Annotated in this window: 69 protein-coding genes, 1 tRNA gene and 4 pseudogenes; 38 read left to right on the top strand and 36 right to left on the bottom strand. The window is 69.3% G+C overall.

Features of this window, described 5'->3' with window-relative positions; genetic code table 11:
* Positions 1–203 precede the first annotated feature (203 nt).
* From ADL12_RS32350 to ADL12_RS32320, 7 genes are all read right to left on the bottom strand, one after another.
* Positions 204–1076 (bottom strand): RNA polymerase sigma factor SigF, encoded by an 873-nt coding sequence (locus tag ADL12_RS32350; protein ID WP_062708499.1) that lies wholly within the window; start codon positions 1074–1076, stop codon positions 204–206.
* A 210-nt stretch (positions 1077–1286) separates the two neighbouring features.
* Positions 1287–1580, bottom strand: a complete 294-nt coding sequence (locus ADL12_RS32345) for a Dabb family protein (RefSeq protein WP_062708567.1) — start codon at positions 1578–1580, stop codon at positions 1287–1289.
* A 9-nt stretch (positions 1581–1589) separates the two neighbouring features.
* Positions 1590–1769, bottom strand: a complete 180-nt coding sequence (locus tag ADL12_RS32340) for a hypothetical protein (RefSeq protein WP_062708497.1) — start codon at positions 1767–1769, stop codon at positions 1590–1592.
* Positions 1770–1854: 85 nt separating this feature from the next.
* Positions 1855–1939, bottom strand: a tRNA-Ser gene (locus ADL12_RS32335).
* 83 nt (positions 1940–2022) lie between these two features.
* A complete protein-coding gene (tadA, locus tag ADL12_RS32330; RefSeq protein ID WP_244188133.1) occupies positions 2023–2454 on the bottom strand; it encodes a tRNA adenosine(34) deaminase TadA in 432 nt (143 codons plus the stop codon).
* A 65-nt stretch (positions 2455–2519) separates the two neighbouring features.
* Positions 2520–3047 (bottom strand): tRNA adenosine deaminase-associated protein, encoded by a 528-nt coding sequence (locus tag ADL12_RS32325; protein WP_062708494.1) that lies wholly within the window; start codon positions 3045–3047, stop codon positions 2520–2522.
* Between the two features lie 315 nt (positions 3048–3362).
* A complete protein-coding gene (locus ADL12_RS32320) occupies positions 3363–3557 on the bottom strand; it encodes a hypothetical protein (RefSeq protein WP_062708492.1) in 195 nt (64 codons plus the stop codon).
* Between the two features lie 96 nt (positions 3558–3653).
* Between ADL12_RS32320 and upp the strand changes: the two genes are divergently transcribed.
* Positions 3654–4289 (top strand): uracil phosphoribosyltransferase, encoded by a 636-nt coding sequence (upp, locus tag ADL12_RS32315; RefSeq protein WP_062708564.1) that lies wholly within the window; start codon positions 3654–3656, stop codon positions 4287–4289.
* 127 nt (positions 4290–4416) lie between these two features.
* Here the strand turns inward: upp and ADL12_RS32310 are convergent, their stop codons facing one another.
* The 7 genes and pseudogenes from ADL12_RS32310 to ADL12_RS32290 form a co-directional block, all read right to left on the bottom strand.
* Complete coding sequence (locus ADL12_RS32310; RefSeq protein ID WP_062708490.1) at positions 4417–5040, bottom strand: LytR C-terminal domain-containing protein; 624 nt, start codon at positions 5038–5040, stop codon at positions 4417–4419.
* Positions 5041–5173: 133 nt separating this feature from the next.
* Positions 5174–5470 (bottom strand): type II toxin-antitoxin system VapB family antitoxin, encoded by a 297-nt coding sequence (locus tag ADL12_RS32305; protein WP_003999914.1) that lies wholly within the window; start codon positions 5468–5470, stop codon positions 5174–5176.
* Between the two features lie 475 nt (positions 5471–5945).
* Complete coding sequence (locus tag ADL12_RS57845; protein ID WP_279617180.1) at positions 5946–6071, bottom strand: hypothetical protein; 126 nt, start codon at positions 6069–6071, stop codon at positions 5946–5948.
* 46 nt (positions 6072–6117) lie between these two features.
* Positions 6118–6444, bottom strand: coding sequence for a hypothetical protein (locus ADL12_RS32300; protein WP_107120074.1), 327 nt, complete (start codon positions 6442–6444; stop codon positions 6118–6120).
* An 86-nt stretch (positions 6445–6530) separates the two neighbouring features.
* Complete coding sequence (locus ADL12_RS32295) at positions 6531–7211, bottom strand: HdeD family acid-resistance protein (RefSeq protein WP_062708486.1); 681 nt, start codon at positions 7209–7211, stop codon at positions 6531–6533.
* Between the two features lie 166 nt (positions 7212–7377).
* Positions 7378–7578: pseudogene (locus ADL12_RS57005) on the bottom strand (HhH-GPD-type base excision DNA repair protein); the annotation flags it as partial.
* Between the two features lie 96 nt (positions 7579–7674).
* Positions 7675–7950, bottom strand: a complete 276-nt coding sequence (locus ADL12_RS32290) for a hypothetical protein (RefSeq protein ID WP_159053358.1) — start codon at positions 7948–7950, stop codon at positions 7675–7677.
* Between the two features lie 181 nt (positions 7951–8131).
* Between ADL12_RS32290 and ADL12_RS32285 the strand changes: the two genes are divergently transcribed.
* The 20 genes from ADL12_RS32285 (at position 8132) to ADL12_RS32205 (ending at position 17910) form a co-directional block, all read left to right on the top strand.
* Positions 8132–8515 (top strand): hypothetical protein, encoded by a 384-nt coding sequence (locus ADL12_RS32285; RefSeq protein WP_062708480.1) that lies wholly within the window; start codon positions 8132–8134, stop codon positions 8513–8515.
* On the top strand, positions 8515–8988 hold the full coding sequence (locus tag ADL12_RS32280) for a hypothetical protein (protein WP_062708476.1): 474 nt from the start codon (positions 8515–8517) through the stop codon (positions 8986–8988). Before ADL12_RS32285 ends, ADL12_RS32280 begins: the two co-directional genes overlap by 1 nt.
* Entirely contained in the window at positions 8985–9428 is a 444-nt protein-coding gene (locus ADL12_RS32275; protein WP_244188131.1) for a hypothetical protein, read from the top strand. Before ADL12_RS32280 ends, ADL12_RS32275 begins: the two co-directional genes overlap by 4 nt.
* Positions 9425–9649 carry a hypothetical protein gene (locus tag ADL12_RS32270; RefSeq protein ID WP_062708473.1) on the top strand — a complete coding sequence of 75 codons (225 nt, stop codon included), beginning with the start codon at positions 9425–9427 and terminating at the stop codon, positions 9647–9649. Before ADL12_RS32275 ends, ADL12_RS32270 begins: the two co-directional genes overlap by 4 nt.
* Positions 9646–10017: a DUF6907 domain-containing protein gene (locus ADL12_RS32265; RefSeq protein WP_062708471.1), complete on the top strand. Its 372-nt coding sequence runs from the start codon at positions 9646–9648 to the stop codon at positions 10015–10017. The genes ADL12_RS32270 and ADL12_RS32265 overlap by 4 nt, the downstream gene beginning before the upstream one ends.
* Entirely contained in the window at positions 10010–10195 is a 186-nt protein-coding gene (locus ADL12_RS32260) for a hypothetical protein (protein ID WP_062708457.1), read from the top strand. The genes ADL12_RS32265 and ADL12_RS32260 overlap by 8 nt, the downstream gene beginning before the upstream one ends.
* Positions 10192–10395, top strand: a complete 204-nt coding sequence (locus ADL12_RS32255) for a hypothetical protein (RefSeq protein ID WP_062708454.1) — start codon at positions 10192–10194, stop codon at positions 10393–10395. The genes ADL12_RS32260 and ADL12_RS32255 overlap by 4 nt, the downstream gene beginning before the upstream one ends.
* The gene (locus ADL12_RS32250; RefSeq protein ID WP_062708452.1) at positions 10392–11258 is read left to right on the top strand and encodes a DUF2637 domain-containing protein; all 867 of its coding nucleotides are present in this window, start codon (positions 10392–10394) and stop codon (positions 11256–11258) included. The genes ADL12_RS32255 and ADL12_RS32250 overlap by 4 nt, the downstream gene beginning before the upstream one ends.
* Positions 11255–11428, top strand: a complete 174-nt coding sequence (locus ADL12_RS55125; RefSeq protein ID WP_167364449.1) for a hypothetical protein — start codon at positions 11255–11257, stop codon at positions 11426–11428. The genes ADL12_RS32250 and ADL12_RS55125 overlap by 4 nt, the downstream gene beginning before the upstream one ends.
* Positions 11425–11736, top strand: a complete 312-nt coding sequence (locus tag ADL12_RS32245; protein ID WP_062708555.1) for a hypothetical protein — start codon at positions 11425–11427, stop codon at positions 11734–11736. The genes ADL12_RS55125 and ADL12_RS32245 overlap by 4 nt, the downstream gene beginning before the upstream one ends.
* Before the next feature lie 79 nt (positions 11737–11815).
* Complete coding sequence (locus ADL12_RS54355) at positions 11816–11965, top strand: hypothetical protein (protein ID WP_159053357.1); 150 nt, start codon at positions 11816–11818, stop codon at positions 11963–11965.
* Positions 11966–12047: 82 nt separating this feature from the next.
* Positions 12048–12224, top strand: a complete 177-nt coding sequence (locus tag ADL12_RS55120; protein ID WP_167364448.1) for a DUF6257 family protein — start codon at positions 12048–12050, stop codon at positions 12222–12224.
* Positions 12225–12307: 83 nt separating this feature from the next.
* Positions 12308–14434, top strand: coding sequence for an FtsK/SpoIIIE domain-containing protein (locus ADL12_RS32240; RefSeq protein ID WP_062708449.1), 2127 nt, complete (start codon positions 12308–12310; stop codon positions 14432–14434).
* 348 nt (positions 14435–14782) lie between these two features.
* A complete protein-coding gene (locus ADL12_RS32235; protein WP_062708446.1) occupies positions 14783–14986 on the top strand; it encodes a hypothetical protein in 204 nt (67 codons plus the stop codon).
* A 2-nt stretch (positions 14987–14988) separates the two neighbouring features.
* Positions 14989–15522, top strand: a complete 534-nt coding sequence (locus tag ADL12_RS32230) for a DUF6879 family protein (RefSeq protein ID WP_062708443.1) — start codon at positions 14989–14991, stop codon at positions 15520–15522.
* Positions 15519–16361 carry a helix-turn-helix domain-containing protein gene (locus ADL12_RS32225; RefSeq protein WP_062708440.1) on the top strand — a complete coding sequence of 281 codons (843 nt, stop codon included), beginning with the start codon at positions 15519–15521 and terminating at the stop codon, positions 16359–16361. The genes ADL12_RS32230 and ADL12_RS32225 overlap by 4 nt, the downstream gene beginning before the upstream one ends.
* 86 nt (positions 16362–16447) lie before the next feature.
* Positions 16448–16906, top strand: a complete 459-nt coding sequence (locus ADL12_RS32220; protein ID WP_062708437.1) for a hypothetical protein — start codon at positions 16448–16450, stop codon at positions 16904–16906.
* Entirely contained in the window at positions 16903–17307 is a 405-nt protein-coding gene (locus ADL12_RS32215; RefSeq protein ID WP_062708434.1) for a hypothetical protein, read from the top strand. The genes ADL12_RS32220 and ADL12_RS32215 overlap by 4 nt, the downstream gene beginning before the upstream one ends.
* A 168-nt stretch (positions 17308–17475) precedes the next feature.
* Complete coding sequence (locus tag ADL12_RS32210; protein WP_062708431.1) at positions 17476–17685, top strand: hypothetical protein; 210 nt, start codon at positions 17476–17478, stop codon at positions 17683–17685.
* 15 nt (positions 17686–17700) lie between these two features.
* On the top strand, positions 17701–17910 hold the full coding sequence (locus ADL12_RS32205; protein ID WP_062708427.1) for a helix-turn-helix domain-containing protein: 210 nt from the start codon (positions 17701–17703) through the stop codon (positions 17908–17910).
* A 4-nt stretch (positions 17911–17914) separates the two neighbouring features.
* Here the strand turns inward: ADL12_RS32205 and ADL12_RS32200 are convergent, their stop codons facing one another.
* The 14 genes from ADL12_RS32200 to ADL12_RS32135 form a co-directional block, all read right to left on the bottom strand.
* A complete protein-coding gene (locus ADL12_RS32200) occupies positions 17915–21886 on the bottom strand; it encodes a hypothetical protein (protein ID WP_062708423.1) in 3972 nt (1323 codons plus the stop codon).
* Positions 21883–22296 carry a hypothetical protein gene (locus ADL12_RS32195; protein WP_062708421.1) on the bottom strand — a complete coding sequence of 138 codons (414 nt, stop codon included), beginning with the start codon at positions 22294–22296 and terminating at the stop codon, positions 21883–21885. Before ADL12_RS32195 ends, ADL12_RS32200 begins: the two co-directional genes overlap by 4 nt.
* On the bottom strand, positions 22293–22532 hold the full coding sequence (locus ADL12_RS32190) for a hypothetical protein (RefSeq protein WP_062708418.1): 240 nt from the start codon (positions 22530–22532) through the stop codon (positions 22293–22295). The genes ADL12_RS32195 and ADL12_RS32190 overlap by 4 nt, the downstream gene beginning before the upstream one ends.
* Complete coding sequence (locus ADL12_RS32185) at positions 22505–23401, bottom strand: hypothetical protein (protein WP_062708414.1); 897 nt, start codon at positions 23399–23401, stop codon at positions 22505–22507. Before ADL12_RS32185 ends, ADL12_RS32190 begins: the two co-directional genes overlap by 28 nt.
* Positions 23402–23976: 575 nt before the next feature.
* A complete protein-coding gene (locus ADL12_RS32180) occupies positions 23977–24354 on the bottom strand; it encodes a hypothetical protein (protein WP_159053356.1) in 378 nt (125 codons plus the stop codon).
* Positions 24344–24976: a hypothetical protein gene (locus ADL12_RS54350; RefSeq protein ID WP_159053355.1), complete on the bottom strand. Its 633-nt coding sequence runs from the start codon at positions 24974–24976 to the stop codon at positions 24344–24346. Before ADL12_RS54350 ends, ADL12_RS32180 begins: the two co-directional genes overlap by 11 nt.
* A gap of 141 nt (positions 24977–25117) precedes the next feature.
* Positions 25118–25570, bottom strand: coding sequence for a hypothetical protein (locus ADL12_RS32170; RefSeq protein WP_062708403.1), 453 nt, complete (start codon positions 25568–25570; stop codon positions 25118–25120).
* Between the two features lie 32 nt (positions 25571–25602).
* Complete coding sequence (locus ADL12_RS57840) at positions 25603–25728, bottom strand: hypothetical protein (protein ID WP_279617179.1); 126 nt, start codon at positions 25726–25728, stop codon at positions 25603–25605.
* On the bottom strand, positions 25725–26051 hold the full coding sequence (locus ADL12_RS32165; RefSeq protein ID WP_062708401.1) for a hypothetical protein: 327 nt from the start codon (positions 26049–26051) through the stop codon (positions 25725–25727). Before ADL12_RS32165 ends, ADL12_RS57840 begins: the two co-directional genes overlap by 4 nt.
* A gap of 350 nt (positions 26052–26401) precedes the next feature.
* Positions 26402–28447 carry an AAA family ATPase gene (locus tag ADL12_RS32155; protein ID WP_062708395.1) on the bottom strand — a complete coding sequence of 682 codons (2046 nt, stop codon included), beginning with the start codon at positions 28445–28447 and terminating at the stop codon, positions 26402–26404.
* Positions 28444–28755: a hypothetical protein gene (locus ADL12_RS32150; RefSeq protein WP_062708391.1), complete on the bottom strand. Its 312-nt coding sequence runs from the start codon at positions 28753–28755 to the stop codon at positions 28444–28446. Before ADL12_RS32150 ends, ADL12_RS32155 begins: the two co-directional genes overlap by 4 nt.
* Before the next feature lie 190 nt (positions 28756–28945).
* Positions 28946–29143, bottom strand: a complete 198-nt coding sequence (locus ADL12_RS32145; protein WP_062708388.1) for a hypothetical protein — start codon at positions 29141–29143, stop codon at positions 28946–28948.
* A complete protein-coding gene (locus ADL12_RS32140; RefSeq protein ID WP_159053354.1) occupies positions 29140–29439 on the bottom strand; it encodes a hypothetical protein in 300 nt (99 codons plus the stop codon). The genes ADL12_RS32145 and ADL12_RS32140 overlap by 4 nt, the downstream gene beginning before the upstream one ends.
* Before the next feature lie 138 nt (positions 29440–29577).
* On the bottom strand, positions 29578–29778 hold the full coding sequence (locus ADL12_RS32135) for a helix-turn-helix transcriptional regulator (protein ID WP_062708380.1): 201 nt from the start codon (positions 29776–29778) through the stop codon (positions 29578–29580).
* 143 nt (positions 29779–29921) lie between these two features.
* On the opposite strand from ADL12_RS32135, the gene ADL12_RS32130 reads away from it, so the two are divergent.
* Positions 29922–30401 (top strand): helix-turn-helix domain-containing protein, encoded by a 480-nt coding sequence (locus tag ADL12_RS32130; protein WP_062708376.1) that lies wholly within the window; start codon positions 29922–29924, stop codon positions 30399–30401.
* Positions 30394–31722: a tyrosine-type recombinase/integrase gene (locus ADL12_RS32125; protein WP_062708374.1), complete on the top strand. Its 1329-nt coding sequence runs from the start codon at positions 30394–30396 to the stop codon at positions 31720–31722. Before ADL12_RS32130 ends, ADL12_RS32125 begins: the two co-directional genes overlap by 8 nt.
* On the opposite strand, the pseudogene ADL12_RS32120 reads toward ADL12_RS32125, so the two are convergent.
* Positions 31722–32126 (bottom strand): annotated as a pseudogene (locus tag ADL12_RS32120) (HhH-GPD-type base excision DNA repair protein); the annotation flags it as partial. The gene ADL12_RS32125 and the pseudogene ADL12_RS32120 sit on opposite strands and share 1 nt — an antisense overlap.
* A 137-nt stretch (positions 32127–32263) precedes the next feature.
* Entirely contained in the window at positions 32264–32983 is a 720-nt protein-coding gene (locus tag ADL12_RS32115; RefSeq protein ID WP_062708371.1) for a siderophore-interacting protein, read from the bottom strand.
* Between the two features lie 77 nt (positions 32984–33060).
* Here ADL12_RS32115 and ADL12_RS32110 point away from each other — a divergent pair.
* The 11 genes and pseudogenes from ADL12_RS32110 (at position 33061) to ADL12_RS32060 (ending at position 47126) form a co-directional block, all read left to right on the top strand.
* A pseudogene (locus ADL12_RS32110) lies at positions 33061–35226 on the top strand (penicillin acylase family protein).
* Positions 35219–35842: a GNAT family N-acetyltransferase gene (locus tag ADL12_RS32105; protein ID WP_062708367.1), complete on the top strand. Its 624-nt coding sequence runs from the start codon at positions 35219–35221 to the stop codon at positions 35840–35842. Before ADL12_RS32110 ends, ADL12_RS32105 begins: the two are co-directional and overlap by 8 nt.
* Positions 35839–36312, top strand: a complete 474-nt coding sequence (locus ADL12_RS32100) for a cupin domain-containing protein (RefSeq protein WP_062708365.1) — start codon at positions 35839–35841, stop codon at positions 36310–36312. Before ADL12_RS32105 ends, ADL12_RS32100 begins: the two co-directional genes overlap by 4 nt.
* Positions 36309–37124 (top strand): annotated as a pseudogene (locus ADL12_RS32095) (SDR family NAD(P)-dependent oxidoreductase). The gene ADL12_RS32100 and the pseudogene ADL12_RS32095 overlap by 4 nt, the downstream one beginning before the upstream one ends.
* A 302-nt stretch (positions 37125–37426) precedes the next feature.
* A complete protein-coding gene (locus tag ADL12_RS32090; RefSeq protein WP_062708361.1) occupies positions 37427–38419 on the top strand; it encodes an esterase/lipase family protein in 993 nt (330 codons plus the stop codon).
* 218 nt (positions 38420–38637) lie between these two features.
* The gene (locus ADL12_RS32085; protein ID WP_062708358.1) at positions 38638–40383 is read left to right on the top strand and encodes a copper resistance CopC/CopD family protein; all 1746 of its coding nucleotides are present in this window, start codon (positions 38638–38640) and stop codon (positions 40381–40383) included.
* Between the two features lie 199 nt (positions 40384–40582).
* Entirely contained in the window at positions 40583–41896 is a 1314-nt protein-coding gene (locus tag ADL12_RS32080) for an ABC transporter substrate-binding protein (protein WP_062708355.1), read from the top strand.
* 23 nt (positions 41897–41919) lie between these two features.
* Positions 41920–42897, top strand: a complete 978-nt coding sequence (locus ADL12_RS32075; protein WP_062708352.1) for a carbohydrate ABC transporter permease — start codon at positions 41920–41922, stop codon at positions 42895–42897.
* The gene (locus tag ADL12_RS32070) at positions 42894–43781 is read left to right on the top strand and encodes a carbohydrate ABC transporter permease (protein WP_062708350.1); all 888 of its coding nucleotides are present in this window, start codon (positions 42894–42896) and stop codon (positions 43779–43781) included. The genes ADL12_RS32075 and ADL12_RS32070 overlap by 4 nt, the downstream gene beginning before the upstream one ends.
* Before the next feature lie 28 nt (positions 43782–43809).
* A complete protein-coding gene (locus ADL12_RS32065; RefSeq protein WP_062708347.1) occupies positions 43810–45126 on the top strand; it encodes a glycoside hydrolase family 36 protein in 1317 nt (438 codons plus the stop codon).
* Entirely contained in the window at positions 45123–47126 is a 2004-nt protein-coding gene (locus ADL12_RS32060; protein WP_062708344.1) for a beta-galactosidase, read from the top strand. Before ADL12_RS32065 ends, ADL12_RS32060 begins: the two co-directional genes overlap by 4 nt.
* A 116-nt stretch (positions 47127–47242) precedes the next feature.
* Here ADL12_RS32060 and ADL12_RS32055 read toward each other — a convergent pair whose 3' ends face one another.
* The 4 genes from ADL12_RS32055 to ADL12_RS32045 all read right to left on the bottom strand — a co-directional run bounded on the left by ADL12_RS32055 (position 47243) and on the right by ADL12_RS32045 (position 48973).
* Positions 47243–47908 carry a class I SAM-dependent DNA methyltransferase gene (locus ADL12_RS32055; RefSeq protein WP_062708341.1) on the bottom strand — a complete coding sequence of 222 codons (666 nt, stop codon included), beginning with the start codon at positions 47906–47908 and terminating at the stop codon, positions 47243–47245.
* Between the two features lie 80 nt (positions 47909–47988).
* Positions 47989–48489 (bottom strand): hypothetical protein, encoded by a 501-nt coding sequence (locus tag ADL12_RS32050; protein ID WP_062708338.1) that lies wholly within the window; start codon positions 48487–48489, stop codon positions 47989–47991.
* Positions 48486–48731 (bottom strand): hypothetical protein, encoded by a 246-nt coding sequence (locus ADL12_RS51255; RefSeq protein WP_079052395.1) that lies wholly within the window; start codon positions 48729–48731, stop codon positions 48486–48488. Before ADL12_RS51255 ends, ADL12_RS32050 begins: the two co-directional genes overlap by 4 nt.
* Positions 48728–48973, bottom strand: a complete 246-nt coding sequence (locus ADL12_RS32045) for a hypothetical protein (RefSeq protein ID WP_062708335.1) — start codon at positions 48971–48973, stop codon at positions 48728–48730. The genes ADL12_RS51255 and ADL12_RS32045 overlap by 4 nt, the downstream gene beginning before the upstream one ends.
* A gap of 175 nt (positions 48974–49148) precedes the next feature.
* Here ADL12_RS32045 and ADL12_RS32040 point away from each other — a divergent pair, with 175 nt between their 5' ends.
* Positions 49149–49901, top strand: a complete 753-nt coding sequence (locus tag ADL12_RS32040) for a DUF6879 family protein (RefSeq protein WP_062708332.1) — start codon at positions 49149–49151, stop codon at positions 49899–49901.
* Between the two features lie 12 nt (positions 49902–49913).
* On the top strand, positions 49914–50765 hold the full coding sequence (locus tag ADL12_RS32035) for a helix-turn-helix domain-containing protein (protein WP_062708329.1): 852 nt from the start codon (positions 49914–49916) through the stop codon (positions 50763–50765).
* Between the two features lie 12 nt (positions 50766–50777).
* Here the strand turns inward: ADL12_RS32035 and ADL12_RS32030 are convergent, their stop codons facing one another.
* Positions 50778–51041: a GntR family transcriptional regulator gene (locus ADL12_RS32030; protein WP_062708327.1), complete on the bottom strand. Its 264-nt coding sequence runs from the start codon at positions 51039–51041 to the stop codon at positions 50778–50780.
* Positions 51042–51180: 139 nt separating this feature from the next.
* Between ADL12_RS32030 and ADL12_RS32025 the strand changes: the two genes are divergently transcribed.
* Together ADL12_RS32025 and ADL12_RS32020 are read left to right on the top strand one after the other, a co-directional pair.
* Positions 51181–51489 (top strand): hypothetical protein, encoded by a 309-nt coding sequence (locus tag ADL12_RS32025; RefSeq protein WP_062708324.1) that lies wholly within the window; start codon positions 51181–51183, stop codon positions 51487–51489.
* Complete coding sequence (locus ADL12_RS32020) at positions 51489–51770, top strand: hypothetical protein (RefSeq protein ID WP_062708320.1); 282 nt, start codon at positions 51489–51491, stop codon at positions 51768–51770. Before ADL12_RS32025 ends, ADL12_RS32020 begins: the two co-directional genes overlap by 1 nt.
* A 470-nt stretch (positions 51771–52240) precedes the next feature.
* Here the strand turns inward: ADL12_RS32020 and ADL12_RS32015 are convergent.
* Positions 52241–53268, bottom strand: a 1028-nt coding sequence (locus tag ADL12_RS32015) for a hypothetical protein (protein ID WP_208614665.1), incomplete at its 5' end; no start/stop codon positions are given.

Raw genomic sequence — 53268 nt, 5'->3', positions numbered from 1 at the left:
CTGAATACCGGAGCCGAAGCCACGGCAAACGCGCTAGCCGAAGAATGTCACATGTCGGCAACACGCTGTAGTGACATGTCGACATGTGAGACTTGAATCCGCCCTGGATAAAGGGGGTCTGACGGTCTTTCGGCAGAGAACTGTCGGGATCCGCCCTGGTGAGCGATTCGCTCGCGACGGTTACCGGTCGCTCTGGTTTGCGGTTACGCGTCGATCCGGTTCGCCGAACGAAGCCGTTGGAAGCTACGCGCGAGTAGCCTCGAAACGTGCATCTGGGAGACCCCGAGTTCCGCACTGATTTGCGATTGGGTGAGGTTGCTGTAGTAACGCAGGAGCAGGATTCTCTGCTCGCGTTCGGGGAGTTGCACCAGGAGATGCCGGACGAGATCCCGGTGCTCCACGCCGTCCAGGGCGGGGTCCTCGTAGCCGAGCCGGTCCAGCAGGCCCGGCAGCCCGTCGCCCTCCTGGGCCGCCTCCAGTGAGGTGGCGTGGTACGACCGTCCGGCCTCGATACAGGACAGCACCTCGTCCTCGGTGATGCGCAGCCGCTCGGCGATCTCGGCGGTGGTGGGGGTGCGCCCGAAGGTGGTGGTCAGGTCCTCGGTCGCGCTGTTGACCTGGACCCACAGCTCGTGCAGCCGGCGCGGTACGTGCACCGTGCGGACGTTGTCGCGGAAGTACCGCTTGATCTCGCCGACGACGGTCGGCATGGCGAACGTCGGGAACTGCACGCCCCGGTCCGGGTCGAAGCGGTCGATGGCGTTGATGAGTCCGATGGTGCCGACCTGGATCACGTCCTCCATCGGCTCGTTGCGGGAGCGGAAACGGGCGGCCGCGTAGCGCACGAGCGGGAGATTGGCCTCGATGAGCGCCCCGCGCACGCGGTTGTGCTCCGGTGTGCCCGGCTGCAGCTCCTTCAGCTCGCCGAAGAGCACCTGGGTGAGCGCCCGGGTGTCGGCGCCGCGGCTGCGGGGCGGCGTGGGCGCGGGGGTGTTGGTGTCCGCGGGGATGTCCTCCTGGGCCGGGGCTTGAGGCGCAGTACTGGCCGGCACGGTCAACTCCACCTCGTGATCCATCAACTCACATCAACTCATCCGTCAAAAGCGGTCATAGCATCACAAGACATGTCCACCGTGTGCAAGCACCGCATAACGCCGTGTTGAGGGTGATTCCGGGGGTGAGGCCGGGATGAATCCGGGGGCGAGGCACGCGAAAGCCCCCCGCCGTTCCGGCGGAGGGCTCCGGGAGGATCCGGCCGGATCCGGTGGATCCGGGGGTGGTGCGGCTCAGTATTCGTAGTCGGCGATCACCCAGGTGGCGAACTCCCGCCACAGCGTGACGCCCGCCTGGTGCTCGGGGTGCTCCGCGTAGGTGCGCAGGGCGGCCACGTCGTCGAAGGCGGAGTTGATCGCGAAGTCGTAGGCGATGGGGCGGTCGCTGATGTTCCAGCCGAGCTCCCAGTGCCGGATCTCGGGGATCTTGCCCTCGAGGGAGCGGAACGCCTCGACGCCCTCCACGACCCGCGGGTCGTCGCGCTCGACGCCCTCGTTGAGCTTGAAGAGGACCAGGTGGCGGATCATGAGCACTCCCTAGCTGTCGCCTCCGTTGGCGATCCACGTCATGAAGTCGCCGATGGCCTTGGCGGCGTCCGATATGCCCTGGAAGCCTATCGTCACGTAGTCGCCGGCCCCGTCCGGGTCCGTGATGATCACGTAGGCCACGAAGACCACGATCACATAGACGGCGACCTTCTTCGAATTCACCGCCATTGCGGCCTCCCCAGTCACTTTTGCCCCATCGACCGCACATGATCGCACGAAGGGCCCCGTCTTTCGACGGGGCCCTTCTGTAGAGCGGTAGCGGAGGGATTTGAACCCTCGGTGACTTGCGCCACACTCGCTTTCGAGGCGAGCTCCTTCGGCCGCTCGGACACGCTACCGAGGGAGACCTTACAGCACGGCCGGCCGTGCTCTGAAATCCGTTTCCCTTGAAGCCCTCCCCGGTCAGGGGTCCGGCACCGGGTCAGCGGCCGCGGAAGAAGTCGGTGAGGATCCGCGCGCACTCCTCGGCGAGGACGCCCTCGATCACCTCGGGCCGGTGGTTGAGCCGCCGGTCGCGCACGACGTCCCAGAGGGAGCCCGCCGCGCCGGCCTTCTCGTCCCGGGCGCCGTAGACGACCCGGTCCACGCGGGACTGCACGAGGGCGCCGGCGCACATGGTGCAGGGCTCCAGCGTGACGACCAGCGTGCAGCCGGACAGCCGCCATTCGCCGGTCTTCGCCGCGGCCCTGCGCATTGCCAGCACCTCGGCGTGGGCGGTCGGATCGCCGGTCGCCTCGCGCTCGTTGTGGCCGGTGCCGAGCACGGTCGTACCGTCGGCGGCCAGCACGACGGCGCCGACGGGGACATCCCCGCCCCGGACAGCCAGTTCGGCCTCGTCCAGGGCGAGCCGCATCGCGGCCCGCCAGCGGTCGCGTACGGGGTCGGGCACCTCGGGTGCCGACCCCCGGTCGAACGAGGTCAGCGGACGGTCTCCAGCACCTCCGAGGCGCCCAACGCCTCGGCGATCGCGCCCAGCGCGTCATCGGCGTCCAGGGCCTTCAGCTCCTTCTCGCTGACGCCCAGGTCGTCGAGGATCTCGCTGTCGCCGACGGGGCTGTGCGGGACCGCCTCGGCCCCGCCGCCGTCCTCGTCGTCGGAGTCGCCGTCCGGCTCCTCCGTGCCGTCGAGGTCGAGGGCGTCCAGATCCGGGCCGTCGTCGCCGGGCTCCCTGCCGAGCAGTTCGTCGGTGAGCAGGATCTCCCCGTAACTGCTGCGGGCAGCGGCGGCGGCGTCCGACACGTAGATACGCGGGTCGTCCTCGCCGTCGATCCGGACGACGCCGAACCAAGCGTCCTCCTGCTCGATGAGCACCAGCACCGTGTCGTCCTCGGGGGAGGCTTCACGGGCCAGGTCGGCCAGATCCGACAGGGTTTCCACATCGTCGAGCTCTGTGTCGCTCGCTTCCCACCCGTCTTCGGTGCGCGCGAGCAGTGCGGCGAAGTACACCGTGACTCTCCCACTGGTCATAGGCGTGCCGGTTGGGGGTCCCCCCGGCGGAGGTTACGGGCGGGGTGGCTTGGGGTCCGAGCCCCACCCACTCGGAATCGTGGCAGAAACAAGGCGTTCAGGGGACGTCTTCGGCTCCCTGTGTCCGGCAGTTTTGATCGCGTTGTCCCGAGGGAGGCGCGAGCACCTCCGTAAAGGACGGACCAGCACAGTCGTTGCTGCCACGTGCGGATCGTACGCGGCTTTTCCAGGTGTCCACGCACGACCACCGCTGCAACGCACCCGAGGGCCGCGGATCTTCCCCGGTGCCTCCCTCTACCAGCGGAACGTCCGCATACGCATCGCGTGGCGCAGCCGGGCCGCCTTGGCACGGCGCGGCTGGACGCGGTCGCGCAGTTCGCGGGCCTCGGCGAGCTCCCGCAGGAACTGGGCCCGCCGCCGACGGCGCGCGGCTTCGGTCTCCTCCGGCGTATCCTGCGTGGGATCCGCCGGGGACTCAGGATCAGGCATCGGCTCACCACCCCCGGTACATCCCTCCCACTTTCCCTCCGATGGGCGGTTTGACGCCAGCACAAGGGGGACGCGAGCACCGTTACTGTTGTGGACATGCGCCTCCATGTCGTCGACCACCCCCTGGTCGCTCACAAACTCACCACGCTGCGCGACCAGCGCACCGACTCCGCGACCTTCCGCCGGCTCGCCGACGAACTGGTCACCCTGCTCGCCTATGAGGCCACGCGGGACGTGCGCACCGAAGCGGTCGACATCACGACCCCGGTCACCGGCACCACCGGCGTCAAGCTCTCCCACCCGCGCCCGCTGGTGGTGCCGATCCTGCGGGCCGGCCTCGGCATGCTGGACGGCATGGTCCGGCTGCTGCCGACCGCCGAGGTGGGCTTCCTGGGCATGATCCGCAACGAGGAGACCCTCGAGGCCTCCACGTACGCCTCGCGGATGCCGGAGGATCTTTCCGGCCGTCAGGTGTACGTCCTCGACCCGATGCTGGCCACCGGCGGCACGCTGGTCGCGGCGATTCGGGAGCTGATCAAGCGCGGCGCCGATGACGTCACGGCCGTGGTGCTGCTCGCGGCGCCCGAGGGCGTCGAGCTCATGGAGCGCGAGCTGGCGGGGACGCCGGTGACGGTGGTGACGGCCGCGGTGGATGACCATCTGAACGAGCACGGGTACATCGTTCCCGGGCTGGGGGACGCGGGGGATCGTCTTTACGGTGCGGCTGAGTAGGGCGGGGCTGTTCGCCTATTCGCCGTAGGGGTGCGGTTGTGTGGCGGCCGTCCCTGCGTTGTGGTTGTTCGCGCCCACGCGGCGGAGCCGCATATCGGCACAGCCCCGCGCCCCTTGGCGGCGTTGCTCAGCAGCCATTCTTTGAGGAGCTGGACGTCGGCTCAGGGCTGGCCAGTGCGGCCAGCGCCCGGTCGGCGTCCGCCTTCTTCGTCAGCTCCTTGAACTTGTCGCCGATGATCAGGTCGACGGCCGTGCCCTTGCGGGCGGCGTCCGTGCGGCGGTCGGCGGCGCCGAGCTGGGCGGCGAGGACGGGCAGCGAGGTGTTCAGGGCCGAGTCCGGGCCGAGCAGTATCCCGGTGCCCTTGACCTTCTTGTCGAACTGCTTCGTCGCGTTGCCCACGTCACCGATCTTGAAGCCGCGCTTCTTCAGCTCGTCCGCGGTCTGCTTGGCGAGTCCGCTGCGGGTCGTGGCGTTGAAGACGTTGACGGTGATCCTGCCCGGCTCGGGCAGTGCCGCCGGGGCCGTGGCTGTGGCCGAGGGGGTCGCCCTGGTGTCGCAGTCGGCCTTCGCGCCGGCCGCTGAAGCCTTTCCGCCGCCCCCGGTGAACAGGTCGATGAGCTGCAGCGTGCCCCAGCCGAGCATGCCGAGTACGGCAACGGAGCCGACGGCGAGGACGACGAGCCTGCCGGGCTGTCGGCGACGGCGCATCCGCGGGTACTTGTCCCCCTTGATGCGGTACTGGCCGCCCATGCCAGGGGGAGTCAGCATGCTCATGGGCGCAGCGTAGTGCTCTCGGGCGGCAATGCCTACTAGATGATCATTCGACGCTGCTCAGTCCAACCCGAAAGGGCCAACTGGGCAGGCGCGAGGGTGTCGGCCCGGGTCAGTCCAGTTCCAGGACTCTCGCGTGCAGCACCTGGCGCTGCTGCAGCGCCGCGCGCACCGCGCGGTGGAGGCCGTCCTCCAGATACAGGTCGCCCTGCCACTTCACGACGTGCGCGAAGAGGTCGCCGTAGAACGTCGAGTCCTCGGCGAGCAGGGTTTCCAGATCGAGCTGGCCCTTGGTCGTCACGAGCTGATCGAGGCGGACCGGGCGCGGCGCGACGTCCGCCCACTGCCGGGTGCTTTCCCGGCCGTGGTCGGGGTACGGCCGGCCGTTTCCGATGCGCTTGAAGATCACACGGAAAGCCTACCGGTCAAGACCTTCCGGGCGCAGCCATGGCGACGGAGTGCGGCGCTGGAAAAGATGCAACAAAACGGGGCAGACCGGGAAGGGGCGGGGGAACGGCGGCCGGATCGTAAGCCGGAACGGGCCCGAACGGGAGCCGTGGGCGGAGTTCATGGGTGGCATCGAGTGTGGCGCCGGGGGTTGAACCGAACGCACGTCTGGCTCCTGCAGCGGGGCCGACATGGCCGTTGATGTGGCTGCTCGCCGACCTCTTCCAAGGCGTTCCTGGACTCGAGCGCGCAGATCGTGCGCCTGATTCGCCCGAATGGAGGTGCTCCGACGCCGGTCGCTCGGGACGACGTCGGCGGCGTACGGGCGGTATGCACAGGCTGTGGACAGGGAGTCGGCGTAGGGCCGGGGTCCGTCTTCGGTACGGCGTGGCGGAGGACGTGGCTCCGGCAGGAGCCCCGCCTCCGCCACGCCGGCGTCAGCCGCGCTCCCGGTTCTTCGGGGGCTGCTGCGGCTGCTCCTTGTGCCCTTGCGGTTTCGGTGTGTTGCGTACGGCCTCCGCGCGCAGCAGGGCACGCAGGACGGCGTAGGGATCGGTGGGCATGGCTGTGCTCCTTGTGTCGTACCGGCAGACCTCGTCGAGGGGTCTGTCAGCAGCGCAGGACCACAGTGCGCAGGATGTGCGGGACGTACGGCGGCCGTGGCGGCGCGGGGCGGGCCAGGCGTGCCCGGGCGCCGGGCGGCGCCGGCTTCGGCGGGGGTGCGGGACGCAGCCGTACGGTGTTGCGCCGGTCTGGGCGGGCCGGTGGGCGCAGGATCGTGTCGAGGACGTCGTGCTCGGCGGCCTCGCCGGAGGCGCCGGCAGTCACGGGCACGGTGTGCGCCTGGGCGTGGGTGCCCGGTACCGCCAGGACGAGCAGCAGCACGAGGACCCGCAGCCGGGCGTGGCTGCGCAAGGGCAGTCGTGCGGTGCTCACGGGAGGTCATCTCCCCGGCAGTCGTACGGGGTTCATCCCGTCGGACATGAGAACCGCCCGCACGGCGTATCGGTTCGCGGCGGGTATCACAGCTCGTGCGGGACCTGGCGGGCCCGCATCCGCATCCGGATTCCGGTGACGATCTCGACGATGCCGACCGCCACCAGCCACCAGCCGGCGAGCAGCATCAGCACGGTGACGGACTCGATCGGGGAGTCGATCAGCACGATTCCGCCGACGAAGGTGATGACCCCGAGGAGGATGTGCCAGCCGCGGGCCGGCATGGACTTGTCGGAGGCGGCGGCCACGGTCTGGGTGATGCCGCGGATGACCCAGCCGATGCCGATCCACAGGGCGAGCAGCAGGATCGACTGCATCGGGCGGCGGAAGCAGAACAGGCCGAGCACGACCGACAGGGAGCCACTGATGAACGCCAGCACCCGCAGCGAGGTCGTCCGGTGCGTGCCGAACGCGGAGACCAGCTGGAACACGCCGCTGATCAGGAGGTAGAGGCCGAAGAGGACAGCGGAGGCGAAGAGCGGGGCGCCCGGCCAGACCAGGACCAGGATGCCCAGGGCCAGCGAGGCGACGCCGGTGACCAGGACGATCTGCCATGCGGCGCGGGAGAGGGCGTGCAGCACACCCTCGAAGGGCGGCTCGGGCTCATGGGACGTCCCTGACCCGGGTGGCCCGGGCGGGTGACCGGAGTGGACCCGTCGGTCGTCGTAGTCCCGGCCGTAGGGGGAGCCGGTCGGTGCCTCGCTCATGCTCCATGCTGGGAACGAGCCCGCCCACCCCGCCATCTGGAGCGGGCCACTCGACTGACGGCTGCGGCTCCTGGGGTGGACGGTTGTCGCCGCCTCGCCCCGCGCCCCGTAGGCCGGTCAGTTGCCGTCGGGCCGGGCGGTGCTGTGTCGGGTGCGTGGTGGTGGGCTACTTGCCGGCTGCCTTTGCTGCCTTGACCGCTGCCTTCATTTCCTGCTTGTGGGCTCGTACCTTGGCCAGTGAGTCGGGGCCGGTGATGTCGGCGACGGAGCGGAAGGACTTGGGCTCGCCGTAGGCGCCCGCGGCCTCCTGCCAGCCCTGGGGGCGGACGTCCAGTTGCTTGCCGAGCAGTGCGAGGAAGATCTGTGCCGTCTTCTAACGGGAGTGCCCTGACCTGCCTTTCCCTGCTGAAAGGCCGGTTGACGTGGGAAAACTACTGACAGTACTTGCCATCACTTCGCAGCGTTATTCGGAGTCTGGTGCCCTAGATGTGCCCTCGCGCTTCGGCCGGCCCCCCTTGCGCGCCCGCCGCTCGGCCAGTTCGGCTTCCGCTGCGGCAAGCCCGGCACGGTCCGCCTCGTCTCCGTGCTCACGGACGCGGGCGCGCATGTGGTCGAGCAAGTCGTTCGTCCGGTCGGTGCCGAGCCGCTCGCAGATGCGCCCGTACGCGTCCCACAGCGGACCCGGCACCCGGATGGGCCGAGTCCTGGTGTGTCGAGGCTTCGCCTGTTCGTCGCTCACTGCTCTCCCTCGCGTGTAGTTGCGAGGAATCTTCGCATGACCCTTGTGCATCTACAAGGTTTCCCGATACTCTGTAGTTGCAAGGTTAGCCACTCCGGAAAACGGAGCGGCCCCGGCTCGGTGACGCAAACACCGGCCAGGGCCTGACGGAACCACCTGAGCTACCAGGGAGATCCCGCTAATGCAGAAGTCCACCACACGCCGCGAGCACCGCGCGAACCGTCGCACCCTGCGCGCCGTCCTCCGGCAGCGCACCCGCGACCAGCGCGCCACCGCTCGCGCCGTCCGCGCCGTCAACACCGGCCAGCCCCTCCCCGTCCGTACGCGTCTCGTCGCGGCCGGCCTGGACGACCAGACGGCCAAGAGGTTCGCCCCCGCGTTCTCCCGCGGCCTCGTCGCCGACGACGTCCGCGAGACGAAGATCAAGCTGAAGGCCCGCGTCACCCGCCGCGTGCAGGTCAAGTTGTTCAACGCCCGCACGTTCGCCGCGCGTCTGGCCACGTACCGGCCGAAGAACCCCGTCGTCGCCGCCCGCTTCGAGACCCTGACGGCGGTGGCGGTCTGATGTCGAACCCCACCCGAAACGTGTACGGCCTCATGGCCACGCCCGCACTCGACACCCAGCCCACCGGCCACCTCCCCTACCTCGTCGCCCAGGCCCGCTCCCACCCCGAACAGCCGCAGCTGGCCACCACCGCCGCCGTCCCGTCCGTCTGCTACCTCTGGGGCGCCCTGTGCGTCAGCCAGGACGGCACCGACGGCGACCAGGTCGACGAACACGGCCGCCACTTCGACCACGTCGGCCACACCATCTCCGCCCCGTCCGGCGAACTCCCGGACGACGACCCGGAGATCTGGGCCGAGTTCATCCACCTCTCCGACTCCCACCCGCACATCGCGTTCATGGGCGAAACCCTCACCCCCGACCAGGCCCGCGCCCGCGCGGCCGAGCTGCATGAGTTCGCCGACCAGATGGCCGCGCTTGCCAACCAGGTCGACGCCGCCCTCACCGACACCCCTGCCGGGGGTGCCCGGTGAGCTACGAGCCCACCCGCGAGCAGGCGCCCACCACCACGGTGGGCGCCCTGCCCGAGCCCACCGATCTCCAGGTCGCCATCAGCGTCGCCCAGCAGCTCCTCGACTCCGACCAGGTGCTGTCCCTGCGGGAAGCGTTGCGGCTCCTGCTCCGCGCCCTCGACGCCGAGCCGGTGTCTACCACGGTGGACACGCCTCGTTGCCCGGCCGCTCACCCCGACGACCCCGACCCGTGCAGCGGCCCGCCCGTCGTCACCGTCCTCGACACCCACCAAGTCGGCGCCCACGGCTGCGAACACCACGCCACACGCCTCCTCGCCTCCCTGGACGGCGGCCGGGTGTACCCGCTGCCGGACGCCCCCGAGGGCGCAGCCATCCGTGTCTTCAAGGCCGCCGCCGTCACCGCGCCGTACGCCTGGGTGAAGCGGGGTGCGGGCCAGTGAGCAGCACCTCTTACACCCCGCTCTTCAACCCGGACACGGACGAACCCCTCACTCCCCTGTCCGTGGACGACGAGCTGCGGATGGCCCAGCAGACGCTGGAGAAGGTCGGCAGCTACAACATCCACGACCACATGCAGATGATCCGCGCCGCCGTCGCCCTCGATGACCGGATGCGCTCCCTGATCTCCGCTCTGGACGCCGAGCGGGGTGAGCGCCCGTGAGCACCGAGCGCACGGTCACGCTGCCCACCATCGACCAGGGCGACGTCACCCTTCCCGAACCCTCCTGGTGCGCCGGCCACCCCAACCCGCGGCCGCAGTACCGCACTGACCTCACGCACTACGGGCCCGAGCACCGGCTCACCTTCAACGGTGAGCCCCTGTTCGCGCTGATGCTCGCGCAGTCCCCGCTGTCCGAGCGCGCCAGCCGCAACATCGAGGCGTACGTCGAAGAGTCCGGCTACACCGGCTCCCTCACCCCGGCCGGCCTGTACGACCTCGCTGCCGCCCTCGACCAGGCCGCGGACCACATGCGGGTGTTCGCCGACCAGATGGCCGCACTCCTCGCCGGGGGTGGAACCGGTGAGTGATCACATCCACCTGTCCCTGCGCGAGCGTTCGCAGGTCGAGGTCGCCCGGCTCACCCTGACCGAGATCGACGGCACCCGCCTGGCTGATGCCGCCACGGCCGCCCACCTCGTAGGCCGCATCGAGCACAGTCTGCGGAACCTGATCGCGATCGTCGACACCAGGGACGGCCAGTCATGACCGCCCGCTCCTACATTCCGAGGCCGACCGAGCACGCCGCCTTACGCGCCGCGTGCCGGTCGGCCCGGCCGACACCACCCGTTCCCGCCTTGATGGCCGCGCTGCTCGAAGCGAACGAGCGCCGCGACCGTGAAGGCGTCACCCTCGCCGCGCACCGCGTAGTGCGCGCCGCCGCCCCCACGGAGGTGGGCGAAGCATGAAGATCAACCCGTCACGGGCCCTCGCCATCGGCGCCGGCCTCGTCATCGTCGCCCTCACCGCGGCCGCGTTCTGGCTGTCGTACGCGCACCTCGCCGAGGTCGCCCTCGCGCACGGCATGGAGGACAAGGAGATCCGGGCGTGGGCGTGGCCCGCGACCCTGGATCTGTTCATCGTCGCCGGGGAGCTGCTGATGCTCCGCGCCGCCCTCGCGGGCCGTGTCGACCGGTGGGCGATCGGCCTTACCGTCGTCGGCTCCGGCTCGTCCATCGCGCTGAACGTCGCGGGTGTCGGCTCCGCCGCCGAGCCCCTCGACTACGTGGTGGCCGCGGTGCCGCCCACTGCCGCGCTGCTGGCGTTTGGTGCGCTGATGCGGCAGATCCACCAGGCCCTCGCCGAACACGCACAGCCCCAACCTCCTCCACCGCTGGAGGAGGTTACGGAGGCACCCGAGGTGACCGTGGAGCGCGTCGACGACGACCAGCCGCGCGCCCTCCTGGAGGCGCCGGAGGTGGTCCCGGCTGGCGCCCGCATGCTGCCGATCGTGGCGCTCCCCGCCCCGGAGAGGACGTTCGTCTTCGACCACTCGCGGCAGCAGTACATGCCGTCCGGAAGCACGAACGGCTACCAGGACTGGCCCGCCCCGGAAGAGCCGGAGGTGGTCACCGAGGTCGTCACCCTCACCCCGTCCGAGCTGCGGCGAAGGGCCGCCAAGCTGAACCGCGAGCTGGTCGCCTCGACGAACCGGCCGGTGACCATCGAACGGCTCCGCGAAGAGTTCGGCCTCAGCCGCCGCGAGGCCGCCGAACTGCGGCGCGAAGTGGTCGCCACCGTGGCGCTCATCCCGGGGGAGGTCCGGTCATGAGGTGGCTTCTCCTCGGCGCCCTGCTCGCCCTCATGCTGCTCTTCCCCGCGCTCGGTGCCGTCGTCCTCGGCACGGTCACCGCGGCCGTGTCCAAGCCGCTCGTCGTCGCCTTCGCCCTCGGCCTGGCCGCCGGCCTCCGCCTGCGCCGGACACGGGGGTGGACGCGATGAGCGACATCGAGAAGGCCGCCCGCGATGCGGTCGAGGCAGCCGACAACACCGAGCTGGTACGGCAGATCGTCGTGGCCCTCCAGGTGCAGCAAGCGCTGAACGGCCAGCAGCAGCCCGCCTGCCAGCACCAGGCGCCGAAGTCGACGCCGAACGTGGGCAAGTGGGCGGCGATCGCCGTCGCCGGATCTGTCGCCGCTATCTCGTTGGCCCTGTCCGCGATCGCCGTAGCGGTCGGCGCCGTGGCCGTGACCTGCTGCCTGCTGGTCTTGCGCGGCCTGTGGGCCGACTTCCAGAAAGGCCGCCGCTGACGGCTGCCCGATCCGCCCGAGTGTGACGGGCGGTGAGGGGAGCCGGACAGCCCGGCCCACCAATCCGAGAGGAACCGCCATGGCCAAGAAGGTCACCGTCGTCGACAACAACGGCACGACCACCGAAACCACCGTCACTGACAACGACACCGCCCGCCACTACGAAGATCTCCCGTTCACGGCCCCTCACATCACTGTCGTGACCGTCACCGACGACAACGAGAGCTGACCGGCTGCCCGCCCCGCCCGTCTCGCACGGGCGGGGTCGAGGGGAGCCGGGACAGTCCTGGCCCGAATCGAGAGGACCCTCCGTGGCCGACAACTCCGCCGACCTCAAGTTCTCGGACTTCAGCACCAGCGAGCGCATCCGCATTGCCGGACTGGTCGCCCGTATGGGCACGCCGCGCGCCGACATCGGCAAGCTCCGCCGCAAGGTCGAACGCATCGAGAACGAGGCGCTGCGCCGCAAGAAGAACGGCAAGAAGTAGCACGCCGGGGACGGCGCCAAGCCTCCACAGCCGCGCCGTCCCCGGGCCCGGACCGCACCATCGGAACGACCGGAGATCACAGCATGAGCAACGTCGTACGCCTCCACAAGGAAGCGCCCTCGGATGAGGGTGTATCAATTGATACGCCCTCGCAGGACACGCAGGACACCCTGACCGAGACCGTCATCGACGTCGTCCAGGACGCCGAGCCGCGGCCCGTCGACCCGCCCGAGCAGAAGGCGCCCGAAGGCACGTGGATCGCCGAACGCCAGGCATACCTTGCCGACGCCCCGCCCGTCGTGCCCGCAGCCCTGCGCCGCTGGGACGTCTTCAAGGCCACCACCCGCTGGACCGTGAGCTATTACGCGCACGTCACCGGCTTCCACACCCTGCGCGCACCCGTCTACCTCGCCCGCCTCCTGCTCCGCGCCCCCCGCGGCACCGGCCGTCTCCTCGTGCGCTGGGGCAAGTGGGTCGCCGACACCGAAGCCCGGCCCGTCGAAGCCAAAGCCGCCGCCTCGGCAGACATTGAGGCGTGGCTCGCCCTGTCCCGCGAGCACTCCCGCCGGGTGCGGCCGCGCCGTATCGCCTCCCTCGCCGTCGCCACCGTCACGGGCATCACCACGGCCGTGGCCGCGTTCCTCGTGCCCGGCTGGACAGCCGCCGCCGCCCTCACGGCCGCCGCCCTCGCGGGCCTCAACGGCAAGAAGAACGACCGCCCGCTGATCACCCGCTACGTCGCCCGCAACGTGATGCGCCGCCTCGACTCCACCGAGGTCTTCGACGCCCTCGCCGCCATCGGCATCGAGGGCAAGAAGGGCAAGCGCGGCGTGGAGTTCGCCTCCGAGGTCATGCGCGACGGCCCCGGCTGGCGCGCCGAGGTCGACCTCCCGCCCGGTGTCGAGGCCACGGCCGTGCTCGAGAAGCGGGCCGCCCTGGCGGCCGCCATGCGCCGTCCCATCTCCACCGTGTGGCCCGAGGCCGACCGCACCGCCCACCCCGGCCGCCTGGTGCTGTGGGTGGCGCAGCGCGACCCCGCCAAGGCAGGCCGGAAGCTGTGGCCCCTCATGCGCGACGGCCAGGCCGACGTCTATCAGCCGCTGCCCTTCGGGTTCGACCCGCGCGGCAACCTCGTCGAGATGACGCTGATCTACAGCAACTTGTTGGTCGGTGGGATCCCTGGCTCCGGTAAGACGAGCTGCGCCTTGGCGATCGTCCTCGGTGTTGCCCTCGATCCCACCGCTGAGCTGTGGATTTACGAGCTGAAGGGCTCCGGCGACCTCGACTCCGTCCGGCCGCTCTGCCACCGGTACGTCAGTGGCGACGAGGACGAGGACCTAGACGCCGCCCTCGCGGGGCTCCGCTCCGGGATCGCCGAGTACCAGCGGCGCGCCAAGTTCATCAAGAGCCTGCCCGCCTCGGAGGTTCCCGAAGGCCGCAAGGTCACCCGCGCCCTGGCGGAGAAGTACCCGGAGCAGCAGCTCGGGCCGCGCGTGATCGTCATCGACGAGATCCAGGAGTTGTTCACTGACGCGGACCGTAAGGAAGAGGCCGCTGCCCTGTGCACGCGGTTGATCAAGAAGGGGCGGGCGTATGGGCTTATCTTGATCATGCTCACGCAGAACCCGGACGCCCCGTCGCTGCCCACGTCCGTCTCCTCGTCGGTCGGTACGCGGCTCGCCCTGGCCGTCCTCGATTGGAGGGCAAATAACAACATTTTGGGCACCGGAGCCTACGACAGGGGCTTGAGGGCCACAGACATCTCGGTCGATGAGCAGGGCACGGGGATCTTGGCGCGTGGTCGCGACGGCGTCACCGTGCGGGCGGCGTTCATCAAGCAGACCGAGGCCGAGGACATCGCCAAGCGCGCCCTGGCGCTGCGCACCGCGGCCGGCACCCTGTCCGGGCAGTCCGTCGGCGAGCAGGTGACCGAGCTGGACGTCGAGACGGTCGTCGACCACCTCCGCGCCATCTGGCCGGACGGGGTGGAGGCCGTGCACTCCCACCGGCTCGTCGATGCCCTCGCCCGCTTCCGTCCGGACCTGTACAAGCCGTGGCTGGACATGGATGCCGCGGGGGCGTCGACGGCGCTGAGCGGGGCGCTGAAGCCGTTCCGGGTGGCCACGAAGCAGCTGACGATCCGGGAGTGCTGCGGGGGCGCCAAGGGCGTGCGGTGGGCGGATGTACCGGCCGTCGAGGACGGCGAGTAGAGGCAGCTGAGCCGGTTTCGGGAAGGGGTCCCGGTTTCGCCTCGCCCCGAAACCGGTTTCGCCCCCGATATCTGGGCTGAGCTGGGAAGTTTCGGGTTTCGGCCTGTTGCCGCAGACCCCGAAAACCTGGGGAATCACACCATCGCCATGACCGTCTGACACGAAACCGGCCCCCGCCTCGATCGCCGAGGACGGGGGCCTTCGTCATGTCCGGGGTCAGACACCGCGCCAGTGATTGCGCGCACACCATCGAGTGGCCCCCGGCAGACGCAATCTCCTGCAATCCCCCGGCGAACCGGACCGTGCCGCAGCATGCTGAGGGTCCAACCAGCACAGACGGAGGGCAACATGACGCTCAGGTTCATCGGCACCACATCCGAGCACGGCAACTGCCCCACCCTGTACGAGGTCGAGGAGACCGGAGACATCGTCGTCCAGGGCGACCAGCTCACCGACCCGGAGCACCTCGCGCAGCTGCGCGACGTCGGCGAGCATGAGACGTTCGTCGTGATCCCGCGCGAGCTGCTCACCCGCTTCGCCCCCAAGGAGTAACCGTGCCGCTGATCCCCTTCGAGGAGATCACCCACCTGTTCGCGGACTTCGAGCACACCGCCTTCCGGCTGGAGACGCGCCGCGGCTACGCCTCCGACCGGCAGGGGGCCCGCTTCCAGGCGTTCATGCGCGGCGTCCTCCCGGAGCCGGAGCCGGACCATCCGTGGAACGTCAACGTCCGCGCGAAGGCCGAGCGGGGCGCACGCTTCTCCCGCGTCCGCATCATCGACGAACCCCCCACAGACGGGCAGCGGTTCCTCATGGCGACCGCAGCCGGGAACGTCGCCGCAGGCGAGGACATCCGTGTCCTCACCCGAGCCGAGGCTGTACGGCTGCACCTGCCGGACTACGACCTGTGGCTGTTCGACTCGCGCACCCTGGTCCGCATGCATATCGACGACACCGACACCACCATCGGTGTCGAGCTGGTCGACGACCCGGCCGAGGTGCTCGCCGCCTGCCACGCTCGGGACACCGCATGGCAGGTCGCTGTCCCTACTGCTGAGGTCTGGACGCAGGTACGTTCGTCCGTGTGAGCACGGACTTTCAGAGCGCCAGGGTCGCCCTCGGTGCGCGCATGCGGGAGCTGCGCACCGAGGCCGGCCTCAACGGCAAGGACATGGCCGAACGGCTCGGCTGGCAGCGCTCGAAGGTCTCCAGGCTGGAGAACGGCAAGCAGACCGCCGCGGCCGCCGACCTTGATGCGTGGGCGCACGCAGTCGGCGCCCCGGCCGAGGCCTCCGACCTCAAGAGCCGGTTGCGAGGGCTGGAGTCACAGGCCCGGTCATGGCGCCGGCAACTCACCACCGGACACCGCGGCGTACAGGAGCGGTACGTCGCCGAGTACCGCCGCACCGCCACCGTGCGCGGTTATGAAGCGACGGTCATCCCGGGCCTGTTCCAGACCCCGGAGTACGCCCGCCATCTGCTGCTCCACAACGCCGAGCTGATGCAGTCGCCGCGCGACACCGACGATGCCGTACGCGCCCGCATGAAGCGCCAAGAGGTGCTGTACGAGGCGCACCGGACCTTCCGCATCCTGATCTGGGAAGGCGCCCTTCACGCCCTCGTGTGCCCTCACGAGGTGATGGCCGGGCAGCTTGATCGGCTGGTGGGGCTGATCGGCATGAGCACGATTGAGCTCGGCATCGTGCCGTTCGGTGTCCAGCTGAAGCTCACACCCAAGCACGGGTTTTGGATCTTCGACGAGGAACGGGTCATCGTCGAGACGATCAACACGGAGTTCACCCTCGAATCGGGCGAGGACGTCGCCTTGTACGGGCGTGTGTGGGATCGCCTCAAGGAGAGCGCCGTCCACGGCCCTCCGGCACACCGGCTCATCGCCCGTGCACGGGCCGCGCTGGACCTCGCGTAGACAACCTGCCGCAACTCCTGCGGAGGGTTCGCAATCGCGCGCAATCGGCGCGCGCCCAATCGGCTCGGCTTCCTACGGTCCTGGCCATGGCCCTACCGAAGTTCGCCCAACGGTACGAGGTCGGGGACGCGTGGCTCGCCGACTGCTCCGCGCACCCGGCCCTCGTCCGCGGGGTGTGGGACGGGGAGGCCCTCGCCCCAATCCCCTCCGGCGGCCACTGGCTGGTCGCAGAGACACGCCTCGCAACCGGATACCCGGTGCTCACCCGCATCCGCGCAGAGCACCGGGGACCGGTCCTCGCCGATCCGGAACTGGACAAGCTGTGGTGGCTGGTCCCGCTCGGCGCAGCCGAGGAACTGGCCGACGTACGACAGCTCGTGGTGCAGCCGGCGGGCTGGTGCCTGCACTGCCCGCCGACGGGCTGGCAGCTGGAGGGCCGGATGTGGATCACACGTCCCGACGGATCCGGGCAACTCACCGACCCCGCCATACTCGCCGCCGCGTTCGGCCCCGGCGGGCACCGACTTCCCGCGGAGGCATCATGACGCTGACAGCAACCAAAGCAGAGGCCGCAGAGGAGACCAACGGCCCCACACTCGGGCAACTGCTCATCGAGTCGGCCCCAAAGGGGCGGTGCCGAGCAGCGACGCAGGCCCTGGTGGAGGAGGAGACGATCCTCGCCCTGCACAGCGTGCGCCGCCTGCTCGTCGTGGACGGCGAGGACGGGCCGGTGTGCCGCTGGGAAGGGCTGATGGGCCGTCTGTACGGGCTCGGCCTGGACGACGCACAGCGCGCGTTCCTCGGCCTGGTGCTGGGCATGGTGGGCATCGGCCTGCACACCCTGTCGGCGGTGGAAGAACTTGACGAACCTCGTCTTCTCATCCTCATGAGGGCCATGCCGGTCCTTGCGGGCAACGACCGGATCGCGGTCGGTACCCGCGTGTAGAGCCCTCGGCGCCGGTTCGTCACTGGCCGGTCCGAGATGCGGCCGTCCTCGTCACCCCCGGCGAGGGCGGCCGCCGCACAAACGCCCGCCCGTCCCCGCACCCCGTGAACTCTGGGGGCGGGCGGGTAACCTCGCCGCGGCCCCTTCCCTGCACCCTCAGGTGACCTCATGCACGACGACCACGCTGCCCGGCTCACCCTCACGCCCACCCAGTGGACCACCGTCGACTTCGCCCGCCGCGACCTCGAGTACGCCCGCTCCGAAGACCTCGCCCATCTCGGCGAGGCTGGCCTCATCCTTCTCATCGAGAAGCTTCGTGGGCGCCTCGGCGACGCGCTGCAGGTTGTCGACGAACTGGCCATGGAGCCGCCGCAGTGAGGCACCATCGGGGGCATGCCCTACCCGGACCCCGTCCCCACCCGCGTGCGCATCCAACGGATCCTCGCGGCCGCCCACGAGCCGGTGACCACGCGCCGCCTCGCCGAACTCGCCGGCACCACACACCCGCAGGCCGCACGCATCCTGCGGCGCCTTGAGGACGATGGCGCTGCCGTCAGCCAGCTTGCGGCCGGCGGATGCTACGCGTGGATGGCGACCAGGTAGCCCCTCAACTCGCCCGACGGATGGCCTGGGTCAGGCTTACCGGGATCCGGTTGGTGCGCGCCGTGTTGTCGAGCGTCCGGACGAACCAGGTCTCCAACTCCCGCTGTGAACTGATCATCCCGTTGTTCGTCACGTGCACCGCGTAGTTCACCGTGATGCCCTGCGCCGTGCGGCGCCCGGCGGGCATCGACGCAAGGTTCGGCACCGACGCCGCCGGCGGGACGCCTGCTGTGACGGATCCGGCGACCCTGCGCATGGCGCTGTCGATGTGCGGCAGGCCGCGCACGACGCCGAGGGCGAGACCGCGAGCCGTGTTGATGCCGTCGGGGATCAGCTTGCGGGCCGGGCTGCTGATGCCGAGCGCCTTACGAATTGCCGCCTGCATGCCCTTGGCGATGTCCAACATCAGCTTCTCGATCTGCTTCTGCTGCGCCTTCAGCCCGGTCAGGAAGCCGTCACCGGCCTTCTTCCCGGAGTCGAACAGCAGGTCCGCGCCGACCTTGCCCAGCTTGCTGGACTCCTTGTTGATCTGCGCGTTCAGCGAGTTGTACTGCTTGATCGTCGCCTTGTCGGCGCCCGCCAGAGACGCGGCGAACGCAGCCCCCTGCTCGGGTCCCATCTCCAGGATCTGCCGCAGCAAGTCCTTGTTGAGGCCCTTCTTCTGCAGCTTCTGCACGTTCGCCGTGAAGGCCTTGATCTGGTTGAGGGAGGCCTGCATCTGCTGCTTGACGAACTTCGGGGAGAACGCGTCGGGCTGGACGATGGAGGCGAGGCTGCCGGTGGCCCGGGCCTGGCTGGCGGTGTCGGAGGCGAACTTGTTGGCCTCGGCGATCTTCTTGGAGATCGCATCGCGCTTGTTCGCGAGGTCGAGGAGTTCCTTCGTCTCCTGCTTGACCATCTTCAGCAGCGACGATTCCCTGCGGCCGGAGAACGCCGTCTGGATGTCTTTCGCGAGATCCTTCGCCACCGATTGGATCTTGGCGCGGGAGCCGGTCAGTCCGTCGATGAAGCCCTTACCGACGTCCTTCGCCAGCGCTTTCGTCTTCTTCGACGGTGAGGCGATTTGCAGTTCCTCGCGGATGCCTGCGACGACGGCGGCCGCCATTGCCCGGGCGGCAGCGAGGACAGCACCCACCGAGCCCGCCATCCCGGAAACCAGCCCCGCCCCGACGTCCGCGCCAGCCCCGGCCACGCCGCCGGCCGCCAGGCTCGGCACCGGCAGCCGCATCGCGTTGAGAGCGTCGAACAGACGCACCCCGTAGTGGCGTACAGCGGCACCCCGCACGACGTACTCGGTGTCAGAGGTGCGCACCACGTTGCCCGAGGGCAGGAGCGTGGTGACGCTGTCCGAGGTGGGTGTGCCCGGGCCCTCTACGAACCCGCCGTGCGGGAAGGCCTGCACAGGGCCGCCGGAGGCGTACCGCGGGAATGCCTTGCGGGGAAGGTTCGCGACGAGGCCGCCAGCGCGGCCGAATTGAAAGCCGGAGGCGTGCGGGCCCGGGACTCCCCGCTGGATGTACTCCTGGATGACGCTGATTTTGACCTGCTTGCCGCGCACGCTGGCGATTTCGCCGCGGGCCGTTGCGATCTTCCGCTTCAGGTCGTCGATGTTCGCGGTGAGTGTGGCCTTCTTGCGTGCGGGGGCGTTTTTCAGCTGGGTCTCGGCCTGCTTGACCTTCGCCTTCCACACCTCGATGTCGGCGGTGAGCTTGGCCTGCTTGGTCGCCTTTGCGCCCAGTAGTTGCCGCTCGGCCTGGGCGACCTTGACGCGCCAGTCGGCGATGTCGGCGGTGAGCTTGGCTTTTTTCTCGCCCTTCGCGTTCTTGAGTTGCTCGCTTGCCTCGGAGATCTTCGACTTCCAGTCGGAGATGTCCGCCTTCAACAGGGCGGTCTTGTCGGGTGTCTTGAGGATCTGCGACGCCAGCTGGGCAGCCTCATCGCGAGTGAGACCCATGGCCATCGCGTTCTTGATGAGCTGCTGACGACCACGCTCATAAATCCTGGCCGCGCCAGCCCACGAGTTCGTCGACTCCCGGTTCGCCGCCGCGGCCTCATCCGTCTTCACCGCCAGATCGTTCAATGCGGTCGCCGCGGCCTGCGCCTTCGGACTGTTCGTATCCAGCACGCCATTGACCATGCGCAGCGAGCCAGCGTTCTCCTGCGCGGCTTTCGCTGCTGCGTCGATGGACGCCTCGAAGGCGATCTGTCCGCCGAGCGCCGACCGGTTGACGTCGTTGAGCGCCTGGATCGCCTGCCGCAAGCCGTCAGCGGACTGCTTCTGCTCCGCCAACTTCCGAGAAGTCGCCAGAGCCTGCTCACCGAACAGGCCCTGCGCCTTCGCCGCGAACTCCTGCTCCAACGCCAGATCGGCAAGCCCCGCCGTGTAGCCATCGACCTGAGCACGCACCTCGTCCGCAGTGAAGCCCTGCTTCTCAAGGTTTGCTGTCACCTGCTTCAGGGCCTCAGCGGCGATCTCCGCGTTGCCGCCCTTCACCAGGTTCGTGAGGCCCTCGTCCAGCCCTTCGAACGCCTCTTTGGCGTCCTTGACCGGCGTGGAGTCCATCCCGATGAGACTGGTGAGGGTCTGCTGCACTTTCTCCGCGTTCGACGGCCGGGCCAAGGTACGCAGGGCCTCGCCGAGGTCCTTGAAGTCGGTGCCGAACACCCGTGCTGCCTCACCCGTCAGCTTGCCTGTCTGGGCCAGCTTGCCGAGGGAGGTGGTCATCTTGTCGACGTCCGGGGGCGCCTTACGGCCGATCTGCGATAGCTCGCTCAGCGCGATCACCAGCAGGCCGATACCAGTTCCGGCGAGGGCGAGCTTCGTTGTACGCGACAGGGTCGCAATAGCCGCGCTCAGCCTGGGCACCACGCCCGCCGCGCCGGCCGCCGCCGTCTGCATCGCTGCAATGGAGGCGCTCATCCCCGTCACGACCGCCGCACCGGCAGCCGCAATCTTCACCGCCTTCACCGCGAGCGCGAGCTGCAACAGCGCAGTGATCGCACCCGGAGGCACCGCAGCAACCAGGCCAGCCAAGGCATTCACCACGGTCAGCAGGCCCGGCCCCACGTTGGAGGCGGCGACGAGGATGTTCGACAGGGCTTCGGCGACCTTGGTGATGGTGTCGCGCACCATCGGGCCGTTCTGCTGCACGTACGCCATGAACTCGGAGACCCCGCCGGAGACCTTGCCGGTGTCGAGGGTTCGCGTGAACCGGATCAGGGCATCGTTCGCCTTGGCCAGCGCACCGACCGCGAACGTGGAGAACGAGTTCATGAACCGGTCGAAGCCCGGCGAGGAGATCCCGCCCGCAGCGATCGTGACGAACCGGTTCAGCTGCTGAGAGGTGCCCTTCACCAGCGGCGTCAACTTCGGGAAGACCGCACCGAACGTCTGAAAGGCCTTCGTCGCCACCGGCATCGTGCTGGAGGCGAGCGCATCAGACCAGTCCTGATACTGGTCCTTCAACGACGACAACGCGGCCGCGGTCGTACGGGTCGCAGCCGGCATCTGCTGCACCTGCCGGGCGTAAGCGGCCTGCGCCTCGGCCGCCTGCTTCGACGCACGGCCGTGCTGGCTCACAGCGTCCTGATACTTCTTCTCCGCCTCGGCCGCCTCACTGATGGCCGACGCCTGCCCCGCCGCCGCAGCAGCGAACGCGCCCACCGCAACGGTGGCCGCACCCATCCCCGCCGCGATCGGCGCTGCCTGCGCCGCGATCGGAATCAGCGCCGGCGACAACAGCAGCGAGGCACCCCGCAGCGAGTCGACGGCGTCCGAGAAGCGGCTGGTGTTGCGGGTGACCGTCGTGAGCGTGCCGTTGATCAGACGGCCCTCGGACACGAACCGGCCCCGGACGTCACGGATCCTGCCCTGCGCGTCGCGGGAGAACTGGTTCAGGTCACGAAGCGCAGCGGTCGTGTTGGCGTTGACGGTGACCGTAGCGTCGCCGATGTTCCCGCCCGTGGGAGTGGTCACGGCTGATCAGCCTCCTCGCACGCGCCGAAGAACCCCGACCGCTGCAACCGCCGCACAGCCTCAGCCGCCGTCGACAGGTCCACGCCCGCCTTCAGCACCGCCCCGAGCGGCTTCGTCGAGCCGGGACGCACATGCGTCCCCAGCAGGTCGGCGCCCGCCACCAGGTGACGGCACCTCTCCGCGAGCAGGGCAAGATCCCCGCACAGCACATCCGTGAGAGCCGCCTCCTGCGGAGACGACGCCTCGCCGATGTCGATGCCCGTGGCGTCACGGCAGTCGCGGCGGATCTGAGCGACGGAATCCTCGGCCTCGCGGATGAGGCTGTCGATCTGCTCCTGCGTGCGGTCGAGGAGATCCATCACCTGCTGCTGCGCCTGCGCTGCAAGCTCCGTGTCCCTGGCCGTGCTCACCTCGCCACCTCCTGCACCCGGTAGAAGAGGCGTGGGTTGCAGCGCGCGGGCAACACCATCTCCGTCAGCACCACATCGGCGGTGTGCACATGCCTGCGGTGACAGAACGGACACTTCACCAGCCACACCGGGCCATCGAGCAGCGTGCGCCCCGGCTTCCGGACTGCCGTCACCACCGGCCGGTCATCGGCCGCCGTCTTGGTGTAGCTCACCGCGTCGAAGCCCGTCGCGGGCACGAGCAGCCGCTCGCCAGGGTGTGGCCGCACCTCAACCGGCCAGGGCGCGCCGAGGCCGTCACAGCACCGCCATCCACCCGCGCCGCATCCTTCTCCAGGTCGCGCGCCATCTGTGCCAGTCGCAACGCGTACGCGCGGTCTCCGGACCTCTTCGCGGCCTTCGCCCGCGCCCGGGTCTCCCTCAGTCGCTTCGCCACCAGAGCCCGGCCACCGTCGTCCTGCTGTACGGGCTTCGCGGCGGCCGTCACCGCCCGCTGCCGCGCCCACTCCTCAGCCCGCTCCCGCTCGGCCGCAGACGGCGCCACACGGCCATCTGCGGCCCGTTCCCCGCCCGCATGGACCTGCGCCCGCAACGACTCCATCACCACCCCATACAGGCGCGGCCCGCACTTCTCACACGGCAGCTGACCGAACAGCTCCCGGAACGCCACCCCGTACGCCGTCGGCGCCCACGTCCCCAGGAACTCCGCATACTCCGTCGCCCGGCACCAACGGCACCCGTGCCCGTCCTCAAGGAAGACCGCGTTCAGTGCAGCCGTACCGAACAGATGCCGCGCGGCGTCGGGCACCAGCGACAGCCTCAAGCGCTGATGCTCCCCCACGTGGTCGGGCAGCACGGTCGTGTCCTGGTGCAGCAGCTTGTGCCGTACATCCCGGGCGAGGGTCTCCGGAGTCTGGCGACGGCGGACAAGGTCGCGAAGAGCGTCCTCCTGCTTCACCCGGAGAAACGCCTCCACATCCGCCGGGCTCAGCTTCACCGGCTTCGTATCGGGCAGCACCGGCAACTCGCCCCGGTTGATGACTTTCCGCAGGCCCTCGCGGCTGTAGCCCGCATAGCGGGCGGCCCGCTCCATAGAGAAGTGCTCCATGCCGGGGACGGTACGAGCCGCCCCGCGAAGATCATTCCGGTTGCGGAACGGAGGTTGCACAACCGGCGCTACGCTCCAACCAGATGCCGTCCCGGGCCGGCTGTATCGGCGGCCGGGCCCTTTTCCCAGGACGGCACGCACGCCGCCCCCGGCTGGAGGCCACGTCCGGCCCGGGGCGGCACACAGCGGCCCGCCCCGCTCGTACGGCACCGGGGCGTGCCGCCAAGGGCCCGCTCCCCGGTTCGTCGGCGGGGGGCGGGCCCACCCGCGCACGGGACGCACCCTCACCCACCAGCCCCATAGGCGAGACAGCCACGCAAAACATCACAGGCCAGGACCAGGACGCCCCGCCAGCATCGCGGCACAGTCCGGGCACGTGACGTGCTCGTAAGCGAGGTGCTCCCACTTGACTGTCTTGCCGCACAGACTGAACAGCCGCCCCTGGAAGTCGATGCGAGTGGGCGTCAACCTGTGAATCAGGTCATCGACACCAGGGCCGGAAGCAGGGGCGAAGCGATCGAATCCGTCGGCGTTGTCTGCACTGCCTGTCATGATCTCTATCCCTCTCGCACAGTTCACGGCCGCCAAATCCTCGTCTGCATCGGCGACCACCGCCCCGTCATCCACGGACTCAGATGGCCGCCGTACGGAACCTGCGGACCACCCTCGGAACGCCCCTCACGCGCCCGCTCAGCAGCCAACGGCGACACCCCGAACCCACGCGGCAGACGCCACCGCCCCGGCCGCTCCACGGGCCGTACAGCCTCACGCACGGCACGACGGGCACGCGCCCGCTCAATGTGCTCCCGCTCCGCCGCCTCCATCTGCTCACGCTTCAACGTCGCGTAGGCGTCGGCCAGGGCAGCGAACTCCGCCTGACGACCCGCCCGCCGCATCCTGACCATCGCCTTGCGCAGCTTCCCCAGCCGCACATCCACCTCGTCACCGGCCACCGGCACCGCCCTCCTCCTCGTCGTCGACCTCGGCCAGCAACGCATCCACGTCGATGTCCTCGTCCGCCGTCAGATCCCGCAACTTCCGCTCCATCGCCGCCCGAGGATCCGACTCCTCGACAACCGCAGCAGACGCCGACACCGGCTCCGGCACAGGCTCACCCAACAACACCGCCTGAGCCGCCGTAAGCGCCGCCACCCGCTCCTCCTGCGTCAACTCCACCGCACCCAACGCCGCAACCAACGCCTCCGACACCAGATCACCAGCAACGTTCGTATCCCGCTCCAACGTCACCCTGAGCGGCTCCGCAGCATCCAAACCCAGCATCTTCGCCCGCCGCGCCAACGCCGCCAACACCACCCGCGACGCCCCCACATCACCCTTCATCGCCGCCGGCATCTGCGCATCCATCAGGAACGTCAGCCGCTCCATATCCATCATCGCCATGACCGACCTGTCCCGGTCGCCGACCGTGGCGCGCACCTCGGAAATGATCTGGCTGACACGCTGTTGCGAGATGTCGAAGTCGGCTGCGATGTCCGTCTGCTTGCGGCCGGAGAGGTACTCACGCCAGACCACGCCGTTACGTCCATCGAGCCGCGGGCCGTCCTGTTGAGGCACGAGACGCCTCCCTTCCAAGGCGGTAGTAAAAACTAGTGTGATCGCATAGGAGGGCCCGGCCGTCCGGAGACGAACCGGGCCCTGAGATCCTGGTGCGTGGCCGGCCCCGATGCCCGCGGGGCCGGCCGTTTCGTGTGCGGGTCATCCGCGGCGCCTGCGGTAGGCGCGCTGCCTGCATGCGTTGGAGCAGTAGACGGAGTCTGCGCGGCCGGTGTCGATGCGGTCGCCGCACTCAGGACAGGGACGGTCGGTGCCCAGATTGCCGTTACGGCTACGCGTGAGGGAAGTAGAGCAGGAGTGGGAGCACGTCACCCGCTTCAGTAGCGGGTCGTCGAGCCGGATGACCAGTTGGCCGCAGGCTACGCACGGCGTGGGCGGCATGACGTTGAAGCCGCGGCCAACCATGTCCAGGACCCACACGGGGTACTTTCGGTGGTCGGTGTTCCCCAGCGCCTTACGGCTGTCGTAGCAGTCCTCACAGATCAGCAGCAGGGCTTTCTTCCACCTCCGGTTGGCCCATCGGCCGCCGTGCATGAGGTAGGCGGGGGAGTCCGCGAAGGGCTCGCTGCACACGGCACACTCTTTGTCACCCATAGCCGTAACGGTATCGATAGTGCACCCCCCTGTCACGCGTAGCCGTAACGGTCGTCCTGGCCGCCGTCCTCGTCGGGCCAGGTGCCGAACGGGCCGGGAGCGGTGGCGCCGAGCTGTGGGCCGCCGGCCTTGTCGCGGACGCCAGGCAGGCGGATCACGACGTCTCCGATCCGCGACGTGCCATCTCTTCCGCCGTCTCCTCTGCCGTCGGCTCCCGTTCGCCGGGACCGAGGAGGTGCCAGAAGCCGGGGTCGTCGTAGGCAGGCGAGGCTTCGCTCTCGACGACCAGCGCGGCGACGACTTCGCGGGATCCGGTGCGCTTGATGACGTCTCCGGTGTCGGTGTCGCACTCGATTTCTTCTCGGATGAGCCAGCCGGGCATCGGCTCGACGACGGGGCCGAGGATGGTTGCGAAGGCGATCCGCCAGCCTGGCGGGGCGGGGCGGAAGTCGACCGTGCGGAACCGGTAGTCGGTGCTCATGAGATCTCCGTTCAGGCTGCGATCTTCGATGCTTTGTGGTCGACGGGTACGGACACGGGCCAGCCGCCAGGGCGCCGTCCAGGCCGGTTACGGGCGTCCCGGAACCAGCAGGCGACAAGGGCGGATTGCTCCCAGCCGAGACGGCGGTAAAGCGGTTCCACGGCCTTGTGGAGGTCGCTGCTCCCGGGCTGGCCGTACACGTACGACCGGAGCGCGGTAGCTACGTCCAGGGCGCCGTGCCAGGTGAGTTGGCGGACTAGGTCCCGTGCGAAGTCCGCGTAGCCGTAGGCGCCTGCCGTGCGTACGCGGTCGGCTCGTTCGAGCCAGGGCTTGATGTCCACGACCGCGCCTCAGCATCCGGGGTGCCGGTCGTGGCCGTGGCTGGCGAAGAAGGCGTCGAGTCGCCCATGGCACCCGGCGCACACCGGCCCCTCGTGCACCACCTGCCCCCTCCCGAGGGAGGAGGCGGGGGCAGGCAGGTTTTCTGCACCCTGCCCCGACCCGCCCGCAACCTGCCCGGGGCTGGTTTGACCTGCGCTTTCATGCTGCCCTGCCCCAGACATCGGGGCAGGTTCAGTTACCGACGGGTAGGGCAGGTCTGCGGGCAGGTTCTCGGCGCGCGCCTTACGGATCTTGACGACCTCTTGGACCTTGTCCTTGCCCGCCTTGATCTCCATCTCGGCAAGCTGCTTGAGGATGCGATCCCGCCCCCAGCTATTGGGCACGTGCGCCTTATCGAGTTGCTGGACGATCCATTCGACGCTGCCCTCGGGAGCCGGCCGCGGGCCGTCCTGCGGCACGTCCAGCGAGACCAGCACCAGGGACGTCACCGGCCGCCCGTCGGGCTTGTACTCGCCGTCCAGCGAGATCTTCTTCAGCCCGAACTGAAAGTCGCCGTCCTGGTCCTCGTCCTTCTGCTTCCCAGACTTGATCGTCAGAATGGTGTTCGGGATCTTGTCGCCCTTACGGGAGACCATCAGCTCAGACTGCAACGTCCCCTTCACCGCAGAGGCGCCGCGGCCGTGTTCGCCGACGTGCCCGGTGTGGTGAACGACGGCGACGCACGCGCGGGTGGCGCGCTGCAACTGGTCGAACCGGTCGACCACGCGCCCCATCTCGGTGTTGGAGTTCTCCTCCACGCCGAGCGTGACGCGGGCCTGCGTGTCGACGATGACGAGCACGGGCTGTATGCGGATCAGGGCCGCGATCAGAACGTCCCACTCCTGGCTCATCGCCTGGACTGGACGGGGCAGGAAGCGCACGTTGTCCATGCGCATGCCGTGATGCTGCTCCCACGCACGAACACGCTTACGGATGCCCTGCTCGCCCTCGGCGACGAGATACACAACGAGCCCTTGCTTTACGTACTGGCCGTGCCACTTCGTGCCGGTGCCGATGTGGCCGGCCATGTCGAGGAGGACGAACGACTTGAAGGTGCCCGACGGGCCGACGACTCGGGCCACGGTGTTCAGTGCGAGGAGGTCGCCCACGAGCGGTTCGAGGGGCGGGATGCTGTCGAGGCCGTCGGTGTCGAGCAGTTGGCCGAGGAGCCGTTCGACGGCCGCCTGGAAGTACTCCTCTGACGACGTGTTCTCCGGGTCCAGCGTCTCGGGCGCGGTTTCCTCGGCCGGGGCCTCGTCGTCGTCGCGTACCTCCATCAGGTCGTTCAGCGTGGCGCCCGTGGACAGGTGGTCAGAGAGGTCTTTGCCTGCGGCTGGCAGGTAGATCCGCCACGGGATACCGGCACGGCCGAGGGAGGCGGCGACCTTCCGTGCATGCTTCAGTCCGCCGCCGTCCGGGTCGCGGTCGGAGACGATGCGCACCTCGGACGCGCCGCGAAGCATGTCGGTGTACCGCTCCTGCCAGCCCATACCGGTGCCGCCCGGCATGGTGGTGGCGACCGCGCCGGCCTTGATGGCGTTGTCGGTGTCGGTCTCGCCCTCGCACAAGGTGACGACACCGGCAGCCTGCACCTGGGTGTGAACCTCGGGGAGGTACAGCAGCACCCGCTCTTCCTTCGGCGGGTGTTTCTTCTCGCCGTTGGGCAGCTCGGGGCGGAAGTCCTTGGGTACGTACTTGTGGACGTACTGGACGACACTCTCGTCAACCCGCTTGTACGTCCACGTCTTGACGACCATGCCTAGGGAGCCGTTCTTGGCCTTCGGCTCGTCGTACAGGTCCGACTCGGTGAGGTTGAGCGCGGCGAGGAAATCGGCGTTGCCGTCGCACTTGTGGCAGTGGATCAAGACGCGCTTGTCCTGCCCGACGCCGATGGACACGGTGTCGGGTGCGTCTCCGTCGTGGCAGATGCCGCGGGTGCGGGCGGTGCCGCCGCGGTGGATGACGTGCTCACCGTGGTCTCGTAGCGCGTACATGACGCGTTCGAACGCGCTCACTCGGCCACCGCCTTGATCAGGTACCGGCCGCCGGGCTGCCCGACGCAGCGGGCGCGCCGGTCTCCGAGCCGGACATCACCGACCCACCCGCCGGGGTGGATGTGCTGGTGGTCGCAGAACGGGCAGTCCACGACGAGGAGCACCTTCTTTCGGCGCTGCGGGTCGGCCAGGTCCGGGGCGGACGTGGCGACGATCCGCGCCGTGGCGTGCCGCAGATCGTCCGGGTCCACGCGGGACACGGGCGGCTCCTCGGGCGCCTCGCCGTCGGTGTCGAACAGGCTCGCCTGCCCGGCGGTTCTGTTGGTCACGCGTTGTCCTTGCAGTCGCAGCCGAAGACGCGTGCTATCTCCCAGAGTTGAAAACCCCAGGAGGACAAGCGCCGCATTTCGGCACGGAGTTCGGTGGCCGTAAGGCCGTACGTGCGTGTGCAGTGCAGGCGCGCGGGCCGTCCCCGCCCGGCCGAGTGGGCGAGACGGAGACGGCCGCGGCGCGGGCGCATCAGACCTGCGCCCCGATCCGGCGCAGTCGGGCCCGCGTGTTCGCCAGAGCACGACCACCTCTCGGCGTCCGCGACACCGACGTGACGTCACCGTCCGGGGACGTGACCACCCAGTGGCCCGAGCCTCCGAGACGCACGTCGAAGCCCTGCTCTCGGACCTTGTCGAGCAGCTCGCGGAAGTCCTTGCTGCCGCTCACCGGACGGCCGCCTTCCTGCGGCACGTCCAGTGCTCGGGCTTGCCCTCCGGGCCGCGGAGACTGGCCGGCGCCTTGCAGAAGCGGCACGGCAGGATCGTGGCCTTCCGTACGACGGTGGCCGGAGTAGTGGGCTCGCTGCACACCTTGTGGTGCGGCTGGTCGGTCTCGGGGTGCCGGAGCAGGGCGGGGCGTCCGCAGAGGACGCAGGGGCGCGGGTCGCCGATGCTGGCGCGCGACCAGTCGAGTCGCGGTGCAGCCTCGCCGTCGGCGGGCGCGATGTCCGCGTGGTGTGGCATATTGGCCATTGGCGTAGGTGCCTTTCTCTAAGTACGAGCCCCGGGTCGCTGGCGAGCGATGTGCCCGGGGTTTCGTCGTGTCTGGGATGGGCCGACGTCTGGCCTCCAGCAGCGTTGGCGCGCTGCTGGGGGCCGCTCTCACGCAGCGATGGTCTGAGAGTCGAGCCACTCCTCGACGTCGTCCCAGCGGGCGCGGAGGTGCCGCCCGACCTTGATGAGCTTCGGGCCGCCGCCACGGCTGGACCACTGGTAGACGGTGGCGAGCGGGACACCGCAGTACTCAGCGATCTCCTGCGGCTTTGCGAGCGGCCGACGCGCGGTCGTGTTGCTGTGGGTCACCGGAGTTCTCCCCTAGGTGATGTGATCTCACCTTGCTTGAGCGTGAGATCTCCTCTAAGGGCAATCATTCCTCATGAGTGACAAGTGATGCAAGCTCTCGCTAAGGTGAAGTCATGTCACATAGCGCGAACCCCGTCGGCCCCGTGGCCAGCATCGCCCAGAGGGTCAAGGAACTCCGAGGCCGGCGAGGCTGGACCGCTGCCCAGCTTGGCAAGGCCCTCGACAAGCACGGCATCCGGTGGGACCGCTTCACCGTCGCCAATCTGGAGAACGGGAAGCGCCAGAACGTCACGGTGCAAGAGCTGTTCGCTCTCGCCCTTGCGCTCGACGTGTCGCCCACCAGCTTGCTCGTGCCGCTCGACGATCGCCCGTACCAGGTCACCCCGACGCGCACCGAGAACTCCGACATGGTGCGCGCCTGGGTGCGTGGCGAGGACCCGCTACCCGGCACCGACGAACGGACCTACCGGGCCGAGGTCTCCCTAGCCGACCTGCACCGCGCGCATACCACCACGCTGGAAGAGCAAGCGGCCCGCATCGCCCGCATGAAGGGGATCACCTTGAGCGACGGATTCCGGGAGATCGCAGACCGACTTGACCAGGAAGGCGGAAGCCGTGGCTGAGGTCTACGACCGGTGGCACTTGAGCCGCCCCAAGAAGGACGCCAAGCCGTGTGCCGAGCACACCAGCAAGACCCGCACTCTCGTACCATCCGCCGAACACGGCGTGGGAAAGCGCTGGCAGGTGCGCTACCGGGACGCCGACGGCGAGCAGCGCAAGGAGAACTTCGAGAAGCGCTCCGCCGCCGACGCGCGTGCCGCCGAGGTCGAGGCCGACCTCAACCGCGGCACCTTCGTAGACCCCAAGGCCGGCAAGACGACGCTGCGGGAGTTCGCGCAGGACTGGCTCGCCGCCCGCACCTCCGATCCGTCCACCATCGAGGTCCGCGAGCGTCACCTCAAGCACATCCTCCCGGTCCTCGGCTCCCGCCCGATCCGGTCTATCCGTCCGTCCACGGTGCAGAGCTGGCTGTCCGGGATGCTCGCCGAGACCATGAGCCCGACGTACGCGAACGGCATCCTCGGCACCCTGTCGGCCATCATGGGTGCCGCCACGGACGACGAGGTGATCGCGAAGAACCCGTGCCAGGCCAAGTCGGTGAAGGTCCCGAAAGCCGAGCACAAGAAGATCGTGCCGTGGACCGCCGAGCGGGTCGCCGCCGTCCTGGCCGCGCTCCCGGGCCCGTACATCTGCACGGGGGTTCTCGGCGCCGGCGTCGGCCTCCGTCAGGGCGAGATCCTTGGACTCAGCCCGGATGACATCGACTTCCTACGTGGCGTCGTCCACGTGCGCCGCCAGGTCAAGCGGGTGCGCTACCGCAGGGTGTTCGCGCTGCCCAAGGGCGGAAAGGTCCGTGAGGTACCGCTCTCCCCGAAGGTGGCTGCTGCCCTGGCCGCGCACCTCAAGGCGTATCCGGCGAAGCGGGTGACGCTGCCCTGGAAGGTGCCGGACGGAAAGCCCACGGCGGTGCAGCTCGTGTTCACCGCGACCGATGGCGGAGTGGTGGACGCGAACGCGTTCACCGCGCGGGTGTGGAAGCCGGCCCTCGCCGCGGCCGGTGTGATTCCGCCACGCAAGAAGGGCAAGCAGTACGCGGCGGCCCCAGAAGACGGGATGCACGCGTTGCGGCACCACTACGCCTCGGTGCTGCTGGACGCGGGCGAGAACATCAAGGCCCTCTCGGAGTATCTGGGCCACCACGATCCGGCGTTCACGCTTCGGACGTACACGCACTTGATGCCGTCGAGTGAGGAGCGGACGAAGAAGGCTGTCGACGGTGCTCTCGGGGCGACGATCGACGGGCTGATTCCGGGGTCGAGTGCCCCCGTTGTGCCCTCCGAGGGTGGGAGCGACAAGAACATGCAGGCCAGCGCGTTGCGTTAGAAGATCTGTGCCTTCTGTTTGCCGAAGCCGGGCAGGTCCTCCAGGCGGCGCAGGAGTTCCCGTCCGTCGTCGACGCCCTTCCAGACGAGTTCGGCGTCACCGTCGTAGTGCTCGACCAGGTACTGGCACAGCTGCTGGATCCGCTTGGCCATCGAGCCCGGGTAGCGGTGTACGGCCGGTTTCTCGGAGAGGAGGGACGCGAACGCCTCCGGGGCCTGCGCGGCGATGTCGTGCGCGTCCAGGTCCTCCGTGCCGAGGCGGTCCGCGATCGTGCGGGGCCCCTTGAACGCCCACTCCATCGGAACCTGTTGGTCCAGCAGCATGCCGACCAGCGCCGCGAGTGGGCTGCGGCCGAGGAGTTCGTCGGCCTCGGGGTCCTGGGCGAGGTGCAGGGTGACGTCCATGGACCCGATCATGCCCCGCCGGGCGTCCGGCCGCGCGCGGGCCATGCTGGGCCGAGCCGTTGGTGACTCCTCGACTCGTGCAACAGACGCCCCACTTGACGCACCGGGCGCGGGGAGGGTTGTAGGCCTGCGCAAGGTCAGGGCCGCCAGTACCCCAGCGCGTTCACCCGCTGCTTCGGCAGGCCCAGCTCCTTGCGGACGTACGACGTGAGGGCGCGGGTCGTCGCCGTGTCGCAGGCGATCCAGACGTACGGGTCCGGGGTGCCGTCGAGGAGGCCGGGCAGGGCGTCCTTCACCTGGGCGACCAGGTGGGCGCCGGAGTCGCGGCGGGGAACCTTTCGCACCTCGTGGCGGGACGGTTCGGTGCGGAAGGGCAGGTCGTCCTGCTCGCCCTCGAACCAGACCGTCACCGGTGCCGAGTCCAGGGTGGAGAGCAGGGAGTTGAGGGCGGGCAGGGAGGCGGGGTCGGCGACGGCGAAGACGTGGGAGGGGGCGGGGTCGGGGTCGGTGAACCCCGTGCCGTGGATGGTCGCCTCGATGGTGTCGCCGGGCTTCGCCGTCCGCGCCCAGTCGCTGGCGCAGCCCTCGTGCAGGGCGAACTCCAGGCTGAAGGTGCCGGCCGCCGGGTCCGGGTCGACCAGGGTGTAGGCGCGCTGGTGGGGCTTGCCCGCGTTGTCGAACCACAGGCGGACCCACATGGTGGGGTGCACGCCGGTTGCGGCCAGCATGCCGCCGTCCGTGAGGTGGACGCGGCGGTAGTGCTCGGTGACGTCCTCGGCGTCCGTCACCGTGAAGACGAAGTCCTTGGCGCGCAGCAGCTTCAGGACCGCGCCCTCCCAGCCGTGCCCCTGCGCCATGGTGTCTTCACCCTTCGCGTACGATTCCTGCACCAATAACTTAGGGAAGCCTAACCTAAAGCAAAGGAGGGGCACAGGTGACCGGCGAGATCTTCCGCGATGCCTGGGGCATTCCGCATCTGCGTGCGGACGGGGCGAGCGAACTCGCCCGCGTACAGGGCCGCGTCACCGCCCTCGACCGGGCCTGGCAGCTGGAGGTGGAGCGGCACCGGTCCCAGGGCACGTCCGCGTCCTTCCTCGGCGCCGAGGCCCTGCCCTGGGACCGGTTCGTCAGACGGGCCCGCCTCGACGACACGGCGAGGCGATGCTTCGCCGAGCTGGAGGGGCGGGATCCGGAGACTGCGGCGTGGGTGCGGGCGTATGTCGACGGCGTGAATGAAGGGCTGGCCGAGGGGGCCCGTCGTACGCCGGAGTTCGCGCGGACCGGGCTCGTGCCGGGGCGTTGGGAGCCCTGGACGCCGCTCGGCGTCTGGCTCGGCGTCCACATCCTCTTCGCCGGCTTCCCGGCCAAGCTCTGGCGCGAGCAGGTCGTACGGCATCTCGGCGCCGACGCGGTCGGGCTGTTCGCCACCGACGGGCCCGGCACCTCCGGCAGCAACGGCTGGCTGGTGAGCGGGGAACGGACCGTCACCGGGCACGCGATCATCGCCGGGGATCCTCATCGGTTCATCGAGGAGCCCGGCGTCTACCAGCAGATCCACCTGTCCTGCCCCGAGTTCGACGTCGTCGGCCTCGCCGTCCCTGGCATCCCGGGCATCGCCCACTTCGGGCACACCGGCACCGTCGCCTGGGCCATCACCAACGCCATGGCCGACTACCAGGACCTGTACCGGGAGCAGTTGCGGCGTACGGGGGCGGGGGTGGAGGCGCTGGGGCCGGACGGGGTGTGGCGGCGGGCGGTGCGGCACATCGAGGTCGTGGAGGGGGCGGGGGGGGAGCCGGGCGGGGTCGAGGGGATCGAGACCGAGGGGGGGCCGGGGATCATCGGGGGGCCGGAGGGGGTGGAGAGTGGGGTGGCTTAGGTGGATGAGGTGGCTGAGGGGGGTGCGGGCGGTGAGTTGCTCGCCCCTGCCGCCCCTACCCTCCCCCAGAGGGGTAACCTCGCCGTCGCCCTCCGCTACCCACCTCGCGTCACCTCCGACCTCGGCTTCAGTGCCCTGCTCCCGCTCCTGCGCGCCCGCCGCGTCGCCGACGTCGACCGTGCCGTCGAGCTGTGGGCCGAGCCCGTCAATGTCGTCCAGGCCGCCGACACCGAGGGCGGGCTGCTGCACCGCGTCGCTGGGAAGGTGCCGGTACGCTCCGAGGCCAACCGCATCCGGCTCGTGCCCGCCTGGGAGCCCGGCCACGACTGGCACGGCTGGCACGAGACGCCCCGCGGCGGTCTCACCGATGGCGTCGCCGCCATGGCCAACCAGCGCGGCCTCGCCACGCCGCTCGGCGTCGAGTTCGCCCCGCCCCATCGCGCCGACCGCATCACGGAGCTGCTGGGCGAGAAGGAGCGCTGGTCGGCCGCCGACATGCCGGCGATCCACATGGACACGCAACTGGCCTCCGCGGAACCCCTGTTGGAGATCCTGCGCACCATCGACACCCTCACCCCCGAGGCCGCCCTCATCCGGCGGACCCTCCTGGCCTGGGACCGCCGCATGGACGCGAGCAGCGAGGCCGCGGCCGTGTACGCAGCGGTGCGCGGGGCGGTCGTACGCCAACTCGCCGCCCACCCGGCGTTCGCCGCGCTGTCGGCCCCGCCCGCCTACCCGGAGGTGCTCCTCCCCTGGCTGGCCCTGCTCCCGCGCGTCGGCTTCGCCCTCGAACACCTGCTGCGCGCCGAGGAGTTGGAGGAGTCGTACGGCATCGACCGCGCCGAGACCGTCCGCGCGGCGGTGGAGGACGTGGCCGCCGCCCGGCAGCCCACCGGGACCTGGGGCGACACCCATCGCCTCGCCCCCTGGCGGGCGCTCACCTGGGACGCGTACGACGAACCCGCCCTCTCCGGCGACCACGACTGCGTGCTGTGCACCTCCGCCGTACCCGGCCTCACCGACCTGAGCGCTCGCGGCCCCGCCGCCCGCTACGTCTGGGACCTGGCCGACCGCGAGGCCAGCCGCTGGGTGGTCCCGCTCGGCGCGTCCGGCATCCCCGGCTCACCCCACCACCGTGACCAACTCCCCTTGTGGGGCAGGGGAGATCTGGCCCCGGTCGTCACCGATTTCACCAAGTTCGAGAAGGAGTCCGATGTCTGAGCTGCCCGGGATCCTCCGCGCACCCGTCCGCGCACCCGTCCACGTAGAAGTGGTCGACGGTTTCGGCAGCGTCCGCGTCCTGCCCCTCGACCCGCACGCCGACGCCGAGGTGATCCACGGCTGGGTCAGCGAGGAACGGGCCGCCTTCTGGGGCATGAACGGCCTGACCAGGGACCAGGTGGCCGAGATCTACGCCCACATGGCCGGCCTCGACACCCACCACGCCTTCCTGGTCGTACGGGACGCCGACCCGGTCGCGCTGCTCCAGACGTACGAGCCGGAGGCCGACCGGGTCAGCGAGTGCTACGAAGTCCGTCCCGGCGACATCGGCGTCCATTTGCTTCTCGCGCCCGCCGGCCCGGAGGGCGCACGGCCGGGGTGGACCTCGGCGCTCCTGACGGTCGTCACGTCGTACGTCTTCCTCACCCTGGACCGGCAGCGGGTCGTGGTGGACCCCGATGTGCGCAATGAGAAGGCCATCGCCCGCTTCCTCAGGCAGGGCTTCACGGCGGGCCCGGCGGTCGTGCTGCCCGAGGTCGACCTCCCGGACGTGTACATCCCGCGGAAGGACGCCCAACTGGCCTTCCTTGAACGGGGCGTAGCCTTCCCGGTGTGACCCCTGACGACCTTGTCGCGCACTACTCCCTGGAGCCGATCCCGCGCGAGGGCGGACTGTTCCGGCGCACCTGGGCGGGACCGGAGCTGGCCGACGGGCGCCCGCAGGGCTCCGCGATCGTCGTCCTGCTGACCGCCGACGACTTCTCGGCCCTGCATCGCCTGCCGTCCGACGAGGTCTGGCACTTCTATCTGGGCGACCCCCTGGAGATGCTGCTCCTCGCCCCCGACGGCACGTCACGCACCGCCGTACTCGGCCCCGACATACTGCGCGGCCAGCACATCCAGCTCACCGTCCCCGCCGGAACCTGGATGGGCGCCCGGGTGGTGACGGGTGGGTCCTGGACCTTCTTCGGCTGCACGATGGCGCCCGGCTTCACCTACGAGGGCTACGAGCACGGCGACTTGGCGGAGCTGACGGCGCGCTATCCCGCCGAAGCCGCCCGGATCGCGGGACTGTGCCGCCCATGAGCGGACTCAGCGGACTCAGTGGGCTCCTCGAAGGGCAGGTCGCCCTGGTCACGGGTGCGGGCGGCGGCATCGGGCGGGGGATCGCGATGCGGTTCGCGCAGGAGGGGGCGGCGGTCGTGCTGCTCCCCCAGAGGGGGCACCCCCAGCCGTACGGCAGTGGCGGCGGCTGGGGAAGTGGCGTCCCTTATCCGGGAGTCCGGTGGGCGGGCCGTCGTCCTTCAGGCCGACCTGGCCGATGAGGACGCGTGTCGGCGGCTGGTCGGCGAGGCCGCCGAGTGGGGCGACGGGCGCGGGGGCGGGCGACTGACCGCGCTGGTCAACAACGCGGGGGTACAGCCGGTGCGCGAGCTGGCCGGGATGTCGGTGGCGGACTGGCGGGCGGTCGTGCCACCAACTTGTCGAGCGTCTTCGCGTGTACGCAGGCTGCGGTCGAGATCATGCGAGAGCAGGCCGGGGGCGGCTCGGTGACCCACATCGCCTCCATCGAGGCGAGCCATCCGGCGCCCCTGCACGCCCACTACTCCGCGTCGAAGGCGGCGGTGGTGATGCACGCCCGCTCAGCCGCCCTGGAGTACGGACGCTTCGGGGTCCGGGTCAACACGGTCTCGCCGGGGCTGAGCGACCGGGAGGGGCTGGCGGAGGCGTGGCCGGACGGGGTGCGCAGGTGGGAACGGGCGGTGCCGACCGGGAGGTTGGGGCGGCCGGAGGACGTGGGGGACGCGTGTGTGTTCCTGGCGTCGGGGCTCGCGTCGTGGGTGACGGGGCACGACCTGGTGGTGGACGGCGGGGTGTCGGCGCGGCCGACGTGGTGACCGACCGCGGCCTGGTCGCGCAAGCCGCACCCGTGCCGTCCCGGAAACAGCACACTCTCTGGCATGACCTGCTCCTCCACGGCCGGAATGCCAGAGCGCACGCCCTTCGACGGGACTTGGGGACCTGCGTGCGCGGCACCGGTGCGGGACGGCAGGGGGACAACGGCTGGGGCAGAGCCGCATGAATGAAAGGTGCTACTCCAACGGGGGCGCGTCCGGCGCGGGACGGCCGTAGTCCCAGAGGCCGCTCCTTGAGGATCTTGGCCATCCGCCTGTGGCCGACCCTGACGAGGAGCGGAAGAATGTCACATCGCCCTGCCCGGCCTGCGCCGCGTTCCCGACTGATCACTTGGCTCGCGGCTATCGGCGCGATCACGGCCCTGGCACTCGGTCTCCCAGGGGCGTCGGCCGCGGCTGACGACACGAGCCGCCCGCATTCGGGGCCGACCGTCTCGACCCCGGAGGCCCTCATCCGGGGAACCCTCCAGCCGGATGCTCCGCCGCCGGGAGCGAACGACTGGAAGTGCAAGCCAACTGCTGCGCACCCGCGCCCTGTCGTCCTGCTCCACGCGACCCTCACGAACGCCCAGAACTGGATCATGCTGTCCCCTTGGCTGAAGAAGGCCGGGTACTGCGTCTTCGCGCCGAATTACGGCGGGGAACCGGGATCTCCGTTCAAGGCCACGCGGCACATCCCCGACTCCGCCCGCGAGATCGCCCGCTACGTCGACCGGGTGCTCGATGCCACCGGTGCCCGCCAGGTCGACCTGGTGGGACACTCCCAGGGCGGCGGTCTGATGCCCCGCTGGTACCTGCGGTTCGAGGGGGGTACGAATCCCGCGAACCCGGCGAAGAACAAGGTTCGCCGACTCATCGCCCTGGCCCCGTCCAACCACGGCGCCGGCGTCACCGGTCTGGGCAACCTCACGACCGAACTCGGCCTCAACTCGACGGTGTCCCTCGTGGTGGGGCGGGCGTACGAGGACCAGATGCCCGGCTCCCGGGTGCACACCACGCTCGACCGGGACGGCGACACACAACCAGGAGTCGACTACACCACGATCGTCACCCGGTACGACGAGGTCGTCACCCCCTACACCAACCAGTTCCTCACCGCAGGGCCGGGCGCGACCGTACGCAACATCCTGATCCAGGAGATCTGTCCCCAGGACATCTCCGAACACATCTCGATCGCCTTCGATTCCAACGCCCTCCAACTCGTCCTCAACGCCCTCGACCCCGCACACGCCAGACCCGTGCACTGCAGCCTCTCGGCACCCCTCCTCGGCGGCTGAGACAGCCCGGTAAGCGTCGGCGGGACGTTTCCCCGCGTCAGTGGAGTTCGTTGGAATCGACCCCGACCGGAACCACCTTCAACCGGGGTGAGCGTGGCACCCTTCGCATCCGTACGTAACCGCGAGGTGGCACGGACCGACGACGGAGAAGTGGCGTGAGGTGTGAGGGCGGCGGCGGACGGCCAGGGCGTCGAGGGCGGCGAGGAGTTCAGCGGCTGGTGCTGCTGGGCCCCCTGCTGGTCCTGCTCCTCCTCGGCGGCACAGGCCCCGCGTCGGCCCACGCGGCCCTCCGCGCCACCGACCCCGAGGACGGAAGCCTCCTCAAGTCGGCCCCCCGCCACCTCACCCTGACCTTCACGGAGTCCGTCGGCCTGCTCGACGACTCCTTCCGCGTCCTGGACCCCGACGGGCGCCGGCTGCGCACGGGCGAGCCGCAGCACGCGCAGGGCAGCGGCGACACGGCCCGGGTGACGTTGCCCGCGAAGCTCGCCCAGGGGACGTACACCGTCGCCTGGCGGGTGGTGTCGGCCGACAGCCACCCGGTCTCCGGCGCGTTCACCTTCTCCGTCGGCAAAGCCTCGGTCACGACGGCCACCGTGGACACCGGACCCGCCGAGGACCCGGCGACCAAGACCCTCTACAACCTCGCCCGCTATCTGGCCTACCTCGCCGCCGTCCTCCTCATCGGCACGGCGACCTTCATGGCGGTGTGCCGCCCGCCGGACGCCCCCGTGCTGCACAGGCTGCTCAGGGCTGGATGGTGGACCCTCCTCGTCGCCACCCTCGCCCTGCTGGTGCTGCGCGCCCCGTACGAGACGGGTGAGGGCCCTCTCGGCTCCCTGAACGCCGACTCCCTCACCCGGACCCTGAGCAGCCGACCGGGCGCGGTCCTGCTGGTCCGGCTGGGCCTCCTGGCGGTGGCCGCCGCCTATCTCGTACGACTGGCCAAGCAGCGCAAGCCCTACGGCTGGTCCGGCGCCGCCCTCGCCGTCGGCCTCGCCCTGACCTGGGCCGCCGGCGAGCACGCCTCCGCGGGCATCCAGGTGCCGGTCGCGATGACGTCCTCGGCGCTGCATCTGCTCGCCACGGCGGTATGGCTGGGCGGCCTCACGGCCCTGGTCGTGACGCTGTACCGGGCAGCCGACCTGACCCCGGCCACGGTAACCCGCTTCTCCCGCCTCGCCTTCGCTTCCGTGACCGTCCTGGTCGTCACCGGCGTCTACCAGTCCTGGCGCGGCCTCGGCTCCTGGGACGCGCTCACCGGCACGACGTACGGCAGGCTCCTGACCCTCAAGCTGGCCGCGGTGGCCCTGCTCCTCGGCGCGGCGGCCCTCTCGCGTCGCTGGACGGCGCGGCTGGCGACGGTCGACGCGGCGACGGTCGCACGGAAGCAGACGGCCGTACGGGAGCGGGTGCCGGAGACGGTCGGCGGCCCGCCGTCGTCGGAGCAGCCGCCGCAGACCGACGTACCGCCTCCCACGGACCAGCACCGCCGCGCCCTGCGCCGCTCCGTCCTCGCCGAGGTCACCGTCGGTGCCGTCGTGCTCGCGGTCACCACGATTCTCACCAACACGCTGCCCGGCCGGGCGGAGGCCGAGGCGGCGGCGGGGGCGCCCGCCGTCATCGGCGCCTCTGTCACCAACGTCCCCTTCGATGTCGGCACCCCCGGCGGCCGCGGCAAGGTGCAGATCACCCTCGACCCGGGCCGCGTCGGCGACAATTCGGTCGAGGCCCTCGTCTACGGCCCCGACGGCGGGGTCTCCATCGTTCCCGAACTGCGCATCTCCTTCACCCACCCGGCCAAGGACATCGGCCCGCTCGACGCCGAGCTCACCGACAAGGGCGGCTACTGGGGCAACAGCTTCCTCAACCTGCCCATCGCCGGGACGTGGGAGATGAAGGTGACCGTACGGACGTCGGAGGTCGACCAGGTGAGTGAGACCCGGTCGGTCGTTGTGCGCTAGTTCGATCATCTGGGCGATCAAGAGCGGTTCGAGATGTCGGTCACGTTTCCGAAACGGCGATCGTCATCTCTTGACGCATGACCAGACATACAGCTGTTATTGCGCCAACGTGTTCGGTCAAGTTGATTTCTGATCGATTACGACGGACTTCGACTCGCCCGCCCTCATGATCGAACCCTGCCCCCTTCAGGAGCCGTAGATGCAGCACTTCTCTCCCTCCGGTCTCTCCCTGCCCTCACCGAGCCGTCGCACCATGCTGCGCGGCATCGGCGGCGCCGCCGTTCTCGGCGCCGGCATCCCGTTGCTGAGCGCCTGTGGCGGCAGCGGCTCGGCGAGTGACCCGAAGACCGTCACGGTCGGTTCCAACGCGTCGGACGCGGTGCCGAAGAAGGCGTTCGCCGATATCTACGCGGCGTTCAAGAAGGAGTCCGGGCTCACGGTCGACGTGAACACCAAGGACCACAACACCTTCCAGGAGCAGATCAACTCCTACCTGCAGGGCACGCCGGACGACGTGTTCAACTGGTTCGCCGGTTACCGCATGCAGTTCTTCGCGGCCAAGGGACTGGCCACGCCGCTCGACGACGTGTGGAAGACCATCGGGGGCAACTTCCCCGACGCGATGCACAAGCTCAGCAAGGGCGAGGACGGCAAGTACTACTTCGTGCCGCTGTACACGTACCCGTGGGCGCTCTTCTACCGCAAGAGCGTCTTCCAGGAGAAGGGCTACGAGGTCCCCACCACGTGGGACGACTTCGTCGCGCTGTGCAAGCAGATGCAGAAGGACGGCCTGGTGCCGATCGCCTTCGGTGACAAGGACGCCTGGCCCGCGCTCGGTACCTTCGACCAGATCAACTTCCGTGCCAACGGCTACGACTTCCACGTCGAGCTGATGGCGGGCAAGGCCTCCTGGACCGACGCCAAGGTCCGCAAGGCCTTCGACCTGTGGGCGGAGATCCTGCCCTACCACCAGGAGGGCGCCACCGGCCGGACCTGGCAGGACGCCGCGCAGACGCTGGCGTCGAAGAAGGCCGGCATGTATCTGCTGGGCACCTTCGTGGGCCAGCAGTTCACCAACGAGGCCGACCGCGAGGACCTCGACTTCTTCGCCTTCCCGGAGATCGACCCGTCCTTCGGCCAGGACACCGTCGAGGCCCCGACCGACGGGTTCATGCTCTCCAAGGCCCCGAAGAACAAGGCCGGTGCCGTGAAGCTGCTGCAGTACCTGGGCTCCCCGGCCGCCGAGGAGATCTACCTCAAGTCCGACCCGAACGTCGTCGCCGCTTCCACCAAGGCCGACACCTCCTCCTACAGCGCGCTGCAGAAGAAGGCGTACGAGATGATCTCGGGTGCGAAGTCGCTCACCCAGTTCATGGACCGTGACAGCCGCCCGGACTTCACCTCCACGGTGATGCAGCCCGCGCTGCAGAAGTTCATCCGCGACCCCAAGGGGATCGACAGCCTGCTCTCGTCGATCGAGCGGCAGAAGAAGACGATCTTCGCGTCCGGCTGATCCGGCTGACACGGCTGATTCACATGACTACCGACATCACCAAGGAGACCCCCGAGGCGGCCGCCGTGCCGCCTTCGGGCGCTTCCCCCGCCAAGAAGGTGCCCCAGGGGCACCGCCGCCTGCTGACCCGCCGCGACCGGCTCACCCTCGGTCTGATGGCGGGCCTGCCCACGTTCCTGCACATCGCCCTGGTGTGGGTGACGGCCTTCGCCTCGATCGCGCTGGCCTTCACCACCTGGGACGGCATCGGCTTCGACTCGATCAAATGGGTCGGGCTGGACAACTTCCGTGAGCTGTTCACCAACAACCCGCAGTTCTGGCCGGCCGTCCAGCACAACGTCATCTGGTTCGTCGTACTGATCCTGATCCCGACGCCGCTGGGCCTGTTCCTGGCCGTGCAGCTGGACAAGAAGATCCGCTTCAGCCGCGTCTACCAGACCGCGTTCTTCCTGCCGGTCGTGCTGTCGATGGCCGTCATCGGCTTCGTCTGGCAGCTCGTCTACAACCCCGACACCGGCCTGATCAACAGCCTCATCGGGGCCAACGAGCCCGGCAAGTACATCGACTGGATCGGCGACCCGGACCTGAACCTGTGGGCGATCCTGATCGCCGCGTCCTGGCGCCACGCCGGCTACATGATGATCCTCTACCTGGCCGGCCTCAAGGGCGTCGACCCCGCCCTGCGCGAGGCCTCCGCCCTGGACGGCGCGGGCGAGTGGCAGACGTTCAAGAACGTCATCTTCCCCACCCTGCGTCCCACCAACACCATCGTGCTGGTCGTCACCATCATCGAAGCCCTGCGCGCCTTCGACCTCGTCTTCGTCTTCAACAAGGGCGCAGAAGGCACCGAACTGCTGTCGATCCTGGTCACCAACAACATCATCGGCGAGTCCAGCCGCATCGGATACGGCTCCGCGATCGCCGTCGTCCTGCTGCTGATCTCCCTCGTCGTGATCATCCCCTACCTGGTCGCGACCTTCCGGAAGGAGCGGCGCGCATGAGCTCCGTGAGCGCGCTGGCCAAGCAGCGCACCCCGATCCGCCCCGGCCGGATCCTGCTGCACGTCTTCCTCGCGACCATGGCGCTGGCCTGGCTCGCCCCGCTGCTGTGGGCCGTCTACGCGGCCCTGCGCCCCTACGGCGAGACGAGCGAGAAGGGCTACGTCTCCTGGCCCGACAAGCTGACGTTCGAGAACTTCACGAACGCCTTCACGCAGTCGGACATGACGCACTACTTCGGCAACACCATGCTGATCGCGATCCCGGCCGTGCTGGTGACACTGTTCCTGTCCTCGATGGTCGCCTTCTACGTCAGCCGCTTCGACTTCCGCATCAACCTGTTCCTGCTGCTGGTCTTCACGGCCGGCAACCTCCTCCCGCAGCAGGTCATCATCACCCCCCTGTACCGCCTGTACCTGCTCATCGACATCCCCGGCATCACGATGAGCGGCAAGCTGTACGACTCCGCGCTGGGCTTGGTCCTGATCCACGTGGCGTTCCAGTCGGGCTTCTGCGCCTTCGTGCTGAGCAACTACATGAAGATGCTCCCCCACGAGCTGACCGAGGCGGCGCTGGTCGACGGCGCGTCGGTGTGGCGGCTGTACTGGCAGATCACCCTGCCCCTGTGCAAGCCGGCGATGGCCGCCCTCGGGACCCTGCTGTCGATCTGGATCTACAACGACTTCTTCTGGGCCCTCGTGCTGATCTCCACCGGCGAGAACATGCCGATCACCTCGGCACTGAACAACCTCTCCGGCCAGTACTTCACCGACCCCAACCTGATCGCCGCCGGCGCCCTCATCACCGCCGTCCCGGTCCTGATCGTGTACTTCCTCCTCCAGCGCCAATTCGTCAGCGGCCTCACCCTCGGCGCCAACAAGGGCTGACCTCAGCCCCGTTCGAAAGAGAAGCACCGTGCACCACCCCTTCACCTCCGTTGCCTCCGTGCCCGTGGACGAGGCGCGCGCCCGTGTCCACGAGGAGGGCTGGCAGTCCTGGAGCCCCAGTGGCGCCTACGCCCTCGGCGACAAGCCGTACCGCCCGACCAACGACAACTGGGCGACGGTCTGTTACCGGCCGGGCGTGACCGTCCCCGAGGGCACCTTCCAGGGCGAGGGCCTGCTGGCGCTCGACCCGGGCGACGGATCGCCGGTGCGTCTGTGGGCGGCGGTCGATCCGACGCGTGCGGTCCCGTCGATCCGGCTTGTCGTGGAGGACGGCCGGGCGGAGGTCAGCGCCGACGGCGTGGTGAAGGAGTGGACGGGCGCCACCGTCCAGTCGGTGCTGGGCGACTGGGCCGACAGCCTCCAGATGGCGGCCCCCCGCCCGGCCCCGACGGTCTGGTGCTCCTGGTACGAGTACTTCACCGCCGTCACCGAGGACGACATCCACGAGAACCTCCGTGCGATGGAGACCCTCGACCTGCCCATCGACGTCGTCCAGATCGACGACGGCTACCAGAAGGCCCTCGGCGACTGGCTCACCCTCTCCGGCCGCTTCCGCTCCCGCGCCGGCATCGCCGACGCGATCAGGGCGCGGGGCCGCCGCGCCGGCATCTGGACGGCCCCCTTCCTGGTCGACCCGGCGAGCGACCTGGCCGCCGAGCACCCCGAGTGGCTGGTCCGGGACGCGGACGGCGGCTTCACGCACGCCGGCCGCAACTGGGGCCACGACCTGCGCGTCCTGGACACCACGCACCCCGAGGCGGCGGCGTATCTGACGGACGTCTTCCGCACGCTGCGCGCCGAGGGCTACGACTACTTCAAGGTCGACTTCCTCTACGCGGGCGCCCTGGACGGCGTACGGCACGACGCGGAGGCGGACGCGCTGACGGCGTACCGCTCCGGCATCGAGCTGATCCGCGAGGCGATCGGCGAGGACGCCTACCTGCTGGGCTGCGGCGCCCCGATCCTCCCCTCCATCGGCCTGTTCGACGCGATGCGGGTCAGCCCCGACACGGCCCCGCACCGCCGACCCGAGGCCGACGACTACAGCCAGCCCGGCCAGGACCCTGCCGAGTTCACGGGCGTCGGACGCCAGTGGCAGCACGGCCGCCTCTGGATCAACGACCCCGACTGTCTGATGGCCCGCCCGGCGGTGGAGACCCGGGAGCAGTGGGCGGCGCACGTGGAGGCGACGGGCGGTCTGATGGCCTCCAGCGACCGCCTGCTGTCGCTGGACGAGTGGGGCGTGGCCACGACCCGCCGTCTCCTCGGGGGAGTTGCCCGGTGAAGCGCGAACTGTCCGTCCCCGGCATCGCCTACGGCGGCGACTACAACCCCGAGCAGTGGCCCGAAGAGACCTGGGCCGAGGACATGCGCCTGATGCGCGAGGCCGGGGTGACCATGGTCAGCGTCGGCATCTTCTCCTGGGCGCTGCTGGAGCCGGCCGAGGGCGAGTACGACTTCTCGTTGCTGGACCGCGTCCTCGACCTGCTGCACGAGAACGGCATCGCGGCCGACCTCGCGACCCCGACGGCGGCGCCCCCGGCGTGGTTCTTCAAGGCCCACCCGGAGGCGCTCCCGGTCGACCAGGACGGCCGCCGACTGTCGTACGGCAGCCGCCAGACGTTCTGCCCGTCCAGCCCCGCCTACCGCAGGGCGGCCCTGCGGATCACGGCCGAACTGGCGCGGCACTACGCCGGCCACCCCGCGGTCGTGATGTGGCACGTCCACAACGAGTACGGCTGCCACAACCCTGCCTGCTACTGCGACACCAGCGCGCAGGCGTTCCGCGGCTGGCTGCGGGCCCGGTACGGGGACCTGGCGAAGCTGAACGACGCCTGGGGCACCACCTTCTGGAGCCAGTGGTACTACGACTGGGACGAGATCCTGCCGCCGCGCGCGACGGGCGCCGTACCCAACCCGACGCACCAGCTGGACTGGCACCGCTTCTGCAGCGACGAACTGCTGTCGCTGTACACGGCGGAACGGGACGTGCTGGGGCAGGCGGCCCCCGACATCCCCGCCACCACCAACTTCATGGTGATGTACAACTTCGACGCGCTGGACTACTGGCGCTGGGCCCCGAAGCTGGACATCGTCTCCAACGACCACTACCTCCAGTCCGCCGACCCCGAGTCGCAGATCGACATCGCGCTCAGCGGTGACCAGGTCCGCTCCCTCGCGGGCGGCCCCTGGCTGCTGATGGAGCACTCGACCGGCGCGGTGAACTGGCAGCCGGTGAACAGGGCGAAGGGCCCCGGCGAGCTGCGGCGCAACGCGCTGGCCCATGTGGCCCGCGGCGCGGACGGCATCGCCTACTTCCAGTGGCGCGCGGCCAAGGCGGGCGCCGAGCAGTGGCACTCGGCGATGCTCCCGCACGCGGGCACGGACAGCCAGATCTGGCGCGACGTCGTCCGACTGGGCGCGGACCTGCGGGCGTTGGCCGAGGTACGCGGCAGCGCGGGCACGGCCCAGGTGGCCATCGTCTGGGACTGGAACGCCCGCTGGGCCATGGAACTCCCCTCCCAGCCCAGCGCCGAACTGCGCTTCCAGGACCTGGTCCGCACCTGGTACGAGCCGCTGTGGCGCTCGGGCGTGGCGGTGGACTTCGTACGGCCGGACGCGGACCTGTCGGCCTACCGGGTGGTGTTGGCCCCCTCGCTGTACCTGGTGGACGACGAGGGCGCGGCGAACCTGGTGTCCTTCGCATCGGGCGGCGGCACCCTGGCCGTCGGTTTCCACAGCGGGGCGGTCGACGAGAACTGCCATGTCCGGCTGGGCGGTTACCCGGGCGCGTTCCGGGAGGCGCTGGGAGTCAGGTCGGACGAGCTGTTCCCGCTGCTGCCCGGCGAGTCCGTGGGGCTCAGCGGCGGCGGTACCGGAACCCTCTGGTCGGAGCGGGTACGCCTGTCCGGCGCCGAGCCGGTCGAGTCGTACACCACCGGCCCGCTGGCGGGCATACCGGCGGTGACGCGCAACTCCCATGGCGAGGGCACCACTTGGTACCTCGCCACGCAGCCGGACGCGGCGACCCTGGCGGGGTTGCTGGACCGCATCCGCAGGGAGGCGGGCGTGGAGCCGGTCCGTGCGACTCCCGAGGGCGTCGAGGCGGCCCTGCGGCGGGGCACCGACGCCGACTACCTCTTCCTGATCAACCACACCGACTGCCCCGCCCATATCGCGGTCGCCGCGGACGCCACGGAACTGCTGACGGGCAAGCCGGTGCCGGGGGCGGTCAGCGTTGCGGCGGGGGAGATCGCGGTGGTGCGGGAGCCGCGCGGGGACTGAGCACGCCTGTCAGCGCCACGCCGGGGCGAACTCGGCGTGGCCTGACCCATTCGTCAGGGGTAAGCCAGGGGGGAAGTCAGGGGGAAGCTGCGAGGGCCGACCGGTTCGGCATGGGGTCATCCGGCGGCGGGCGCTTCCGCGCGGACGATCAGTGTGCCGATGTGGCCGGGCTCCGGCGCGTCGAGTACGCGCGCTTCGGCCGAGGCGAAACCGGCCCGGGTCAGCAGGCGCTCCCAGACCGCGGGGCGGTAGCTGTAGCGGTAGGTGAACGTGGCCCTGCCCGCGAAGCCGCCCTTGTACATGCCTTGCGGGCCGTACGCGCCGGGGATCGCCGGGGGCTGGGAGAACGCGAACACACCGCCCGGGTTCAGCCGTGCCCGCACGAGCGGGAAGAGACGGCCCGGGTCGGCGAACCAGGCCGCGCCGAAGATCGAATAGACGGCGTCGTAGGTGTCCTCACAGGCGGCCAGCCACTCCAGGACTTCCCCGCACGCGAAGACGGCGCCGGTGTCGCCCCACCGCTCGGTGCCCTTCTTCACCATGATCGGGGAGAGGTCGACGCCGTGCGCGGTGATGTCGCGCTGGGCGAGGCAGGCGAGGGCACGGCCGGTGCCGCAGCCGATCTCCAGCACGCTGCCTGGGTTGCCGAGCAGTTCGGGGCCGGGACCGTGCCCGGCGTACTGCGTCCAGTGGAACACCGGCTCGGCGTCGTCCTTGAAGGCGGACTTGGCGTAGGTGTCCCATAGTTCGCTCTCGGCGGGGATGTCGTGCGGTACGGGCACGGTACGTGTTCCTCTTCCTGGGCAAGGGCGGGCGGCCCTGCCCGCAGGTGGGTTGAGGGCGGGGCCTGGCGTAGGACGGTTCAGTGGCTGTCGGGGACCTTGTTGTCGCACGGCGAGCAGTCAGTGCCGTCGATGGCCCACAGTTCCTCGTCGATGGCGAAGCCGATGGACTTGAGGAAGTCCGCGGTGCGCAGGCAGAGGCCGTCGCGGAGGCGCTCGACGAACGGCGCGTGGTGCTTGTAGCGGCCCTCGTTGTAGACATCGCAGAGGGCCCACCACACCGGCGTGTCGAGGATGAGTTGGTGCACCCCGATGTCGACGAGCTTGCCGACGCCCAGGTGCACCTCGGGGTGCTCCATGCAGCCGATGGTGTACATGACGGCGTTGCCGAGGATGCGTTCGGCCATGTCGCGGACCATGGTGTGGTCGCGCAGCAGCAGGGCGACCTCACGATCCCACAGACTCATGCCGCTGTCGAAGACGTTGACGGTCAGGTGCGTGATGTGCGGCTGGACCGCGTTGAGGAGTTCCTTCGGATCCCTGACACGGGTGCTGGAAGGGGTGTCGAGCAGGACGGTCATGGACGTTCCCTTTCTGGGAGGTGTCGCGCCGTGCTGGTGGGCTTCGGGGCGGGCGCAGGCGCTCGGCGGTTGTCAGCGTGATGGGCACAGCCGCAACGGCGGACGAGCCAGATGCCGATGGCGTGGGGCAGCGGAATGTCCTTGGTCTGGCGGCACTCGCGGTGCAGGTCCTTGTAGCCGGGCTGAACGGCGAGCGCGCACTCGGCCGACAGGGGGAGGGTCTCGGTGTGGGGCGCTGTCATCGGAGTCGTCCCGCCCGGTTCAGCTCAGTCACCCGTGCACGGAGTACTTCAGTGTCCGTGGGGTGTCGGACCTCGCTGGGGTCCGCATCCCACTCGCGTCCGCTGCCGGGCGGCCGGAGCTGGATGTGGGGGCCTTCGTTCCCCATGACATAGCCGATCTTGTTCGTCTTCGTGTCGACGACCAGGGCGCCGTATGCCGCCGACGTGTGGGGGTCGGCATCCCGCGGTTCCGTCGTAGCCATGAACAGGACGTTAGGGAGAGACAGTTGACACACGCTACGCGATGTTCTCGAATGTTCTTGCTGTCTGGCTGAATGTTCTTATGTGGTCTCACACGACGGGGTGCACTTTGTAGTACAGGACATCAGACCTGGTGATGCTTGAGTCACACGACTCCGTGCACCGAGGGAGACAACCATGGCGCGACGACTACGCTTCAACGGCACAGACAGCAAGAACGGAAACTGCCCTGCCGTACACGAAGACCTGGATACAGGTGAGATCGTCGTTCAGGGGACACCGCTCACTGACCCCCAAGTCCTCTCCCGGCTACAGCACTTCGGCCATGGAGACGCCGCAGTGGTCGTGCCACGCGAACTACTGGTCAACCATGGCCCCAAGGAGGTCACTCGCGTGCCCAAGCTGATCGACCTGGATGAGTTCAGGCGACTCTTCGAGACCTTCGAACACTCGGCATGGCATCTGGAGACGCGGGGCGGCTACGCGTCGGACCGCGAGGACCCTTCTTACGCGGCGTTCGTCGAGTCCGGCACAGCCGCGTGGGACCTCGACAGCGAGTGGTGCACGAACATCCGCCACCAGACGTCACGGGGCAAGTACGTCGGCCGCGTCCGCGTTGTCGACAACCCGCCGACCACAGGACAGCTCTTCCTGCTCGACTACGCGAAGTGCAATGCCGCCACGGGTGAGGACGCGCGCAACCTGTGGCGGGAGGAGGCAGAACGGCTGCTCCTGCCCGCCGAGGATTTCTGGATCTTCGACAGTCGCCTGGTCGCTGTGCTCAACTTCGACGACGCCGACACCCTGCTCGACGTCGAGGTGATCACAGAGCCCGCAGAGGTCCTGCGGTACTGCCAGGTGCGCGACGCGGCGGTACATCGCGCCATCCCATACGACCAGTTCGCGGAGCAGTTGGCCGCGAACAGCTAGTGAGCGGAACCGGTGAGCACAGACTTTCAGCAGGCCAGGGAAGCTCTTGGAGTCCGCCTCCGGGAACTGCGGCTTTCGGCCCCTGGAGGTCGGCTCACCGGTCCGCAACTCGCTCAGCGGCTCAGCTGGCCACACTCCAAGATCTACAAGCTGGAGAACGGCCGGCAGACCGCGACGACCGAAGACCTGCGGGCCTGGGCGGAGGGTGTCGATCAGCCCCACGCCTTCGACGAACTGGATGCGCGCCTCAAGGGCTTCGAGTCCCACATCCGCTCGTGGCGCCGCCAACTAGCCGCAGGACACCGACCGGTACAGGACAGCTGGAACGTGGAGGTCGCCCGGTCGACAGTCATCTACGCATGGGAAGAGGCCGTCGTCCCAGGCATGTTGCAGACGGCCGACTATGCACGGCACATATTCCTGCGCTATGCGGAACTCCAGAACTCGGTGCGCGATACCGATGCCGCGGTCCGCGCGCGGATGAAACGCCAGGAGTGGCTGTATCAGCCGGGCAGGAAGATCCACGCTCTTGTCTGGGAGGCCGCGCTTCACGCACTCGTTTGCCCACCCTTCGTCCTCGCCGCCCAGCTCGACCGCCTGGCAGGCATCATCGGGATGGACACAGTGGAACTCGGGATCATCCCTCTCGGAGCATCGCTCAAGATCCCCACCGCCAACGGTTTCTGCATCCTGGACGACAGGCTTGTGATCACTGAGGACTGGCATGCGGAGCTGTGGCTGGATGAGGCAGACAGCATCGCCAACTACATGCGGGTATGGAGGACGCTCCAGGAGTCCGCGGCGTACGGGGCTGACGCCCACAACGTGATCAACGCGGCGCGGCGCACGCTGAACCAGCGCTGATACTCCCGTCGTCTACGCGTCCTCTGCGGCGGCGGACTTCTCAGCTCGCTCGGCGACGAACGAGCCGAGGCCCACCTCGGCTCGGATGAGCCCCTCTGCCTTGAGATGGGCCAGCGCCTTCTGTGCGGTCGAGGCGGCAATGCCGAACTCGGCCGACAACTCCACGACTGAGGGCACTCGGGCGCCCACCGGGTACTCGCCGTCGGCGATGCGGGTGGCGATTGCTGTGGCGACCTGTCGCCAGACGGGTCTCGTGCGGTCAAGCTCCGGGTTCATGCGGTGGACGCTAAAACTCTGCGGTAGACCGCGCGACCGCAGTAGACTTCGGTAGACCGCGAACAAGCCGTTAAAAGACCCCCGCGACGGGTGGAAGCCGTCCGGGGGCACGGCCACCAGCAGAATCGGAGCTGATGACATGACCGACCCTATCCACCACCTGGCCGCCTGGGTGGCGCTGCTGCTCAAGCCACGCGGCGCACATCGTCGCCCCGCACGACCGCCCCACCCCGCACTCGTCGCCCCGACGCGGCCTCGCGTCCCGCCCCTCCCTGCCCACCGCAGCCCCTACGGCCTGGACACTCCGCTCGACGCCACTGCAACCCGCTCCGTACGCCCGTACCTCACCGCCCACGAGCAACGTCAGCGGCGTCGCGAGGTCGCTCTCGCCGCCCTGGGGCAGGACATGTCCGGCCCGTACTGGATCCATGGGCTGGAGGTCGCCTGATGGCAGCGGAATCGCCGCGCCTGCTTCCCTGGTCCGGCCCCGAAGGCAAGGCGTGCTACCTCATCACCGATGACCACGGCGGACCGGTGACCCGTCTGGCCGACGCCACCGAGTCCATCCAACTCGGCATGGGCGGCGAACTCCTCGCCCACGCCCACGACATGCTCCCGGACACCCCGCCCGGCGAACTCCGCTTCCTCGCCGAGCGCCTGACCGAGGCCCTCCACGACGCCCTCCGGATCGCCGAAAGCCGCGGTCGGCGCCTGGGCCGTCTGAGCTAGCAGTCGCCAACGAGTCGCCATCGCAGCGCGAGAGCCCCGGCGATCACCGGGGCTCTCGACTCCTCGCACTCGGCAGGATTCGAACCTGCAACCTTCTGATCCGTAGGATCGGGCAAGCTGTTGGGTGGGGGCTCCGCCTTCCTCCCCGCTGATCGCTGATGGCCGTGATCAACAGTCTCTGTGTGCTGTCGTTGCCGTCAGGGTTGCCGTCAGCTCGAAACGGTGGCACCACCTGTAGCGACCGTATTCAAGTCCGTTCCCTTAGGCCGCTCGGGCAGCCCACCTCGGCCTCGGCCCACCAGGGGTGGAGCGGGTACAGCGTGCCGGCCCTGAGCGCGCAGCGGGCAGCAAGGTCCACACGGGTCCACTGGCTGGCTCGGTTTCCGGGGGCCAGTGCCGCCGTGCTGTGCAAGCGCGAGCAGAGGGCCTTTCGAGGTGGCTACGGAGGTCACCTTCTCGTTCGACTGGGGCTACGAGCTGCTCAGACAGGTCGGTAGGGTGAAGGAAGCGATCCGGGTGTGCCAGTTGGCGACGCCGTCGGCGGGAATGTACTGGTTCGTGTACCACATCTTGCAGTCGTCGTCGGGATCGACGGCCATCGAGGTGTAGTCGCCCCAACGCGCGCTCCCGATCTGTGAGCCGCCGCCGGTGATCACGATGGTCTCGCCCAGTGTCATCTCGCCCAAGGGGTCGTTGGCCAGCCGTCCGGTGAAACGGATCGACGGGTGGGTGGTGCTGGATGACTGGGAATACCCGAGCGCGATGTTGCCTGCCCTGTCCTGGGCCACGGAGCCCATCCACCGAAACGTGCCGTCCGGAGCGTAGGTCCCCTGCTGGTGAACGACAGGGTCGCCACCGACCAGCCGCAGCTCGTACCAGCGCACACCTACCGACGTGCCTGCATTGATCGAGTGATTGACCACCAGTGACTCGTGAATACCGTAGTTCCGGTAGGCGAGCCGGTACATCATACGCTCGGAGAATGTCTCTAGTTGCTGAGTGGTGCCACCCTGCGGGACGCATGTAAGTCTCGGCTGGCCCGCACAAGCGACGGTGTAGGGGGCCACATTGATGGCCCCGCCCGTGACCGTAGACTGTGCCGGGTTGCCCCAGTCGACGTGGTACTTCGTGTATGCCAGCGTGGTGTTCGACAGACGGGGCGCCACCTGGACGTTCGGTGCACCTGCTGGAGGCGGGGTGCTTCCGTCAAGATCGGCTGGGATAAACCCGTCGATGTTGACGTCGAAGCACTGCTGGGTGGCAGCCGCGCCGGTCAGCATGCGTGCCCGGTCCAGGGCGCAGACCTTGGATCCCAGACCAGTTCTCGGCTGGGGGCCGGCGGTGAACATGTTGTAGGTGACGTAGTAGCCGTCCGGCCACACGGAGAGCTTCCCGTAGTCGTTACTCAGGTTGAATTGGCGATGTCCGGGCTGTGGTGACGGGTCGTGATCCCTGCGGTACGACGTCCTCATGCGGTACGCGCAAGGGGGCGGGCTGA

Source organism: Streptomyces regalis (assembly GCF_001509475.1).
GTDB classification, from domain to species: domain Bacteria; phylum Actinomycetota; class Actinomycetes; order Streptomycetales; family Streptomycetaceae; genus Streptomyces; species Streptomyces regalis.
This window is presented reverse-complemented; position numbering and strand designations above follow the sequence as displayed.

What these genes read in the sequence shown, in the direction of transcription:
- ADL12_RS32350 (WP_062708499.1), bottom strand. Translation starts at nt 1,076, where the DNA reads ATGGATCACGAGGTGGAGTTGACCGTGCCGGCCAGTACTGCGCCTCAA.
- ADL12_RS32080 (WP_062708355.1), top strand. Translation starts at nt 40,583, where the DNA reads ATGCAGCACTTCTCTCCCTCCGGTCTCTCCCTGCCCTCACCGAGCCGT.
- ADL12_RS32255 (WP_062708454.1), top strand. Translation starts at nt 10,192, where the DNA reads ATGACCGCCCGCTCCTACATTCCGAGGCCGACCGAGCACGCCGCCTTA.
- ADL12_RS32090 (WP_062708361.1), top strand. Translation starts at nt 37,427, where the DNA reads ATGTCACATCGCCCTGCCCGGCCTGCGCCGCGTTCCCGACTGATCACT.
- ADL12_RS32030 (WP_062708327.1), bottom strand. Translation starts at nt 51,041, where the DNA reads ATGAACCCGGAGCTTGACCGCACGAGACCCGTCTGGCGACAGGTCGCC.
- ADL12_RS32240 (WP_062708449.1), top strand. Translation starts at nt 12,308, where the DNA reads ATGAGCAACGTCGTACGCCTCCACAAGGAAGCGCCCTCGGATGAGGGT.
- ADL12_RS32170 (WP_062708403.1), bottom strand. Translation starts at nt 25,570, where the DNA reads ATGGGTGACAAAGAGTGTGCCGTGTGCAGCGAGCCCTTCGCGGACTCC.
- ADL12_RS32070 (WP_062708350.1), top strand. Translation starts at nt 42,894, where the DNA reads ATGAGCTCCGTGAGCGCGCTGGCCAAGCAGCGCACCCCGATCCGCCCC.
- ADL12_RS32235 (WP_062708446.1), top strand. Translation starts at nt 14,783, where the DNA reads ATGACGCTCAGGTTCATCGGCACCACATCCGAGCACGGCAACTGCCCC.
- ADL12_RS32310 (WP_062708490.1), bottom strand. Translation starts at nt 5,040, where the DNA reads ATGGGCGGCCAGTACCGCATCAAGGGGGACAAGTACCCGCGGATGCGC.
- upp (WP_062708564.1), top strand. Translation starts at nt 3,654, where the DNA reads ATGCGCCTCCATGTCGTCGACCACCCCCTGGTCGCTCACAAACTCACC.
- ADL12_RS51255 (WP_079052395.1), bottom strand. Translation starts at nt 48,731, where the DNA reads ATGACAGCGCCCCACACCGAGACCCTCCCCCTGTCGGCCGAGTGCGCG.
- ADL12_RS32295 (WP_062708486.1), bottom strand. Translation starts at nt 7,211, where the DNA reads ATGAGCGAGGCACCGACCGGCTCCCCCTACGGCCGGGACTACGACGAC.
- ADL12_RS32020 (WP_062708320.1), top strand. Translation starts at nt 51,489, where the DNA reads ATGGCAGCGGAATCGCCGCGCCTGCTTCCCTGGTCCGGCCCCGAAGGC.
- ADL12_RS32025 (WP_062708324.1), top strand. Translation starts at nt 51,181, where the DNA reads ATGACCGACCCTATCCACCACCTGGCCGCCTGGGTGGCGCTGCTGCTC.
- ADL12_RS32105 (WP_062708367.1), top strand. Translation starts at nt 35,219, where the DNA reads ATGTCTGAGCTGCCCGGGATCCTCCGCGCACCCGTCCGCGCACCCGTC.
- ADL12_RS57845 (WP_279617180.1), bottom strand. Translation starts at nt 6,071, where the DNA reads ATGCCCACCGATCCCTACGCCGTCCTGCGTGCCCTGCTGCGCGCGGAG.
- tadA (WP_244188133.1), bottom strand. Translation starts at nt 2,454, where the DNA reads ATGCGGCTCGCCCTGGACGAGGCCGAACTGGCTGTCCGGGGCGGGGAT.
- ADL12_RS32040 (WP_062708332.1), top strand. Translation starts at nt 49,149, where the DNA reads ATGGCGCGACGACTACGCTTCAACGGCACAGACAGCAAGAACGGAAAC.
- ADL12_RS32215 (WP_062708434.1), top strand. Translation starts at nt 16,903, where the DNA reads ATGACGCTGACAGCAACCAAAGCAGAGGCCGCAGAGGAGACCAACGGC.
- ADL12_RS55125 (WP_167364449.1), top strand. Translation starts at nt 11,255, where the DNA reads ATGAGGTGGCTTCTCCTCGGCGCCCTGCTCGCCCTCATGCTGCTCTTC.
- ADL12_RS32280 (WP_062708476.1), top strand. Translation starts at nt 8,515, where the DNA reads ATGTCGAACCCCACCCGAAACGTGTACGGCCTCATGGCCACGCCCGCA.
- ADL12_RS32220 (WP_062708437.1), top strand. Translation starts at nt 16,448, where the DNA reads ATGGCCCTACCGAAGTTCGCCCAACGGTACGAGGTCGGGGACGCGTGG.
- ADL12_RS32320 (WP_062708492.1), bottom strand. Translation starts at nt 3,557, where the DNA reads ATGCCTGATCCTGAGTCCCCGGCGGATCCCACGCAGGATACGCCGGAG.
- ADL12_RS32345 (WP_062708567.1), bottom strand. Translation starts at nt 1,580, where the DNA reads ATGATCCGCCACCTGGTCCTCTTCAAGCTCAACGAGGGCGTCGAGCGC.
- ADL12_RS32165 (WP_062708401.1), bottom strand. Translation starts at nt 26,051, where the DNA reads ATGAGCACCGACTACCGGTTCCGCACGGTCGACTTCCGCCCCGCCCCG.
- ADL12_RS32285 (WP_062708480.1), top strand. Translation starts at nt 8,132, where the DNA reads ATGCAGAAGTCCACCACACGCCGCGAGCACCGCGCGAACCGTCGCACC.
- ADL12_RS32045 (WP_062708335.1), bottom strand. Translation starts at nt 48,973, where the DNA reads ATGGCTACGACGGAACCGCGGGATGCCGACCCCCACACGTCGGCGGCA.
- ADL12_RS32185 (WP_062708414.1), bottom strand. Translation starts at nt 23,401, where the DNA reads ATGGAGCACTTCTCTATGGAGCGGGCCGCCCGCTATGCGGGCTACAGC.
- ADL12_RS32210 (WP_062708431.1), top strand. Translation starts at nt 17,476, where the DNA reads ATGCACGACGACCACGCTGCCCGGCTCACCCTCACGCCCACCCAGTGG.
- ADL12_RS32075 (WP_062708352.1), top strand. Translation starts at nt 41,920, where the DNA reads ATGACTACCGACATCACCAAGGAGACCCCCGAGGCGGCCGCCGTGCCG.
- ADL12_RS32140 (WP_159053354.1), bottom strand. Translation starts at nt 29,439, where the DNA reads ATGCCACACCACGCGGACATCGCGCCCGCCGACGGCGAGGCTGCACCG.
- ADL12_RS32050 (WP_062708338.1), bottom strand. Translation starts at nt 48,489, where the DNA reads ATGACCGTCCTGCTCGACACCCCTTCCAGCACCCGTGTCAGGGATCCG.
- ADL12_RS32245 (WP_062708555.1), top strand. Translation starts at nt 11,425, where the DNA reads ATGAGCGACATCGAGAAGGCCGCCCGCGATGCGGTCGAGGCAGCCGAC.
- ADL12_RS32340 (WP_062708497.1), bottom strand. Translation starts at nt 1,769, where the DNA reads ATGGCGGTGAATTCGAAGAAGGTCGCCGTCTATGTGATCGTGGTCTTC.
- ADL12_RS32205 (WP_062708427.1), top strand. Translation starts at nt 17,701, where the DNA reads ATGCCCTACCCGGACCCCGTCCCCACCCGCGTGCGCATCCAACGGATC.
- ADL12_RS54355 (WP_159053357.1), top strand. Translation starts at nt 11,816, where the DNA reads ATGGCCAAGAAGGTCACCGTCGTCGACAACAACGGCACGACCACCGAA.
- ADL12_RS32115 (WP_062708371.1), bottom strand. Translation starts at nt 32,983, where the DNA reads ATGGCGCAGGGGCACGGCTGGGAGGGCGCGGTCCTGAAGCTGCTGCGC.
- ADL12_RS32250 (WP_062708452.1), top strand. Translation starts at nt 10,392, where the DNA reads ATGAAGATCAACCCGTCACGGGCCCTCGCCATCGGCGCCGGCCTCGTC.